53 protein-coding genes (2 of these 53 cut by a window edge) are annotated in these 57671 nt (G+C 34.1%); 35 read left to right on the forward strand and 18 right to left on the reverse strand.

Annotation, left to right across the window (positions count from 1 at the left end):
• Positions 1-744, reverse strand: the 5' portion of a protein-coding gene (locus tag AA089_RS10425; RefSeq protein WP_046756887.1) for a UDP-N-acetylmuramate--L-alanine ligase. It extends 612 nt beyond the left edge of the window; 744 of the gene's 1356 nt are visible here — the first part of the coding sequence; its start codon is at positions 742-744; its stop codon lies off the left edge, out of view.
• Between the two features lie 141 nt (positions 745-885).
• Here AA089_RS10425 and AA089_RS25480 point away from each other — a divergent pair, with 141 nt between their 5' ends.
• The 8 genes from AA089_RS25480 to AA089_RS10465 all read left to right on the forward strand — a co-directional run bounded on the left by AA089_RS25480 (position 886) and on the right by AA089_RS10465 (position 8101).
• On the forward strand, positions 886-1287 hold the full coding sequence (locus AA089_RS25480) for a hypothetical protein (protein WP_064972220.1): 402 nt from the start codon (positions 886-888) through the stop codon (positions 1285-1287).
• Complete coding sequence (locus AA089_RS10435; protein WP_046756888.1) at positions 1284-1823, forward strand: GNAT family N-acetyltransferase; 540 nt, start codon at positions 1284-1286, stop codon at positions 1821-1823. Before AA089_RS25480 ends, AA089_RS10435 begins: the two co-directional genes overlap by 4 nt.
• 106 nt (positions 1824-1929) lie before the next feature.
• Positions 1930-3747 (forward strand): glycoside hydrolase family 2 TIM barrel-domain containing protein, encoded by a 1818-nt coding sequence (locus tag AA089_RS10440; protein ID WP_156168966.1) that lies wholly within the window; start codon positions 1930-1932, stop codon positions 3745-3747.
• A 158-nt stretch (positions 3748-3905) separates the two neighbouring features.
• Positions 3906-4772 (forward strand): hypothetical protein, encoded by an 867-nt coding sequence (locus AA089_RS10445; RefSeq protein ID WP_046756889.1) that lies wholly within the window; start codon positions 3906-3908, stop codon positions 4770-4772.
• 56 nt (positions 4773-4828) lie between these two features.
• On the forward strand, positions 4829-5287 hold the full coding sequence (locus tag AA089_RS10450; protein WP_046756890.1) for a hypothetical protein: 459 nt from the start codon (positions 4829-4831) through the stop codon (positions 5285-5287).
• Between the two features lie 45 nt (positions 5288-5332).
• Complete coding sequence (locus AA089_RS10455) at positions 5333-5896, forward strand: tetratricopeptide repeat protein (protein WP_046756891.1); 564 nt, start codon at positions 5333-5335, stop codon at positions 5894-5896.
• 87 nt (positions 5897-5983) lie between these two features.
• Positions 5984-7321 (forward strand): hypothetical protein, encoded by a 1338-nt coding sequence (locus AA089_RS10460; RefSeq protein ID WP_046756892.1) that lies wholly within the window; start codon positions 5984-5986, stop codon positions 7319-7321.
• Between the two features lie 18 nt (positions 7322-7339).
• Positions 7340-8101, forward strand: coding sequence for a cyclase family protein (locus tag AA089_RS10465; protein WP_046756893.1), 762 nt, complete (start codon positions 7340-7342; stop codon positions 8099-8101).
• An 18-nt stretch (positions 8102-8119) separates the two neighbouring features.
• Here the strand turns inward: AA089_RS10465 and AA089_RS10470 are convergent, their stop codons facing one another.
• On the reverse strand, positions 8120-9073 hold the full coding sequence (locus AA089_RS10470) for a tetratricopeptide repeat protein (RefSeq protein ID WP_046756894.1): 954 nt from the start codon (positions 9071-9073) through the stop codon (positions 8120-8122).
• A 316-nt stretch (positions 9074-9389) separates the two neighbouring features.
• Between AA089_RS10470 and AA089_RS10475 the strand changes: the two genes are divergently transcribed.
• Both AA089_RS10475 and AA089_RS10480 read left to right on the forward strand, forming a co-directional pair.
• Positions 9390-15482 carry an alpha-2-macroglobulin family protein gene (locus tag AA089_RS10475; RefSeq protein ID WP_046756895.1) on the forward strand — a complete coding sequence of 2031 codons (6093 nt, stop codon included), beginning with the start codon at positions 9390-9392 and terminating at the stop codon, positions 15480-15482.
• A gap of 894 nt (positions 15483-16376) precedes the next feature.
• Positions 16377-16631 carry a hypothetical protein gene (locus AA089_RS10480; RefSeq protein WP_046756896.1) on the forward strand — a complete coding sequence of 85 codons (255 nt, stop codon included), beginning with the start codon at positions 16377-16379 and terminating at the stop codon, positions 16629-16631.
• A 78-nt stretch (positions 16632-16709) separates the two neighbouring features.
• On the opposite strand, the gene AA089_RS10485 is transcribed toward AA089_RS10480, so the two are convergent.
• The 8 genes from AA089_RS10485 to AA089_RS24240 all read right to left on the reverse strand — a co-directional run bounded on the left by AA089_RS10485 (position 16710) and on the right by AA089_RS24240 (position 25027).
• Positions 16710-17270: a hypothetical protein gene (locus tag AA089_RS10485; RefSeq protein WP_046756897.1), complete on the reverse strand. Its 561-nt coding sequence runs from the start codon at positions 17268-17270 to the stop codon at positions 16710-16712.
• A gap of 176 nt (positions 17271-17446) precedes the next feature.
• Entirely contained in the window at positions 17447-18586 is a 1140-nt protein-coding gene (locus tag AA089_RS10490; RefSeq protein WP_046756898.1) for a hypothetical protein, read from the reverse strand.
• 973 nt (positions 18587-19559) lie between these two features.
• The gene (locus tag AA089_RS10495; RefSeq protein ID WP_046756899.1) at positions 19560-20252 is read right to left on the reverse strand and encodes a Type 1 glutamine amidotransferase-like domain-containing protein; all 693 of its coding nucleotides are present in this window, start codon (positions 20250-20252) and stop codon (positions 19560-19562) included.
• A 56-nt stretch (positions 20253-20308) separates the two neighbouring features.
• Positions 20309-21205 (reverse strand): hypothetical protein, encoded by an 897-nt coding sequence (locus AA089_RS10500; protein ID WP_046756900.1) that lies wholly within the window; start codon positions 21203-21205, stop codon positions 20309-20311.
• A gap of 111 nt (positions 21206-21316) precedes the next feature.
• Positions 21317-22204 (reverse strand): hypothetical protein, encoded by an 888-nt coding sequence (locus AA089_RS10505; RefSeq protein ID WP_046756901.1) that lies wholly within the window; start codon positions 22202-22204, stop codon positions 21317-21319.
• Between the two features lie 48 nt (positions 22205-22252).
• Positions 22253-22654 carry a hypothetical protein gene (locus AA089_RS10510; RefSeq protein WP_046756902.1) on the reverse strand — a complete coding sequence of 134 codons (402 nt, stop codon included), beginning with the start codon at positions 22652-22654 and terminating at the stop codon, positions 22253-22255.
• Positions 22655-22879: 225 nt separating this feature from the next.
• Positions 22880-23878, reverse strand: coding sequence for a GTPase ObgE (gene obgE, locus AA089_RS10515; protein WP_046756903.1), 999 nt, complete (start codon positions 23876-23878; stop codon positions 22880-22882).
• Between the two features lie 42 nt (positions 23879-23920).
• Positions 23921-25027: an adenylate kinase gene (locus AA089_RS24240; RefSeq protein WP_082113249.1), complete on the reverse strand. Its 1107-nt coding sequence runs from the start codon at positions 25025-25027 to the stop codon at positions 23921-23923.
• Between the two features lie 175 nt (positions 25028-25202).
• Between AA089_RS24240 and AA089_RS10525 the strand changes: the two genes are divergently transcribed.
• Both AA089_RS10525 and purE read left to right on the forward strand, forming a co-directional pair.
• The gene (locus AA089_RS10525) at positions 25203-26357 is read left to right on the forward strand and encodes a 5-(carboxyamino)imidazole ribonucleotide synthase (protein WP_046756904.1); all 1155 of its coding nucleotides are present in this window, start codon (positions 25203-25205) and stop codon (positions 26355-26357) included.
• Between the two features lies 1 nt (position 26358).
• Positions 26359-26844, forward strand: coding sequence for a 5-(carboxyamino)imidazole ribonucleotide mutase (gene purE / locus AA089_RS10530; protein ID WP_046756905.1), 486 nt, complete (start codon positions 26359-26361; stop codon positions 26842-26844).
• Positions 26845-26945: 101 nt separating this feature from the next.
• Here purE and AA089_RS10535 read toward each other — a convergent pair whose 3' ends face one another.
• From AA089_RS10535 to AA089_RS10550, 4 genes are all read right to left on the reverse strand, one after another.
• Entirely contained in the window at positions 26946-27611 is a 666-nt protein-coding gene (locus AA089_RS10535) for an SDR family oxidoreductase (RefSeq protein WP_046756906.1), read from the reverse strand.
• Positions 27612-27657: 46 nt separating this feature from the next.
• Complete coding sequence (gene hpf / locus AA089_RS10540; RefSeq protein WP_046756907.1) at positions 27658-27960, reverse strand: ribosome hibernation-promoting factor, HPF/YfiA family; 303 nt, start codon at positions 27958-27960, stop codon at positions 27658-27660.
• Positions 27961-28644: 684 nt separating this feature from the next.
• Entirely contained in the window at positions 28645-29403 is a 759-nt protein-coding gene (locus AA089_RS10545; protein ID WP_082113250.1) for a T9SS type A sorting domain-containing protein, read from the reverse strand.
• A 75-nt stretch (positions 29404-29478) separates the two neighbouring features.
• On the reverse strand, positions 29479-31917 hold the full coding sequence (locus AA089_RS10550; RefSeq protein ID WP_046756909.1) for a T9SS type A sorting domain-containing protein: 2439 nt from the start codon (positions 31915-31917) through the stop codon (positions 29479-29481).
• A gap of 167 nt (positions 31918-32084) precedes the next feature.
• On the opposite strand from AA089_RS10550, the gene AA089_RS10555 reads away from it, so the two are divergent.
• The 14 genes from AA089_RS10555 (at position 32085) to AA089_RS10625 (ending at position 43390) form a co-directional block, all read left to right on the forward strand.
• Positions 32085-34118, forward strand: coding sequence for a M3 family metallopeptidase (locus AA089_RS10555; protein WP_046756910.1), 2034 nt, complete (start codon positions 32085-32087; stop codon positions 34116-34118).
• 30 nt (positions 34119-34148) lie between these two features.
• Positions 34149-35714, forward strand: a complete 1566-nt coding sequence (locus AA089_RS10560) for a hypothetical protein (RefSeq protein ID WP_046756911.1) — start codon at positions 34149-34151, stop codon at positions 35712-35714.
• Between the two features lie 70 nt (positions 35715-35784).
• Positions 35785-36288, forward strand: coding sequence for a GbsR/MarR family transcriptional regulator (locus AA089_RS10565; RefSeq protein ID WP_046756912.1), 504 nt, complete (start codon positions 35785-35787; stop codon positions 36286-36288).
• Between the two features lie 79 nt (positions 36289-36367).
• A complete protein-coding gene (locus tag AA089_RS10570) occupies positions 36368-36703 on the forward strand; it encodes a hypothetical protein (protein ID WP_046756913.1) in 336 nt (111 codons plus the stop codon).
• A complete protein-coding gene (locus tag AA089_RS10575; RefSeq protein ID WP_046756914.1) occupies positions 36700-37590 on the forward strand; it encodes an SAM-dependent methyltransferase in 891 nt (296 codons plus the stop codon). The genes AA089_RS10570 and AA089_RS10575 overlap by 4 nt, the downstream gene beginning before the upstream one ends.
• Before the next feature lie 4 nt (positions 37591-37594).
• Entirely contained in the window at positions 37595-37948 is a 354-nt protein-coding gene (locus AA089_RS10580) for a hypothetical protein (RefSeq protein WP_046756915.1), read from the forward strand.
• 11 nt (positions 37949-37959) lie between these two features.
• Entirely contained in the window at positions 37960-38367 is a 408-nt protein-coding gene (locus tag AA089_RS10585) for a hypothetical protein (RefSeq protein WP_046756916.1), read from the forward strand.
• A gap of 13 nt (positions 38368-38380) precedes the next feature.
• A complete protein-coding gene (locus tag AA089_RS10590) occupies positions 38381-39340 on the forward strand; it encodes an SRPBCC family protein (RefSeq protein WP_046756917.1) in 960 nt (319 codons plus the stop codon).
• 31 nt (positions 39341-39371) lie between these two features.
• Positions 39372-40292: a TIGR01777 family oxidoreductase gene (locus AA089_RS10595; RefSeq protein ID WP_046756918.1), complete on the forward strand. Its 921-nt coding sequence runs from the start codon at positions 39372-39374 to the stop codon at positions 40290-40292.
• An 11-nt stretch (positions 40293-40303) separates the two neighbouring features.
• Positions 40304-41014: a YqjF family protein gene (locus tag AA089_RS10600; RefSeq protein ID WP_046756919.1), complete on the forward strand. Its 711-nt coding sequence runs from the start codon at positions 40304-40306 to the stop codon at positions 41012-41014.
• A gap of 63 nt (positions 41015-41077) precedes the next feature.
• Positions 41078-41692 (forward strand): hypothetical protein, encoded by a 615-nt coding sequence (locus AA089_RS10605; protein WP_046756920.1) that lies wholly within the window; start codon positions 41078-41080, stop codon positions 41690-41692.
• Positions 41693-42145, forward strand: a complete 453-nt coding sequence (locus AA089_RS10610) for an SRPBCC family protein (protein WP_046756921.1) — start codon at positions 41693-41695, stop codon at positions 42143-42145.
• Positions 42146-42566: 421 nt separating this feature from the next.
• A complete protein-coding gene (locus AA089_RS10620; RefSeq protein WP_046756923.1) occupies positions 42567-43121 on the forward strand; it encodes a sigma-70 family RNA polymerase sigma factor in 555 nt (184 codons plus the stop codon).
• A gap of 11 nt (positions 43122-43132) precedes the next feature.
• Positions 43133-43390, forward strand: a complete 258-nt coding sequence (locus AA089_RS10625) for a hypothetical protein (RefSeq protein WP_046756924.1) — start codon at positions 43133-43135, stop codon at positions 43388-43390.
• A gap of 1 nt (position 43391) precedes the next feature.
• Here the strand turns inward: AA089_RS10625 and AA089_RS10630 are convergent, their stop codons facing one another.
• Positions 43392-44198, reverse strand: coding sequence for a UbiA prenyltransferase family protein (locus AA089_RS10630; RefSeq protein WP_156168967.1), 807 nt, complete (start codon positions 44196-44198; stop codon positions 43392-43394).
• Positions 44199-44357: 159 nt separating this feature from the next.
• Between AA089_RS10630 and gcvP the strand changes: the two genes are divergently transcribed.
• The 4 genes from gcvP (at position 44358) to mscL (ending at position 49929) form a co-directional block, all read left to right on the forward strand.
• The gene (gcvP, locus tag AA089_RS10635; RefSeq protein WP_046756926.1) at positions 44358-47204 is read left to right on the forward strand and encodes an aminomethyl-transferring glycine dehydrogenase; all 2847 of its coding nucleotides are present in this window, start codon (positions 44358-44360) and stop codon (positions 47202-47204) included.
• A gap of 221 nt (positions 47205-47425) precedes the next feature.
• Positions 47426-48484, forward strand: a complete 1059-nt coding sequence (locus AA089_RS10640; RefSeq protein ID WP_046756927.1) for a 3-oxoacyl-ACP synthase III family protein — start codon at positions 47426-47428, stop codon at positions 48482-48484.
• Positions 48485-48486: 2 nt separating this feature from the next.
• Entirely contained in the window at positions 48487-49281 is a 795-nt protein-coding gene (proC, locus tag AA089_RS10645; protein ID WP_173427055.1) for a pyrroline-5-carboxylate reductase, read from the forward strand.
• Positions 49282-49470: 189 nt separating this feature from the next.
• Positions 49471-49929: a large conductance mechanosensitive channel protein MscL gene (gene mscL / locus AA089_RS10650; RefSeq protein ID WP_046756928.1), complete on the forward strand. Its 459-nt coding sequence runs from the start codon at positions 49471-49473 to the stop codon at positions 49927-49929.
• A gap of 24 nt (positions 49930-49953) precedes the next feature.
• On the opposite strand, the gene AA089_RS10655 is transcribed toward mscL, so the two are convergent.
• A complete protein-coding gene (locus AA089_RS10655) occupies positions 49954-51450 on the reverse strand; it encodes a lipopolysaccharide biosynthesis protein (protein ID WP_046756929.1) in 1497 nt (498 codons plus the stop codon).
• A 175-nt stretch (positions 51451-51625) separates the two neighbouring features.
• On the opposite strand from AA089_RS10655, the gene AA089_RS10660 reads away from it, so the two are divergent.
• From AA089_RS10660 to AA089_RS10670, 3 genes are all read left to right on the forward strand, one after another.
• On the forward strand, positions 51626-52153 hold the full coding sequence (locus tag AA089_RS10660) for a class I SAM-dependent methyltransferase (protein ID WP_046756949.1): 528 nt from the start codon (positions 51626-51628) through the stop codon (positions 52151-52153).
• A 3-nt stretch (positions 52154-52156) separates the two neighbouring features.
• Positions 52157-53023 carry a glycosyltransferase gene (locus tag AA089_RS10665; protein ID WP_046756930.1) on the forward strand — a complete coding sequence of 289 codons (867 nt, stop codon included), beginning with the start codon at positions 52157-52159 and terminating at the stop codon, positions 53021-53023.
• 118 nt (positions 53024-53141) lie between these two features.
• A complete protein-coding gene (locus tag AA089_RS10670) occupies positions 53142-53891 on the forward strand; it encodes a LytR/AlgR family response regulator transcription factor (protein ID WP_046756931.1) in 750 nt (249 codons plus the stop codon).
• Here AA089_RS10670 and pafA read toward each other — a convergent pair.
• Complete coding sequence (gene pafA / locus AA089_RS10675) at positions 53888-55573, reverse strand: alkaline phosphatase PafA (protein WP_046756932.1); 1686 nt, start codon at positions 55571-55573, stop codon at positions 53888-53890. The two genes, AA089_RS10670 and pafA, sit on opposite strands and share 4 nt — an antisense overlap.
• A gap of 129 nt (positions 55574-55702) precedes the next feature.
• Here pafA and AA089_RS10680 point away from each other — a divergent pair, with 129 nt between their 5' ends.
• Complete coding sequence (locus AA089_RS10680) at positions 55703-56440, forward strand: MlaE family ABC transporter permease (RefSeq protein ID WP_046756933.1); 738 nt, start codon at positions 55703-55705, stop codon at positions 56438-56440.
• Positions 56441-57211 (forward strand): ABC transporter ATP-binding protein, encoded by a 771-nt coding sequence (locus AA089_RS10685; protein ID WP_046756934.1) that lies wholly within the window; start codon positions 56441-56443, stop codon positions 57209-57211.
• Between the two features lie 12 nt (positions 57212-57223).
• On the opposite strand, the gene AA089_RS10690 is transcribed toward AA089_RS10685, so the two are convergent.
• On the reverse strand, positions 57224-57671 hold the end of the coding sequence (locus tag AA089_RS10690; RefSeq protein ID WP_046756935.1) for a hypothetical protein. 611 nt of this gene lie beyond the right edge of the window; only the last 448 of its 1059 coding nucleotides appear in the window; its start codon lies beyond the right edge, outside the window; it ends in the stop codon at positions 57224-57226.

A 57671-nucleotide genomic window follows, 5' to 3' on the forward strand; every position in this document is an offset into this window, starting at 1 on the left:
ATAATTTGGTGTTTTGTAGCTCAGTTTACGAATTGGATTTTCAGAAGCTTCTACCACACGAACCACTTCTGCATCTTCTTCGTTGTAATTAATGCTTCCGCCTTTAGTGATAGAATCTACAAAAATTTGAAACTGCTCAACATAGTTTTCATAGGTTGGAAATACATTAATGTGATCCCAAGCAATTCCGCTTAACAAAGCAATATTTGGTTGATACAAATGAAATTTTGGTCTGCGATCAATTGGCGATGACAAATATTCGTCGCCTTCCAATACGATAAAATCGTTTTCTTCTGTTAAGTGTACCATTGTATCAAAACCTTCCAATTGTGCGCCAACCATATAATCAACAGCAATATCATGATAGTTTAATACATGAAGAATCATGGACGTAATCGTTGTTTTTCCATGACTTCCGCCAATGACCACGCGGGTTTTGTATTTGGATTGTTCGTATAAAAATTCTGGATACGAATAAATAGTTACACCCAATTCTTGTGCTTTTAGCAACTCTGGATTGTCAGGTTTGGCGTGCATTCCTAAAATAATAGCATCTAAGTCTGTGGTAATTTTTTCAGGAAACCAACCAAACGCTTCAGGTAGCAATCCTTTGGCATCTAAGCGACTTTTTGATGGTTCAAAAATAACATCGTCACTTCCAGTAATTTGATATCCTTTTGCATGTAATGCTAATGCTAAGTTGTGCATGGCGCTTCCACCAATCGCTATAAAATGTATTCGCATGAGTTGTAGAATTCTAAAGTGTAAAGATAAAAGGGATTTTTGGTTTTTTTAGAAATGTATGAAAGATTTCAAGAAGAAAAACTAACTTAGGCAGGTATAAGTCAACTAAAAATAATTACAGAAAAACTTTCATAACTCAAGATGGATAAAAAAATCAACAACTGTATCGAATGTAAAAGTGAATATTTCACTGATGCTTCAAAGATGAACGAATTTTGTCCCGATTGTGCACACAAGTTATACGACTATCCACGCTGTTTTCACAAATTTGAAAATGGCAGATGTATCAAATGCTATTGGAATGGAAAGACTTCTGAATACATTCATGAAAAAAAGGAGAGAATTACCAAAAAACTTAAAAGTGCAAAAATGAATGTCACATTAGCGATTGTTATTCTAGTAATTGCTTCAATATTTATGCTGTTTGGCTTGCTAAGTGGCGGCATTTCATATTTCGGACTTTTCGGATTGATCGTTGGAGGACGCTATTTCATTCAAGCCAAAAAATATAAAAAAGAATTAATCGAAGGAAAAATCAGATGATCAAAGTAAACGACACGATCACTTTAAAGAAACTGGAACATGCAGATGCTCCAGCTATTTTCAATATTATTGATAGTCAACGTAATTACTTAGGAAAATGGTTGCCGTTTGTAGCATTTACCAAAGAACTTTCCGATAGTGAACAATTTGTAATAAATGTCCTAAACACGCCAATTCAAAAGTTAGAATTTACATATGCCATTCGAAAAAATGAGCAACTTATTGGCATCATCGGAAATAAAAATACAGACAAACTCAACAAGAAAACAGAAATTGGCTATTGGCTTTCCCAAGAATATCAAGGCCAAGGAATTATTACAAAATCGGTTGTAAAACTATGTGATTTTATCTTTTTTACACTTCGGTTGAATCGAATTGAAATCAAATGTGCCGTTGGCAATACTCCAAGTAGCAACATTCCGAAACGACTCAACTTTACATTTGAAGGTATTGAACGTGAAGGCGAATGGATTACCGAAAATACTTTTTATGATATAGAAGTGTATAGTAGACTAAAATCAGAACACATTTCGTAGTTTTTAACCAACAAAATAGAAGTCAACGTATCAGCTGTGATTCAAAAGAAGTCAATAATAAAGTCGTATTTTTATAGAAAAGAATGCTTTTTAAACTTCTCAGTCTATGAAAAACACAAGCTGTTTTATTTTCTCCGCACTGCTACTCTACTTTTATTGCACGTTTGCACATGCACAAGTAAGAGTTGTAAAAAATGATTCCATTTGGACGCTTCAAGTTGACGGAAAACCGTTTGCTGTAAAAGGTGTTACGTTTGGATATGATGATGACATCCCAAATTATGATCGTTATTTTAAAGATTTAAAAGCAATTGGCGTCAATACCATTCGGACTTGGGCAACAGGAAGCAACATGCCACAACTTTTGGAAGCTGCTCAAAAATACGACATCAAAATCATGGTTGGCATTTGGATGCGACACGGACGTCCAGGCATGGAAGATGACGATCGTTTTGATTATCTCTCCGATACCGAAGGCATGGAAGTCATGTATAAAAATGCCATAAATGTAGTCAATACGTACAAAAATCATCCTGCGGTATTAACTTGGGGAATTGGTAATGAAGTTTACCTCAACATGGCAACGGACGCTGAAAAAGAAGTCTATTCCAAACTTTTGGAGCGTATTTGTAGTAACATTAAGAAAATTGATAAAAACCATCCGATTACTTCTATCGAAGCATGGACGTTTGGACTCGATTGGTGGCAGAAACATGTGCCATCACTTGATATTTATGGTTTAAACTGTTATGGCGCTGGCGCAAATTTTCTAGCTGATGAACTCAACAAACGAAATATTAACAAACCATACGTCATCACAGAATTCAATGTTACTGGCGAATGGGACATCGAACAACAACAAAACGGCGTAAAAGTTGAACCTTCTGATGAAGAAAAATATACTACCATTGCCAACGGTTATCCTGATTGGATCAAAAGTAAACCAAATTGCTTAGGCGTATATGTATTTCATTATGCTGATGGTAACGATTATGGAAGTCCTTGGTTATTTACACATCACAGAGGTTTTTATCGTCCAACTTATTGGGCAATTCGGAAAGCATATACAGGACAAGAACCAATAAACGAAGTCCCAAAAATACATACGTTTCAAATTTCAGATAATGTATTGCAAAGTGACACTTGGATTTCTGTGACGCTCAACGTATCCGATGCAGAAAAGGAAAATTTGGATATTCAATTTTATTACAATCAACGTTTAGGAAGCAGAAAACGTAAAAATCAAGTAACCCAATTAAAACATAGAGGTTCACTTGCTGATGGTTTTGAAATTCAAATTCCCAAAGAACATGGCGCTGTAAAAGTATATGTAAATGTCCAAGATACATTCAATAATGTCGGAATTGCTTCTACAGGAATTACTACGTATGACGAACAAGCAAAAAATAGAAAATACTTGGTGCCAACGATGAACGCGCCTTTTTATGTATACAAAGACGGAGAAGATTTACCGTATCTTCCAACAGGTTACATGGGAAACTACAAAGCCATGACGGTTGATACACAACACAGCCAAAACGTAAAAGCTGGCACACACGCTATCAAAATAAAATATAAAGAACGAAGTGGTTGGTATGGTGTTGCTTTTGTAGATCCAAAAAACGATTGGGGCAATACTTTAGGTGGTTATGCCATTGAAAATGCAAAAACATTTTCCTTTTGGGCGAAAGCAGATCGAAACGGTATCAAAGCTAAAATTGGTTTCGGACTCATTGATACTGACAAACCATTTCCTGATACTGCGATACAATCGGAAGAACTAAAACTCACTGATGAATGGAAAAAATACACCTTCAAACTAAAACGTGCAGACTTGAGTTGTATTCGTTCAGGATTGGTGCTTTTTTCGCAAAGCTATGGTTTTCCACAAACTATTTATATTGATGAGGTTGTTTTTGAATAATATAAAGACAATGCATCTAAAAGAAAGTTTTCGTTGGTCGTTGATTACTAATGAAGGAATTTAAACTTTTTTGATCCGTAATCAATCTTAAAAATTTGTATTTTGAATTAAAAAGTAATGCATCTAAAAAGTATGTATTTTAAAAGATAGAATTGGAAATGGATTTTGAAATTAAAAATGGTTTAGGAAAGATAAAAATTGGCGTTAATGGAGATAGTTTTACCTTTATTCGTCCATTGACATTTTGTTGGTACGACAACCAAGGATCTATTGGTAAATTTCTTTGTTCATTGCCCTATTCAAAAGAATACAGAAACGAAATCCATACGGTGATAACTTCAAACTTGAATACAGACTTTTCACAAAATATTGAGGGACTACATGAATTACTTCTTCCACTCTTCAAGTTATTCCCTAATGGAGAATATGTGCTATCATTTCATAATTCTGAAGATAAAGATCTGTTTAAATATAAGTCTTCATATGATAATTTCACAAAAACGCATCTAAGTGATTGGGAATTGCATTTTGGAAATTTGACAGTTGCTAAGGACGAAAAGAAACGTATCAAAGAACATCAAGATTTTTTAACAAAGAATGCCATTACAAAAGAATTCTATCCGTCAAATATTTTGGATTATTCAACTTATAATTTTTATTCAGGATCTGACACTTTCTTTTTGGCAACTCAACCGAAAGAAGAAATTGACATCGAAAGAGTAAAATATTTTGAAAACGAAATTTCTAACGGAGCTAGACCTTTTGTAATTACTTATAATTGTTTTTATCCTGACATCAGATTAAATGACGACGGCTCAAAAACAGACCATTCAATACATTCAGATTATTTTGTTTTGGATGGACATCATAAATTATTAGCATATAAAAATTTAAAAATATATCCGCCAATAGCGAGTTTAATATTTTTGCCAAAAAACAAATCAGAAATTTTATTTGATCTTGATGATTTGAAAAATTACGTATATAGCTGGCAATTAAATCATATTAAAAAGTATTGTGAATAATAAAATCACATACAACAGCTTACATACTATCACGAATTAAAAAACATCAAAAAACCATGAAAAAAATATTCCTCCTAGCTATAGCGATTATCAGTTTAGCATCTTGTAATCAAGATAAAATTCAAGACTTAAACCGTCAGATTGCTGCACTAGAAGCATCAAATAAAAAATTGACAGATTCATTAAAAAATATACAAAGTGAAAACCTTATGCGAATGACAGCCGTCGGATTTCCGAGTGAGTATACCTCAAAACTGAATGAACCACACCAAATAAACTATGCCTTTTGCTATAGCATTGATATAGACTTCCCTGAATATAATGTCTATCGCGTAACAAATGCCGATAAAGATGAAAAAGAACTCATTTTAGCAAAGCAATACAAATCGGGTTTTCGTTATGATTTTATTCCGAAAACATTGGATGATGATACCATTGAACTTTTAATTGAATTTGAAGACATCAACGGATATCCTTTAAAAATGCAAAGTATCACGCATACTGTCGTTGAATAATACTATAGTTTTGTTTAGCAAGAACGAATATAAATTTAATCTATTTTGAATCTACGAAAGTATATTTTTGAACAATACAACAAATTCACTTTAGCTGAGTGCAAAGAAGAAAAGGATCAATTGCGTTCTGAAATAAAAGAAATACTCGCTGAACATTCGAATTTAGACTCTAATTGCTATCAAATTCTCGGACTTATTGAGTACGAATCTGACGATTGGAAAAAAAATATTCAATGTTCGATAAAGAATTTTAAAAAAGCGATCGAATTAGATGAAACTAATGTTTTAGCTCAATTATACTTAGCACATTGTTATCACGACTTACATCAATTGGAATTAGCGCTGGAAAATTATACGAAAGTTGACAAACAAAAACTAAAGAAATTTCAAGTCTGGAGATACACAAAACTGATTGAACAAATTGGCTATTGTAAATATAAGCTTGGAAATAAAAATATAGGAGAAAAACACTTTGAAGAAGTATTGGAATTGCACAAAAAACTTCCTGAAACTGAGAAAGCTTTTCCTTCAGAATTACTCGAATGCTTACCTGAAAATCATTGGATTGCAATCGAAATGAAAAAGATAACACCTTATATAGAATCGTAATCTTTACAAACTTTCAAAGCTCAACAACACAGTAACTTCCACATCACACGAAATTTCCCTACCTTTCTCCAACGTATGCGTAACACCATGAAAAGACTTTTGTTGTTTTTATATCTTATTTCCACTATAGCTCTTCAAGCACAGGATTTGAATGCCATTTTTGAAAACTGCCTGATTTCAGATACGGAAAGTAATATTGCACGCGCAAATCCAATCTATGTAACGGAAATTGACGAAGCAAACAATCGCATCAAAACCAATTACACACACTTGGAAAAGCTACTTGTAAAAGCTACAGGGAATCAATCGTGGTTTATCACTCAAAGTGAAGAAGCAGCTACGATTGTAGAAATCAAAAATGTCGATCTCAAAAGTGGTTGGATTACGCTTGGCGAAACCTACGCTGGTGTTTTTAATATGGACGAAGGCGAAACACTGGAATTTTTTAATCCATTTATCAATTACGAAATCATTCATAACAAACCTTTATTCAAAGAATATCCAACGTACATACAAGACGCACAAACCAACTATATCCAATCGGGCGGAATCATTAAAAGAAGTAATAATGATTATGTGTTGCTAACGCCTGTCGTATTTGGCGCACATGCAACAAGAGCAATCTATTACGCTACAAGTTCCGATTTGGAAAATTGGACATTTCACGATAAAAAAATATTGGATACGTCTCAAATTTCATTCGCTAAAAAAGAAGGAAATGTATTCAGTACAGGAAATCCTTTACAATTAAAAAATGGAAATTACTTGGTTTTACTTGGCGTAGAACAACCAAACGGAAACTACACGTCAGCGTATATGATTCTTGACAAAGAACTTAAGATGGTACAAGCGCCAAAAGAAATTCAAATTCCAGCATGGCATGGAGAAAAGCAAAACAGTTTTCCGTTGGCAATTACAAAACATAAAGGCGTATTTAGAGTGTTGTTTCACAGAAGAAGCAACCGTTTTATTGCATCGGAAGTTCATGAAATTACAACTAAAGACATTCTCAAAGCATTTGACAAAAATCAAGGAATTATTTCATCAAACTGCATTCAAAAAGCAAAAAATGAAACTGGCTATGTAAGAGGAAAAGCGGATGATGCGAGTTACCTAACATTCAAATCAAAATTATATATCTTACTAGGAAGTGAAGAATTACCATCGGAATATCTAACATCGTTCAATCGTGAATATGGTTTGTTAACACTTGAAAATGATACATGGACACACGACAAACGCAGTCCGTTACTTGTAAATCCAATGACCATTCATCACAAATATCCTGAATACGAATGGACAGCCGATCATTTGGGCGGATTCATTTCTCCGATAATTCACAACAACTATTTATACCTGTTTTTAACCTTCGGAACAGACAATCCAGATTATTTATTAGGCGGATTAAAAATTAAAACTGACTAACCAAAAACCTACCATATCATGAAAATCATCGACTTATCAAAACCAATTCAATACAACAAAAACGATCCTTGGTTTATGAAAGTAAAAATAAAGCACAAATCACATCGGAAAGCCAAATGGTTGATTCGCGTATTGGGCTTGCCTTTCAGACTATTTCCTAAAGGATTTACAGGTTGGGCAGATGATACCATTCAGAAAATGGGCGTACATTCAACCACACATATTGATGCGCCTTGGCACTATTCGCCAACGGTAAACGGCGAAAAAGCAAAAACAATTGATGAAGTTCCACTCGATTGGTGTTATGGAGAAGGCATTGTGATTGACATGAAACACAAAGCAGATTTTGATGCTATTACGGTAAAAGATATGGAAGATTTCTTAGCAGAAAATAATTTGACAATAAAACCTAAAATGATCGTTTTAATCAAAACGGGAAGAGACAAATACAACGGCACCAAAGATTTTCATAAAGTAGGAACTGGCATGAGCGCGGAAGCAACTGAATGGCTTATTGACAAAGGCATCAAAGTCATGGGAATTGACGCTTGGGGCTGGGATTTGCCATTACCATACATGCTAAAAAAAGCAAAAGAAACTGGAAATTCAGAACTATTTTGGGAAGCACATTTGGTTGGACAACGCAAAGAATATTGCCATATGGAACAATTGGTAAACTTAGACGCACTTCCCTACTCAGGATTCAAAGTTGCCGTCTTTCCATTAAAAATTGTGGGAGCTTCTGCCGCACCTGCGAGAGTTGTAGCAATGTTAGAATAACATAGAATCTCAGAAATATTACATGCTCAAAATGGTTTCCTTTTCCTTCTTAAAAGGTTTCAACTCTTTTTCAGCCAACGCTTTCTCAATCCATTGTAAAGCTTCCTGTTTGTTGCCTTTATGTTTGAATATTTGCGCCAAACGATAATATGCCCACGATTTTGGAACGCCGTCTTTAGCCGTATAATTTTCTATGTATATGTACAAACACTTCTCGCCTTTTTCGAGTTCCAAATTGTATTCAGCAGCAACTTTCCCAATTTGATAATGCAACGCATTTCGTTGATGCTTTTCGTGTGCTTTTTCAATATTGGCAATCGCTTTTTCAGGTTGTTTTTGCTTTTCGTATAAATCCGTCAGCTTTTTATAGCACGTTAACGAACCACCAATTTCAATAGCTTTCTTATAAAACTTTTCTGCGAGTTCAGGCTCATCATCATATTCATAAATATAGCCTTTTGCCAAATAGCCGTCTACTTTTGAAAGATTTTCCAATTCGTTGGCATATTTCATCGAAGTTCGTTTGCTTCCGCCAATAATTCCTGGCAACTGCATGTACAATTCTACCATAGCCCAACGAACATCAATATGTTTTGGATCGAGTTCTGCTGCTTTTTTAAATGATCGTTTTACATCTCCTATCAAACCAAGCGCTCTCAACTTATTCACATTCAACGCTTTCATGCCCATGGCACCGCCATACTTATAATGATAATCAGCATTAGAATCGTCTAACTTTACCAACTTTTCATAACTTTCAATCGCGTCATCCCACTTTTCTTGATAACCGTACGCATCGCCCAAAAATTCTATAAACTCAGGATCATTCGGTGTCTTTTCAAGTTGTGACGTTATAATGGTAATGGCTTCAATGTATTGCTTCTTAGCAAATAAATCGGTGACTTTTTCTGAAGGTGTCTGACTCCATAAGAACATTGGAACAGATAGAATAATTAGAAAATAATACTTCATTCGTTTTTTTATTTCTTTTACTACTAGCAGTTTTAATGAACTCGTTTAAACTTTTCGGATTTAGGCGAAAAGTTTAAACGAGTTCAATACCAAAGATAGTGTTTCCTTTGTTTTTTCGCGAATTCATTTTGGAATACTCTTTGTTATTTACAAAATAATAATTCATTGGTAGAACGTATTATTTATAAAATTCTTACTTTACATACGTAAAAGAATATCGCTTGGTTTTTATAGTTAGATTACTGTAAAAACAAGTTCTACATAGGAACCTCGTTATTAAAATTAAAAAGATTCCTGTCAGCGCAGGTAATTCATTATGAAAAACATCCTTACACTATTTATGATTGTTTTATTTAGTCAATTTTCAAATGCCCAACAAAACTACCTCAGCTTGTGGAAAGAGGTAGAAACATTTGACAAAAAAGGCTTAACCAAGTCTGCTTTTGAAAAAGTTTCTGAAATTGCGGCACTTGCCAAACGCGACAAAAACAATCCGCAAATCATAAAAGCATTTCTTAAAAAAGCAAGCTATCAGTTAATTTTAGAAGAAGATGCACAATTAACGATCGTAAATGATTTAAAAGCCGAAATTGCGACACAATCATTTCCAACAAAAAATATATTACAAAGTATTTTAGGAACCATTTATTGGCAATATTTTCAAGGCAGTCGCTACCTATTTTATAATAGAACAAAGACCAATGAAAAAGTGGATGCGAATGATTTTAGAACGTGGGATTTAGAAACACTTTTTAGTGAAATTCATCTGCATTTTGATGCTTCACTGGAAAATGCAACACAATTACAACAACTTGATATATCGGCGTTTGACGCAATTCTTTACAAAGAAAAAGGTTCTGAAAAGTACAGACCTACAGTATATGATTTTTTAGCGCACAATGCCTTAAAATTTTATAAATCGGATGAAAATAACATCACAAAACCTGCTTTTGCATTTACGATAGACAATCCTGAATATTTATGCGATGCAACACTTTTTACAAAACTAAATCTGACCACAAAAGATTCACTTTCGTTAGAAGCAAAAGCACTGAAAATTTATCAAGATTTAATTCGATTTCACTTACAAGATAAAACCCCTGAAGCACTTATTGACGTTAACATTGAACGTTTATATTTTGTACAACAAAAAGCTACATTTAGTGACAAAAATGAAAAGTTAATTGAAGCTTTTCAAAATGAAAAAACGAACTATCCAACACATCCACATTCGGGAATGTATGATGCCGAAACCGCCGTTTTATATCAGCGCCAAGCTTCGAAATACAATGCCATTACAAATCCTGAATATCAATGGAGTTATAAAAAAGCAATTCAATTGTGTGACGGTGTTATTGCAAAATTTCCGAAAAGTATTGCCGCAAAAAAATGTGAAATCATAAAACACGGAATCAAAAAACCGGAGTTAAACATACAAACCGAGAATTACCTTCCAATTGCTACGGTTTCAAAAGTATTGGTTTCTTATAAAAATGTGGATCGTTTATATTTTTCAAGCATTCCAATAACGCAAGCTGAATATGAAAGTTTCCAAAAAATATATAGAAAAGAAGAGCGTTATGCTTTTTTGAAACAACTCAGAGCATACGAAACATGGAACGTAAAACTTCCTACCGAAAATGATTATCATTTACACACAACTGAAGTTTCATTGCCAGCGCTTAAAAATGGATATCATGTGATTACGGCTTCTAAAACGGCTGATTTTTCAAAGGATTTTTATGCTTTCGGAATTGTACAAGTTACCAATATGGCGTTGATTCACAAAAACTCGCCTACAAATTCTATCTTTCAAGTAACCAATAGAAATACGGGAACTCCAATTGCCAATCAAGAAGTAGAGTTCAACTATACAACGCGTAGTTCTAAAAGACTATTATCGAAAAAGCTCACTACAGACAACACAGGAAGCGTTATTTTTAACAATGAAGCTAGCTTACGCAATGTACGCATCCATATAAAAAACGACACAGAAACGGCTCATTTTGGCAGCTATTACATTTATAAAAGTTACGGCGTTAGCAACAATGATCCGAAAGTAAATTTATTTTTCTTTACAGATAGAAGCATTTACAGACCTGCACAAACATTACATTTCAAAGGTATTTTGGTAAAAACGGAAGATGGAAAATCAACTGTATTGGCTAATGAAAAAATCTTTGTAATTCTGTACGATACGAACCGTCAGAAAGTTTCAGAACAAACCTTTGTCACCAATGAATACGGTTCTATAAAAGGCGAATTTATCTTGCCAAACTCAGGACTTACAGGAACCTATATGTTAGAAGCTGATGTAGACGAATTTCCGACCGCAAATGGAAGAACGAACTTTTCTGTAGAAGAATACAAACGTCCAAAATTTGAAGCTGAATTTCTTCCTGTTAAAAATAGTTATTCCGTAAATGATGACGTAATTGCGAAAGGAAATGCTAAAGCGTTCGCTGGAAGCAACATTACCGATGCCAAAGTAACATATACTGTAAAACGTACGCCACGGTATCCTGCATGGGCATTTTGGAGACGTCCATACATTCAAACAAGTTCGCAACAAATTACGTCGGGAGAAACTACGACAGATGCTTCTGGAAACTTTGAAATTACGTTTAAAGCAATTCCTGACACTACTGTAGATAAAACACTGCTGCCAATATTTGACTATGAAGTTTCGGCAGACATTACAGATCTTAATGGCGAAACCAGAAGTACTACAACCACGATTCATGTTGGATACCACACATTGACCGCAAAAGTGGATATGAACAGGCTGATAAATGCAAATAACCGAGCACATACACTGACAGTTGTTACTAAAAATTTAAACGGCGAAGAAGTCAATGCTACAGGAACAATTACCATTCATAAACTACAAGCGCCTGATCGTGTGTTGCGCAAGCGTCCTTGGAACGTTCCAGATTATGCAATGCTTTCTGAAAGTGAATTTAAAAAGCAATTTCCGCATGATGCCTACACACGTGAAGAAGAAGATTTCAAACAATGGAAAAAAGGAAAAAAAGTATTTGACGAATCATTTGATACCGAAAAAAGTTCAAAACTTGAACTCGGAAACATCAAACGTTGGAAATCTGGAAAATATGTTATTGAACTCAACACAAAAGATGCCAATGGTATGGAAATTAAAGACATTGTGTATGCGGATGTTTTTAATGAAAAAGACGATGTTACTGCCGATCAAAAACTCTTAGAGGTTTCTATTGATAAAGTTTTATATCAACCAAACGAAACAGTTATACTAACCTTAGTTGCTGCTTTAAAAGATATGACGGTCACTGTTGATGTTGAAAAAGATCATAAAATTATCAACACATATGTTATTTCGATGAAAAACGGCAAGAAGGAAGTGAAAATTCCTGTGTCAAAAGCTGATGAAGGTGGTTTTAAAATACATTGTACAACGACTATTTTTAACAGTATTGTGTCAAAACCTGTGAATGTTTCTGTAATATATCCGCCATCCGAATTGCAAATTGAAACAACGACTTTTAGAGACAAACTAAAACCTGGACAAGAAGAAACGTGGAGTTTCCATATCAAAGGTGCAAAAGGAGAAAAAGTTACGTCTGAATTATTGACAAGTATGTATGATGCTTCTTTGGACGAATTTAGATCGCATAAATGGCAGTTTTCGCCATTAGATCAACCTATATATTACAGTTCTATATCTATAAAAGCTTCGCAAAGTTTCGGAACAACAGGTTTTACTCGCTACACTAATTATTCTGCCAAATACTACGATACACAATCGTACGACAGACTCAATTGGTTTGGCTTCCGAATGCAAAATGCAAGAAATCAATATCTGCGAAAAAATGTACTACGATCAAGTCAACGAATATCATCGACAATGCAAGGTATTTCAGGTGGAGTTGAAGTTGTAAATGATGCCGAAATGGTAGAAGAAGTTGCATTTATGACAGCTAATGAAAGTACTCCAATTAATACTAAAGAAAAAGATAATGCTTCTTTTAGAGATGGAGATGCTGAATCAAGTAAAATGTATGAGCTATTTGAAGAAGAAACAACGATTGTTCCGCGCAAAAATTTGCAAGAAACGGCGTTTTTCTTTCCACAATTACAAACAGACAAAGATGGAAATGTTTCGTTTAGCTTTACAACTCCTGAAGCCTTAACGAAGTGGAAATTGCAACTGTTAGCACATACAAAAGAGTTACATTCGGCAACGAAATCACTAACAACAGTGACGCAAAAAGAATTAATGGTATTGCCAAATGTACCGCGTTTTTTACGTGAAGGCGATAAAATTGTCATTAGTAGCAAAATTTCAAATCTTTCTGAAAATAACTTAACAGGAGAAGCGTCATTGCAATTGGTTGATCCTATTACTGGAAACGACATCAATCCTGCATTATTTCCACGATTAGGAACTCCAACACAAGCATTTTCAGTAGATGCCAACGGAAACACACAAGTATCTTGGACTTTATACATTCCAAAAACCATTCAGGCAGTTCAGTATACAATTACTGCAAAAGCGGGCAACTTTTCCGATGGAGAACAAGGTGCGTTGCCTGTATTATCAAACAGAATGCTAGTGACGGAAACCTTGCCAATGTGGATTCGTTCCAACGAAACAAAAACATTTACATTAGACAAACTTTCAAACACAAGTTCGGCAACATTACAACATCATAAACTAAGTTTGGAAGTAACTTCTAATCCTGCTTGGTATGCGGTACAAGCATTGCCGTATTTAATGGAATATCCATACGAATGTGCCGAACAAACATTCTCACGATATTACGCAAATGCATTGGCGAGTCACATTGCAAATAGCAATCCGAGAATTCAAGAAGTATTCAATCAGTGGAAAACTTCGGATGCATTGTTGAGTAATTTAGAGAAGAATCAGGAATTAAAATCTTTACTAATTCAAGAAACGCCTTGGGTTCGCGATGCACAATCAGAAACGGAACAGAAGAAACGAATTGCGTTATTATTCGATCTTAACCGAATGAAAAATGAACAATCAAGTACGCTTCAAAAGTTAGCACAAATGCAATACGATTCAGGCGGTTTTCCTTGGTTTAAAGGTGGACGCAGTAACCGATTCATCACACAACATATTATTGCAGGTTATGGACATTTAGACAAACTCGGCGTAGAAATTTACACAACTAATGAAGCTTCAATGCTTATTGAAAAAGCAATTGGTTATTTGGATGCAGAATTTGTACAAGAATACAAAGACCTTCGAAAATATGACAAAGATGTAGATTTATCAAAAGATCATTTGTCGTATTCTCAATTGCATTATTTGTACACGCGAAGCTTCTTTCCTCAGTTTGAAAGATCGAAAGAAGTATTGGAAATTACAGATTATTACAGAGGACAAATCAAGAAATATTGGTTGAATAGAAGTTTATATTCAAAAGGATTAATGGCGTTAGTTTCGCACAGATATAACAATCCAAATACGGCAACTGCAATTGTACGTTCGTTGGCGGAAAATAGCATTACAAGTGACGAATTGGGCATGTATTGGAAAGCAAATACGGCTTCTTGGTATTGGTATCAGGCGCCAATTGAAACGCAAGCGTTGATGATTGAAGTATTTTCAGAAATTTCTAATGACATCACTACGGTAGATAATCTAAAGATTTGGCTGTTGAAGAACAAACAAACCAATCGTTGGTCAACCACCAAAGCAACTTCGGATGCAGTCTATGCGTTATTATTGCAAGGAAGCGATTGGCTTTCGGTAACGGACATGGTAGATGTGACGGTTGGAAATCAAAAAATTTCGCCAACTAGCTTAGAAAATGTAAAAGTAGAAGCTGGCACAGGATATTTTAAAACCTCATGGAATGGAAACGAAATCACGCCTGAAATGGCAAAAGTAACCATGACCAAGAAAGGTAAAGGAATCGCTTGGGGCGGATTGTACTGGCAATATTTTGAAGATTTAGATAAAATTACCACAGCTGAAACTTCATTAAAATTAAGCAAAAAACTATTCAAACGCACATATGATGATACAGGCGAAGTGTTGACAGCAATTGACGAAAACAGCAAATTAGCCTTGGGCGATTTAATTCGAGTTCGCATAGAATTACGCAATGACAGAGTCATGGAATTTGTACATATGAAAGACATGCGTGCGGCTGGTTTGGAACCAATTAATGTATTATCGCAATACAAGTGGCAAGATGGTTTGGGTTATTACGAAAGTACCAAAGATGCTAGTACGAATTTCTTTTTCGATTACTTACCAAAAGGTGTTTTTGTGTTTGAATATGATTTGCGTGTAAACAATAAAGGAGAATTTTCAAACGGAATTACAACCATTCAAAGTATGTACGCGCCTGAGTTTAGCAGTCATAGTGAAGGTGTTCGTGTGAACGTGGACTAGATTGGTGTTTTGTTATTTGTTGATTTGTTAATTTGTTAATTCGTTAATTTGAAAATACAACCATTACGTCAAACCGAGTGAATTTGTACAACAAATTTGTATCGAGAGCTGCTTTGTATCTCGACTGCGCTCGATATGACAATTGTTGTTAGTCAACTTAGTACTGGAATCTGAGACTGGAAACTGTTAAGTCGTTGATTTGTTGATTTGTTGATTTGAAAATAGAACCATTGCGTTAGTTTAAATGAATTTGTGCAATCAATTTGCATCGTGAGCTGCTTTATATCTCGACTGCGCTCGATGTGACAATTGTTGTTAGTCAACTTAGTACTGGAAACTGTTTATTCGTTAATTTGTTAATTTGTTAATTTGAAAATACAACCATTGCGTTAGTTTAAATGAATTTGTACAACAAATTTGTATCGAGAGCTGTTTTGTATCTCGACTGCGCTCGATATGATAATTGTTGTTAGTCAACTTAGTACTGGAAACTGAGACTGGAAACTGTTAAGTTGTTGATTCGTTTATTCGTTTATTCGTTAATTCGTTAATTTGAAAATACAACCATTACGTCAGATCAAGTGAATTTGTGCAATCAATTTGTATCGAGAGCTGCTTTATATCTCGACTGCGCTCGATATGACAATTGTTGTTAGTCAACTTAGTACTGAAAACTGAGACTGGAAACTGTTGATTGATTCCGTATCAAAACTCCTCCAATTCCCTTTGCTTATTTAGATACTTTCCAAAGTCAAGTAAAAGTACTTGCATTTGCGTATAATACACTTGTATTTCACTTTGAGCGAAAATACGCTTCCCTATTGTTTATAAAAGTGACAATTTTACCCTATCAAACAAACCTTATTAATTAATCATTTTTTAAAAGCAATTAGTATGAGTACATCAACTTTAATTTTAGACGCACAATCAAACGGTAGTGCACAAGTAACACCAAGTAGATTTCCAGCACAAATCACACTTTCATTTGAACCGCAAGGAGAAGCAGAAGTTTTTTATGGTCTTGACGGACAAAGACCTTCGATTCCATTACATCCTGGAGTTTCAAAAGTTGTTGTGAATGTCAACTCTTTACAGTTAGACTACAGAACCGTAAGTGAAAAAACGAAACTTCAATGGGAAATGGATTAATCTGTAGACATTTCATCCATAGAATTATACAAGGCATTCTTTTTATATTAGGAATGTCTTTGTGTTTTTAACTTCCATCTATTCTTTTTTATGTTTAAATGTTACTTTTGAAGATGTATCACTATTAAATTGTACATGTGTGATTTCGGTAAGCTTCTCTCCTATTGCTTCCAAAGAAGTATTTACTGTAAATGTATATTTCATTTCAAATTTACATTCACATGAACAGTGATTACCAAACGGATGATATAGAATATTTAGAGTAGTTTCATCCACAATTTCTGCTTCACATAAAAATTCAGAACAGCAGTTTTCTACAACAGTAAATTCAATCAAAAATCGATCTTCTGCATTGGTTATTTTTGTAATTTTCTTATCATCATCAGGATTTTCAATTCCTCCTCCAGAATTTTCACAAGAGCTTACTGCTGCCGAAGTCAATACATAACCATCCACATTTTGTAAATAACGAAGTTTTACACTTTCAGTAAATAGTTGATTTCCTTTCGGAGATATTACTATTGATTGTATTTCTTGTTGTACTTCCTTTTTTACTGTTTCTTTTTGAGTATTATTTTTTTCACAACTTATTAGAAGAAGTATTAATAAAATCATTTGTGCAAGTATGAATCTTTTCATGATTTGTAAATATAAAGTAAAGATTCAGACATTATTTTAGGATTGATTCCTATTCTCTCGCACTTGGAACATCCCAAACTTTCTGAATTACTAACGGAGTTTCCCGATTGTGTAAATTTTGATGACAACCGAAAAATAGATATCTATTTTCTTAATGTTTCTAAAGAAGAAAAACATCATTCATAATATTCAATTTCAAAAATAGTTTCTTTATGAAGTATTTTTTCGCCACCAAGGTAATAGTATGACTTGATGCTTTTCGGATTTACTTTTTCGTCATATAAATACTCATATTCAACATCTAGTGAAACTAAATTTCCTTTTTGATAAAATACCAAAGTGCCTTCGACCAAATGCATGCGATCTTGTGCATCATACGTTACGGTGTAGTTTTCTTTGTCTTCTCCTTTTGTACGTTGATACGCTGTAATTTTATTTGTTTTTGAGTATTCAAACGTTCCTTTTTGGATACTATCGCTTGTTACCACTACCGGAAACGTTTCATATGGCTGATTCGCGATTGGTATGTCAATTTCGTAATAATCAAACAAATACCGTTTATATATAGTTTCAAAATGCATCAATAAGTTATCTTCCGAATATGTGTATGTCTTTTTGTAAACGTCAATCACTTCCCCAAATTTGTCATAGACTATTTTTTGAGTTGGTACATCATTTTTATATCTGACTAATTCCAAAAATTTATCTTCAAATCCAGACCTAAAATATTCAACTGATTCATCTTCATCATTATATTCTTCTGCAATGAAGCTTTCAAATTGATGTATTTCGAGCAATCGATCTTTCTCGTCGTACACATACGAAATGCTATCACTATTATTATAATACGCAATCAAACGATCATTTTCATACACATATTTATCATCGCCAATCAAATCTGGTTCGTATTCAAACCCTTCTGGCACTACTTCTCTTTTGACCGTTTTTATAGTTTGATTTCCGTTGGTTTCAATACTAGCTTTTGGTTCTTTCAAATGAAAGGTTACGTCTTTTGAATCTTCAATTCCGTATGAATATGTACGTGCTTCTGTACGTTCCAATTGTCCTTTCGTATTGACAAAGAGCATTGTTTTTTGTGTAAAAATGACATCAACTCCGCTTTCATATTCCTTGTAAGTGCGAATCACTTTTTTCACATTTCCATTATATTTTGATGGATCCGAAATTTTTTCGTTGTCTAAATATTGGTAAAATGTGCTTTCAGGCGAAACTATTACAGGTTTTTTAAATTCTTGTGCGTGTACATTCGCGAAAGCGAAATAAAAACTGAGGAAATAAAAAATGTTTCTTTTCATAAAAATGGTATTCCTGACTAAGATATAATTTTTTGTTGATTTGTGAATTTTGAATTTGATGATTCGTTTATTTGTTTATTTGTTTATTCGAAAATACATACATACATTAAACCGAGTGAATTTGTAAAATATTTGTATCGAAAGTTGCTTTGTATCTCGACTGCGCTCGATATGACAATTGTTGTTAGTAAACTCATTATTGAAAACTGAAACTGAAAACTGTTGATTTGTTTATTCGTTAATTCGTTTATTCGTTTATTCGTTTATTCGAAAATAAAACCATACGTCAAACCGAGTGAATTTGTGCACCAATTTTGTATCAAGAGCTGCTTTTATATCTCGACTGCGCTCGATATGACAATTGTTATTTGTAAACTTTTTTCTGAAAACTGAGACTGAAAAGTGTTGACTCGTTAATTCGTTAATTCGTTAATTCGTCAATTTGAAAATACAACCATACGTCAAACCGAGTGAATTTGTGCACCAATTTTGTATCAAGAACTGCTTTTATATCTCGACTGCGCTCGATATGACAATTGTTACATGTAAACTTTTTTCTGAAAACTGAGACTGAAAAGTGTTGACTCGTTAATTCGTTAATTCGTTAATTCGTCAATTTGAAAATAAAACCATACGTCAAACCGAGTGAATTTGTGCACCAATTTTGTATCAAGAGCTGCTTTTATATCTCGACTGCGCTCGATATGACAATTGTTACATGTAAACTTTTTTCTGAAAACTGAGACTGAAAAGTGTTGACTCGTTAATTCGTTAATTCGTTAATTCGTCAATTTGAAAATACAACCATACGTCAAACCGAGTGAATTTGTGCACCAATTTTGTATCAAGAACTGCTTTTATATCTCGACTGCGCTCGATATGACAATTGTTGTTCGTAAACGTTTTACTGAAAACTGAGACTGGAAACTGTTTATTCGTTGATTCGTTAATTTGAAAATTTGAAAGCAAGGTATTATACCAACTCCGATTCCAAACGCTCTTCAATCACTTGATCGCCTTTTTTGTAAACATAATACGAATGATTTTCTTCGTCTATCGACATGGCTTTGACAGGTGTTCCGTTTTCAAACACAATACCTGATAAGTCATCGCACGCATATCCATCTGTCAAAATTCCGTTAGCAATGTTACTATGAAATAATGGACGACGTGAAGCTTCCGAATGGTAATGTGGACAATGACTGAACGGCAAGAAATTGAAACCTTCCACAAATGTGAGTTCTTTAGGTCGCGAATCTGTAAAACCTCCATTGAACCAACACAGCGAACCTGCGCTTCCGCCAGCCAATACAATTCCTTTTTTATACGCTTTCATCAATGCTTTGTCAATTTCGTGCGCTTTGAGTAAAGTCATCATGTTTAATGTATTTCCACCACCGACAATAATGGCATCCATTTCTAGCAAATAATCTTCAAAAGCCCAATCTTGTGAACTTGAACTAATCCAAACTTTTAAAATGTGTGGTTCTACTTCTAAATCATGACATAACTCATACCAATAATTGATGTACCAAAGTGCATCGCCTGTTGCGGTTGGTAAAAAGCAAATTCGTGGTTTTGATTTTCCTGTGAGTTTGGCTGTGTATTTTACAAATTCTCGATTGACTTGTCCGCCGTAAACAAATAATGTTGGTGTTGCATTCATGGTTTTATGTTGGATTGTTGGATTAAAGTTAAAAATATCTTTTTATAAATGTATGGCTAGTTTTTGTTTCTTCGATAGGATTCTATCTCTCGCCAACGTTCTGGATTGAATGTTTTCCTGTAGACTTCATAAAAATCATTACTTGCATAATTTTCATTGATATAGTATCCAAAGAGTTCTACAAAGGTAAATCGATATGGTGCGTTTTCGGCTAACATGTCTTTTCCTTTCGCATCAAAAATCATCATAGAAGTATATCTATATTGGTGTTCTCCTTCAAAACCTCTTGCGATTATTGTAAACTTCTCATCTACATTTTTTAGTAGTTTCACATTATTCCAAATTAAGCTTGGACCGTTAGCATCTGTACTTTGAAGAATTGCTTTATGCCATTTTCCAAAACGATCATACATGATTTTTTGAATATAGTAGGAACTCTGAACACACTTGTATTTTACTTCATTAAACCTTAGCGTATCCTTGTTGACAATTGAAATAAAATCATCGTATATGTATTCCGAAAAACTATTTTCAGGTGTATTATGACATTTTGATTTGTTTTGTAAACTTTCGTATTGTTTTAAAATTTCTGCTTTTGTCCAAGTTTTCCCTGGCAAAAACAATTGATGACTGTAAAGAAAATAAATCAATTCCTTTTCGTCATTGACAACTATATTGCTGAAATTCAATTTTTTTTTGATTTTAAAAAAATAGAATTTCGTTTTGTAATCGTATTTTTTTTCACGACGATTCTTTTTCCCTTGAATGGTAACTTTTAGTAATTCCTCGTTCGTTTTTACATCGTAAAGAAATAAGAGCTTATTGCTCTGTTTTTGTATTTTTAGATAAGGCTTGTCATCAACATATGCAATATCATTTTTTATTTGAATAGGTTGAGCAGTTGTGAGATACAGACAAAAGATAATTAAGAATATGGTAAGATACTTTTTCAATAGTAATTGCTTTTAATTTTTGACAATAAGATACGTATTATTCTTTAGAGATAGCCGTTTAAATTTCTTAATGACTTGCCAATTTTAAGTAAATCACATGAATTATTTATTTTATTGTCGCTTATATTCTTGTACCACATTCCAATCATATTTGTCTAATTTCTTCCAATATATATCGTAGAACGCACGATCACGCGTGTTTTCTCTTATAAAAAGTCCGAAGAGTCCAACCAAACGATATCGAAGTACGGAGTTTGGTGCTAACATATCGTTTCCATTTTCATCAAAAATCATCACAGAAGCATAGATCGTTTGCCTACTTTCTACACCTCTAGTGATCACCGTAAATTTTTTGTCAATATCTGGTAAGAGCTTTACATTTTGCCAAACTAAATTTGGATGACGTGAGTATTTATGAGTAACTATTCCTTTGTCCCACATTCCGAAACGATCAAACATGACCTTCTTTGTGTAAGCTGCACTGTGTACACATCTATATTTTACTTCATTGATAAAAAGCGTATCCTTGTTTACTACTGACGGAAAATTGTCAATGAGTATTTGAGAATAATCATTTCTTAAAATCTTTTCACAAGATGCTTTTGTAGATAAACGCTTATAATCATCAATAACCTTTTTCGTAGTAATTGCAGTATCAGATACTAAAACTTGATGTTCATATAAAAATTCAATAACGCCGTATTCAGACTCAAAAACTTTCTCATTAAACGTCAGTTCTTTTTTAATAGTAAAGAAGTAAAATCGTGTCATGTAATACATAAACTGATTAATTTCATTGTATTTTTTTTGCGTTGTGACTTTGATCAGTTTTTCATTGGTTTTTACATCATATACCAAAAATTTATACTTGCTCTTTCTTTCTATTTTTAAATACGGTTTACCATCAATAAAAGCAATATCATCTTTGAATTCAATGTTTTGTGCAGTATTGAAATATACACTAAATACAATAATAAATAGGGTAAGATATTTTTTCAAGCGTCTTGATTTAAGTTTATATTGGAAAGATACGATAGTTCACATAAATTAATTCTGATGTCTCACATTTTCCTTATGAAACAAATTCTTCCTAAACTCAGTTGGTTTTTTCTCGTTTAGTAATTCTAGCTTTCCTTTCGCTTTTATGAGTTCTTGAAAATGTTCTTCACGTTGTTCGTATTGCGCTTTATTTGTGTACGTTGTAATCAACATGAGATGAAAAGGCGCTTCTTCAGAATACGTTGTTTCCATGATTTCAAAAGACGCAATGTAGTTTTCCTTTAGTGCCATTTGACGCAATATTTTCCAGTTGTGCTGATAGTAATACATTGCTTCTGCGTTGTTTCCATTTACAATTTGAACGAAATCTATAGTGGAAATTCGCTCATCTTTTTGTGCAAATGAAAGTTGAGTAAATGCGATTAAAAGAAGGAATAGTATCTTTTTCATGTTGATTGATTGTATAGAGTTAATCTATATTTATTAAGTATGATAAAGGTGTAAAGTGCGTCATTCTGAACTTGATTCAGTAACACATGACATAATAAACTTAGTCGATATAATGAGACCCTGAATCAAGTTCAGGGTAACGAATTATTAATATGACAAAAACGGATAAATAAATCTATTTCTGAAAAAAAGATACAAAAAAAGCGACTCTAAAGCCGCTTCTTATTATTTGTTTAACATTTCCCATAGTTTATCTTTGAGTTCCATAATGCCGAGTTGAGCAACGGAAGAGATAAACATGTATGGAACGTTTAAATCTTTATCAAGTTCTACGCGCATTTCTGCCATGAGTTCTTCATCTAACATGTCTGATTTTGAAATCGCGATGAACCGTTCTTTATCCAACATTTCTGGATTGTACTTTTTTAATTCATTGAGTAAAATATCGTATTCTTTGGAAATATCAGCACTGTCCGCAGGAATTAAAAATAGTAAGGTTGAGTTTCGCTCAATATGTCTCAAAAAGTAATGTCCCAAACCTTTTCCTTCGGAAGCACCTTCAATGATTCCAGGAATGTCTGCCATGACAAACGATTTGTAATCTCTGTATTCTACGATTCCTAAATTGGGTTTTAGCGTTGTAAATTCGTAATCGCCAATTTTAGGTTTTGCAGATGTAATTACAGATAATAAAGTTGATTTTCCTGCATTTGGAAATCCTACCAAACCAACATCTGCTAATACTTTTAACTCTAATAGAATGTCTTTTTCTTCGCCAGGAATTCCAGGTTGTGCATATCTTGGTGTCTGATTTACAGACGATTTGAAATGCCAGTTTCCACGTCCGCCTTTTCCACCTTGCGCAATGATGCGTTCTTCACCGTGTTCGGTAATTTCAAAAATTACGTTATTTGTTTCTGTATCACGTACTACTGTTCCTAATGGAACATCCAAATACACATCAGCTCCATCAGCTCCTGTACTTCGGTTTGAACTTCCATGACTTCCATGTTCTGCTTTGTGATGTCGTTTTAGTTTAAAGTGGTACAGTGTCCAAAGGTTTTGATTTCCCCTAAGAATAATATGTCCGCCACGTCCGCCGTCGCCACCATCGGGTCCACCTTTGGCGTTGTATTTTTCACGTAATAAATGCATAGAACCTTTTCCTCCGTTTCCAGAAGTAATGTGCATTTTTACATAGTCTACAAAATTTCCATCTGTCATTGTATCTTCTTTTTATATTGTGAGACGCGGTTTCCTTTTTTATTATAATTGGTCTATTACATCGCTTAATCGAACTGTAATTTCTTCAATAGTTCCGATTCCATTTACGCTGTAAAATTTATTTTGTGCTTTGTAGTAATCAATTAATGGCGCCGTTTTTTGATTGTATTCTTCAAAACGGTTTCTAATTTTACTTTCATCCTGATCGTCCACACGTCCACTTTCTTTTCCACGTTCTAGTAAACGTTGAATTAAGATTTCGTCATCAGCTTCTAAGGCAATCGTTGCAGAAATTGTCATGTCTTTCGACGTTAAGAAATTGTCTAAAGCTTCCGATTGCGCTGTAGTTCTTGGGAAACCATCAAAAATAAAACCTTGTGCTTCTGGATTTTTCTCTACTTCTGCTTGTAACATATTAATGGTAACTTCATCAGGCACTAAATCGCCTTGATCCATATATGACTTCGCCAAAAGCCCTAATTCTGTTCCATTTTTGATGTTGTATCTAAATACGTCTCCTGTAGAAATGTGTACCAAATTGTACTTTTCTTTTAAGAAGTTTGCTTGTGTTCCTTTTCCAGCGCCAGGCTTTCCGAATAAAATTAAATTAATCATGTTGTGTGTATGTAATTGATAAACTTCGGGTAAGTTTCTTCCCAATTCATCATAGTCTAGTCCGTAACCGACGATGAACTTGTTCGAAATTTCTATTCCGATATAATCGATGTTGTATTGTTTTGTGTACGCTTCAGGCTTAAAGAATAAGGTTCCTATTTTGAACTGTTTTACTTTTTTTGCCTTAAATATGTTGTGTAATTCTTCTAAAGTATTCCCCGTATCAATGATGTCTTCTAGAACCACAACGGTTCTTCCTTCAATATTTTGAGATAAACCAATGAGTTCTTTAATCTCGCCTGTAGAAGTTGTTCCGTGATACGATGAAAGTTTCATAAAGCTCATTTCACATGGAAATGGATATGCTTTCATAAAATCTGAGAAAAACATAAACACACCATTCAAAATTCCAATGAAAATTGGTTCCTCATCTTTAAGGTCATTTGCCACTTCTGACGCCATTCTAGCGACAGCTTCCTGAATTTCAGCTTCAGTTATGAATTTTTTGAAATATTTATCGTGTAGTTTAATCACGTTTTCTAGGCGCTTTTTTTTAAGATAAAACTATTTTTATCCGTTGAAATATCATGATTTATGATACTTTTTATCATTTTGAAAGGTGCAAAGATACAAATTGATTTATGAATAACGTTTAACGAGTTTACTTTTACCATTTTAGATTTGTACTTTTGTTTAAAATCTGAAATACATGAATTATTTTTCCTCCAATTTTAAGCTAGGAATCCTCGGTGGCGGGCAATTAGGCAAAATGCTACTGTATACAACTCGAAAGTTTGATATTTATACCAAAGTGCTTGATCCAAGTGCGGAAGCGCCTTGTAAAATAGCGTGCAATGATTTTCATCAAGGTGATTTGATGGATTTTGACACGGTGTATAATTTTGGTAAAAACGTAGATGTACTTACGTTTGAAATAGAACACGTTAATACCGATGCTTTGCAAAAGCTTGAAGACGAAGGCGTACACGTGTATCCGTCTGCCAAAACCTTGCAAACGATTCAGAATAAAGGAATTCAAAAGATTTTTTATACACAACATAAAATTCCAACGGCGCCTTTTTCTATTTATATGTCGTTAGAAGAATTGATGCACGGAATTCAAAATGAAGTAGTTACGATTCCATTTGTGTGGAAAAGCACACAGTTTGGATATGATGGAAGCGGCGTAAAAGTAGTCCGATCGATGGAAGACTTGGAAAAGTTACCAAATGTAGAATGCATCTGTGAAACCTTGGTTGATTTTAAGAATGAACTCGCGGTGATTGTTTCCCGAAGTGTTTCTGGCGAAGTAAAAACGTATCCTGTGGTAGAAATGGAATTTCATCCAGAAGCAAATCAGGTTGAATATGTTATTTGTCCAGCTAGAATTTCTGAGGACATTCAAGCGAAAGCGAAAAAAGTAGCCTTACACGTTTCTGAAGCGTTACAACATACAGGAATTTTGGCGGTAGAGTTGTTTCAAACACAAGATGATGAAATTTTAGTGAATGAAGTTGCACCAAGACCACATAATAGCGGACATTACAGTATTGAAGCAAGTTATACAGATCAGTTTGAACAACATATTCGTGCCATTTTAGATTTGCCATTAGGAAATACAGACAGTAAAGTAGCTGGAATTATGGTAAATTTGGTCGGCGCAGAAGGACATACAGGCGATGTTGTATATGAAAATATTGAAAAAATCATGCAACTGGAAGGTGTAACGCCACATATTTATGGAAAGAAACAAACACGTCCTTTTCGTAAAATGGGACATGTAACTATTGTAAATTCAGCTGTTGCAGAAGCTCGAAAAGTTGCCCAAGAAGTAAAACAAACAATCAACGTAATTAGTAAGTAATATGGCAAAAGTGGGAATTATTATGGGAAGTACAAGTGATCTTCCTGTAATGCAAGAAGCAATTGATATTTTGAAAGGTTTTGATATTGAAATTGAAGTAGATATTGTTTCGGCACACCGAACTCCTGAAAAGTTATTTGATTATGGCAAAAATGCTCATACACGCGGTATTAGCGTTGTGATTGCTGGAGCAGGTGGCGCAGCGCATTTGCCTGGCATGGTGGCTTCATTGTCGCCCTTACCTGTGATTGGCGTTCCTGTAAAATCGAGAAATTCTATTGATGGTTGGGATTCTGTATTGTCTATTTTACAAATGCCTGGCGGCGTTCCTGTGGCAACAGTTGCCTTGGATGGCGCTAAGAATGCTGGAATTTTAGCCGCGCAAATCATCGGAACTTCTGACAAATGTGTGTTGGATAAAATTTTGGTATACAAAGAAGGTTTGAAACAAAAAGTAATCGAAGGTGCAAAGAAAGTGTCTGAATAAAATAGTAGGTATTTAGCATTTGCATTCAAAATATACTAACAAAAAAACCGCCACAATTTGACTTGTTGGCGGTTTTTATATGTTCATATGTGTCGGTAAAATTAAGCTATAATATCTTTATCTTTTACGGCAACTTTATTCAGTTCATCAGCGATTAAAGAAGATCCTTTTAAAAGTTCAAAAGTTCTATTACGAGCTACATCATCATGTAAAGAGCGTACCAACGTTTGTGCAACGTCATCACGACTTATTTCTCCTGAACGATCTAATTGATCTCCAATTTTTATTTTTCCTATCCCAGCGTCATTTGTCAACGTTCCTGGACGAACAATTGCATAATCTAAGGTGCTAATTCGTAAATAATCGTCTGCATTTGCTTTGGCTTGCATGTATGCTTGCATGTCTCCAGCATTTTCCGGCTGATCTGCGCCCATAGAGCTCAACATTACAAACTTGTTTACACGTTCTTTCTTTCCTGCATCAATCAATCGTTTTGCGCCTTCCTGATCTACAGCGACTACTTTTTTACCGTTTGATCCTGCGGCAAATACTATTTTATCAATATTTTTCGTAACGTGAGAAAGATCGCTTTCCAAGTCGCCTATTACTGTATCAATGTTTTTATTTTCAAATTGTGCTCTTTGTTCTTCTTTACGCACCATTGCAACAGGATTGAAATATTGCGATTGTTTTAACAAGTTAACAACTTTATTTCCTGTAGCTCCAGTTGCTCCTGCAACTAAAATATTTTCTTTACTCTTTTCCATAGTTCAATTTCTTTTTTATTAGTTTTTTCTTTTTCTGATTGTTTTTTTAATGATTCATCATTTTTTCTTTTCGTTTGCGAAGTTGTCTTTCCAAGTCGTTTATTGATTCTGAAATGGAATCTCTAAAGTTATCGTGACTTGCTTCTGCAAATAATCGTGGTCCTGGTAAACTTAATCGAATATTACAAATCATTCCTGTTTGGTCAGAAGTTGTATTTTCAGTTTTGAAAAACACATCTGCTCTGATGACCATTTGGTATTTTTCGGCTAGTTTGTTTATTTTTTCTCGTGCAAATGCTTCTAATGATTCACTTGCGGTTACATCGTGGTATTCAAAAATTATGTCCATATATTTTTTTTAAAGATTCGTTTATATTGCGGTTTTAACGGCAATTATTCAAAGATAAAATTCACGATGAACATGCCTTAGCTCATATGATTTTAACATGAACTCTTTTGAAATTAGTGTTGCTATTATGTTTCTTGAAGAAATGGATTCGGAAATATTATATACAGAAAAAGTCGCTCCGAAAAGCGACTTTTATATCATACAAACCATTTAAAATAAAACTAACCTACCATATTATTAATCATTTTTTACCCCAAAAACATTTTTGGACAAATGAGTTTGTAATGATGATTCAAATGTATTGTATTGCACATAATTCTTCGTTTTGAAACTAGCTTAAATCTGTTTTCTCGATTAAATGCAATAACTATTCGATAAAGTGTATTCTTATGTATGTCAACTTATTTTACGCACCTTACAAATAGTAAAAACCCTCTAAACTTTTGTTTAAAGGGTTTTACATCAACCAATCCATTTTAATTACATACAGTTAATAGGGGCTATCAACATTGTATCATGCTTCAAGTAGGTTACATATATTGTATAATTATGAAAAAAACTATCTCTACTAAATCAACAGGACAAAATTCTTGATTTCCTGACAATTAGAAGAATAGCGAATTCTGTTTCTGTAGTGAATCGATGAAATGCACAAATAATCGATAAAGTGTAATTTGAAGCGTTTTATTTAACGATTTTCTTAATTATTGTTGCACCTGAAGAATTTGTACAACGCAAAACGTATACACCGTTCGCTAAGTTTGTAGTCTGTATTGTATTTTGAAAGTTGCTCATAAATACACGTTTTCCCGATATATTATACAAGGCAACCGTTTTGATAAGACCTTGTTTGGTATGAATATGAAGCATATCATGCGTAAAGTATGCCTGCAAATCATTTTTATCTTGTATACGATCTTCTACATTTAAAGCAGATCGTCTGTCAAATTTTAGAAAAAAACGATCATTTGTTTCTCCAACAACATCAGCAAATGTATACGGAGTTTGGCGTAAATCTGTAAATGTTCCTTGGTATGTGTCTTCCAAAATGATATCAAACGTTGGATCTAAAAATTCGGCATCAATTGATATTGTGTAGGTTCCGTCAGAAGTAATTTCATATCCTAAAGGCACTTGTATGTCGGTATTTGTCAATTCGGGCAATGCCTGAATGGAAAGTCGTGTAGTATTCAGAAACGAGTAAAATTCAATCACCGAACCGTCATTGATAAAGTAACTGTCAAATCCATCATCAAAGTTAACTGTTCCTTCTGGAATGAATCCTAGAAGAATTGTCATAAAATTGCCATTACCAGCCAAACGTAAAGAAATTCGTCCGTCAGTTGTGCTATCTTCTGAGTTGTGTATATCTTCTTCATTTTGCCCAAAAGACATAAGAGAAAAACTCAGGCACATGAGTAGCACCAATAATTTTGTTTTCATTTGTATGGAGGATTAGATCGTCAATCTATTGCAATGATAAACAAAATATCAATTACTACACTATTATATTCACTGTTAAGGCTTTAAAATTTTCTTTACCACGGTGATTCCTTCCGTTGTAGTCAGTTTTGTGATGTAAATACCTTTTGCCAATTGTGGAATTGCTGTCGTTTCGACATAATCGCGCTGTATAATCTGTTTTCCAGCGATATCGTACAATTCAATAGTCTCAAAATCTGTACGATTCGTCACAATTTGTAATTCATCGCCTTTGAAGAATACTGTTGTTTGTTCATTAGCTTCAGCTATTTCATCGACACTTAAGGTAGTTCTTGATTGTATATGAATAAAGAAACGATCATTTTCTTCCGTAGGTGTAGTTGTAAACGAATAGCTAGTTTGGCGTAAATCTGTAAAAATGCCTTTGTATCTGTCTTCTAAAATGATATCAAAATTCGGATCTAAATATTCAGCGTCAATTTGAATAGTATAGGTTGCGCTTGCTAATACTTGATAACCTAAGGAAATTTCAAAATCTTCCGTTGTCAATTCTGGTAATGCCTGAATGGACATTTTATCCGTTCCGATGTATGAATAAAACTCCAAGCTTGAACCTTCGTTGATAAAAGGACCATCATAACGTTCTTCGTAACCAGTCGTTCCTTGCGGAATGAATCCTAACAATTGTGTTGCGTAAACACCATTTCCAAATATGCGTAAAGACATTCTTCCATCAGTTTGACTGTTGCCTGTGTTTGTTGTTTCTGGTGTAAATGCTCCTGAACTATTCGGTCTAAAAAATTGTGTATTGTTTGCTACAACTCTATGCGAATTTTTAAAAGTAACAGATCCACTAGTGCCACTTTTGGCTTGTACTGCAAATCCTTGAGCTGTTCCTATGTTTCCATCGGCAGCACCTAACGGATTTGAACCTGTACTATTGTATTCTATATAATCAGAAGCTAAATTGTCTCCAATTGGCGCTTCTGTTTGTCTCCAATAATATACAGTTCCTTGAATTTCATCTGAATTATCAGCTTGAAACGTTTCCCAGTCAATTGCTGATGGATATGGATTTCCAATGATATTATACCCAGATTCTCCAGAGTTTGGATCTACTGTGTAATACACATTTTCGACAATATCACCATTGTTTACCGTTCCTGTAAATGTTGCAGTTTCTACATCAAAGTGATTTGCTCTAAACGCGTAACCTCTTCCAACTTCCATGTCTGTATGACTGTTGCTCCAACTTGCATTTGTTGCAGAGGCATTCCAATAGTAATTGTATCCTCCAACATTTGGAAAAATCGTTGCAATTGTGCTACTCGCTTCATCAATTGGCGTTGACCAATACGAATAAAAATACCTGTTTGTATAGTTTGGCGAATCACGTTTTACAGTATAACTTCCTGTTCCCTTTACTGGAATATTTTCACGAGCTAGCAAAGCACCGTCATCTTCTATCGTAATTGTTCCGTTATTAGTTATATCGTATGCAACATCTAAAGTTCCACCTGCATTTACAGTAAGGGAAGCGGATGCGTTTACAGTAAGTTCTCCAACTTCAATATGTGATGTTAATACAGGATAATTTGTTGAGCTTTGAATCACAACTGATTCTAGCTTTGTGGCATCAGGCGCAGTTCCGCCAACCCAATTACTTCCCGTTGTCCAACTTGTTGTAGCAGCGGTTGCAGACCAAGTTATGACGGTTTTATTGCTTGCAGAATCTGTTACTGTAGCATTACTATCGTCCAAATAAGAAATGGTATCACCATCTAAAGCGGCTACCAAATTATCTGTTCCAACAGTTGTAATTAGTATGTCTTTGTTAGTGTCTATTTCGGTTGCTGTACGAACATCATCCCAAACTCTAAATCCCCAAATATTTCCTGCGAAGTAATAGTTACTGTTCGATTGCGAATTAGTATTGAAACAATATTCAGAAGTTCCGCCAGATGTCCATGTACCACAGTTTGGATAGCGTATGTTGGAATCAGATCGTCCCAAATTGATATCTCCTGAGTGACCTCTAACTTCGAAACCTGCTCTTGAATCTAATAAAGTTCCATCTAAATACCACTTTAAGTTCGTATTATCAGAAGCTGCTATAGGATCATTTACAGGAACGCCTACATTATCAAACACCAATGCAACATGATACCAAGTGTCATCACTAATAGGTTCTCTAAAATATGTTCCATTCCAACGTGGCGAATAATCACCAGATGATCTGTTGTAAGCTCCAACAACCACATAGTCATTTTCAACGTACAGTACAATTCCACGAGTACCACCACCTTCTTTGTAAATTATTTGTCTGTTGGTAGCATCATCAACTTTAAAATATCCTTCAATAGTTCTATTATTTACAACCGTTGTATTGATGTTGTCTGAATCATTTAATTCTATAAAATCATCTACGCCATCTAGGTAATAACCTTCATTTGGCGGTTGTGCTATTAAGTGGTTTGTAATCAATAAAATTAATAATAGGAAAAACTTCTTCATAATTAGGGCAATTTTTACAATATATACGCAAATTCTCTATCTTTGGTTTTGAAAATGATATACATCTGATATATACTATAGTAAACATATAATTTGTACTATAAGATACCATTTTCTTACAAAGATAAAAATTCTAATTCGATAAAGCGAACTTAAAGATCGATCAAATGAACATTTTAACGAGAATATTTCCTACAAAACATACTACAGCACCATTTTCTAAAATTGACACAAGTCAATATATGCCTGCAATTGATACCGAAATTGCACGCTCTAAAGAAGAAATACATGCCATAACCAACAACGAAAGTATTCCTACTTTTGAAAATACGATTGAAAAGTTAGAATATGTAGGACAACAATTAGACAGAATTACGAGTATTTTTTTCAATTTAAATTCTGCCGAAACAAACGAAACAATTCAAAAATTAGCCCAAGAAGTTTCTCCTAAATTAACCGAGTTTTCTAATGATATTACCTTAAACGAAGCGCTTTTTAAACGTGTAAAATATGTGCATGATCATAAAGAAGATTTAGATTTGACAATAGAGCAAAAAACTTTATTAGATAAAAAGTTTAAGAGTTTTTCTCGAAATGGCGCTAATTTAGCAGAAGATAAGAAAGAACAACTTCGTGAAATTGATAAAAAACTCTCCAAATTAAGCTTGAGTTTTGGCGAAAATGTATTGGCTGAAACTAATAAGTTTCAATTGCATCTTACAGAAGAAAAAGACGTATCAGGAATTCCGAATGGCGCACTAGAAGCTGCAAAAGCAATCGCGAAAAGTGAAAATAAAGAAGGTTGGATTTTCACACTCGATTATCCAAGTTATATTCCTTTTATGAAGTATGCCGACAATAGAGAATTACGTCAACAAATGGCAACAGCTTTTGGTTCAAAATGCTTTAAAAATGACGAATTGGACAATCAGGCAACGGTGTTAGAAATTGCAAAACTACGCCATCAACGTGCCAATTTATTAGGCTACGAAACACATGCACATTTTGTATTAGAAGAACGGATGGCGGAAACACCTGAAAAAGTAATTTCATTCTTAAATGAATTGCTAGAAAAGGCAAAACCTGCTGCTGAACGTGAGTTTAAACAATTGGCAAACTTTGCTAAAAAGCTAGATGGAATTGAGCAATTGCAAAGCTGGGACAATTCGTATTATTCTGAAAAGTTAAAGCAAGAATTATTCAACTTAGATGATGAAAAACTAAAACCTTATTTCAAACTTGAAAACGTTATTGATGGTGCATTTACAGTGGCTAATAAACTATTCGATTTACGTTTTGAGCAAGTTTTTGACATTGATACGTATCATGAAGATGTAAAAACGTATGAAGTATTTGATGGTAATGATAACTTCGTTTCTGTATTTTATGCAGATTTTCATCCGCGAAAAGGAAAGCGAAATGGCGCTTGGATGACTTCCTATAAATCTCAACAACGAAAAGACGGAAAAGTAGAACGTCCGCATGTATCAATTGTATGCAATTTTACAAAACCAACCGAATCAAAACCATCTTTATTGACGTTTAATGAAGTCACAACCTTATTTCACGAATTTGGTCATGCATTACACGGAATGTTAGCAAATACAACCTATCCAAGCTTAAGCGGAACTTCTGTTTTTTGGGATTTTGTTGAATTGCCAAGTCAAATATTAGAAAATTGGTGTTACGAAGCGGAAGCGTTAGCCATTTTTGCCAGACATTACGAAACGGATGAAGTGATTCCGATGGAATATATTGAAAAAATAAAAGCATCTGCAACCTTTTTGGAAGGCATGTCAACATTGCGTCAATTGAGTTTCGGATTGCTCGATATGAGTTGGCACGGAATTGATCCGACAGCAATTACAGATGTAAAAGCACATGAAAGCGCCGCTTTTGAAAACACGAGATTGTTCCCAGAAAATCCAAAAACAGCAATGAGCACTGCCTTTTCACACATATTTCAAGGTGGTTATTCTTCTGGATATTACAGTTACAAATGGGCAGAAGTATTAGATGCTGATGCGTTTGAATATTTTAAAGAAAACGGAATTTTCAGCAAAGAAATCGCTTCAAAATTTGCAACACATGTATTGTCTAAAGGTGGCACAGAACATCCTATGACTTTATACAAACGCTTCCGTGGAGAAGCACCAAAACCTGATGCTTTGCTAAAACGTGCTGGTTTATTAGTGGATTAAATCTTATAAAAACACTTAAAACATAGTTGTATGCGCTACCTTTTTATTTTGCTTTTGCTATGTTTTGGGTGTAAAAATACTTCCGACTCAAAAAATACGAATCCTGTTGTTGAAGATGAGAAAGTAGCTGCAAATTTCAGTTTTGTAGACGTTGTTGAAACATACACAATAAAAGAGCCGTTTCGTCTTTGGCAATACCGTAACAACGGAAAATTGCTCGCTAAAGAAGAATTTGAAGCGTTACAATTGCAACAAATTTTTGGCGATTACAACTCCTCATTGGCGTATCGATTGTTGGCAAGCTTGAATCCTTCTAACAGCTATAATACGCTTGTCTTTGGAATGTCTGATAATGCTACTTTTGGTGCTACACATTTGGCAACCTTTGATTCAAATTACAACTTAATCAGTCACATTCCTGTAGATCATCACGGTCAAAAAGGCGGTTCCGTTATGATATCTTATTTGGATGGAAATTCTTTGTTTGTAGAAAATACAAAACATGATACTGCTTACGAATTTATCATTCGCGAAAGCGGAGCAATTGAAAAGAGCAACAAGCCTGTAACCTTTAAAAAGTATCGGTATTTAGGAAAATTTAAAGGTTATCTTCATGAAATGCCAAAACGAACTGTAAAAGCAAAAAATGGTTTGCTAGTGCGTGATGCAGAAGGAAAACAGATTGGAAAAGTGGAATATGGCAATCTTGTGTATATTATTGATTACACAAAAGATTCACTTACAATTCAGGATGAAGGAAAATCAATAAAAGCACCAAAGGCCAGAATTATACTCGATCCAAAAAAAATAACACAAGGAAAAGATTTTTACATCGAACCGTCAAATATTGGCTATGTGTTTTCAGGTTTTTTGTTCAATAATAATTCAAATTACAAAGAAGATGAGTTTCCGTATGCTTACGAATTTATACGATTGGGAACTGCCGAATTGGAAGAAAACGCAACAATTGATCTTAGAGAACTATTTGAAATTACACGTGTACAGTTCAACACATACAAATCCAAAATCGTAAAAAAACCAACCGTTATAACAACGGACACAACATCGTATAAAAAAGGAAAAGTACTCACATTACCATTTGATAATGGCAAAAAACTCATCCTAAAAGATTCAACGTATAAATCTGAATACAATCCTACGCGCAGTTTCAATGTATCATTCCATGAAGATTTTCCCGATACATATATGGTAAGTGAAAACATGTTTTTTATGGATGATATCTATAGAATTTTAAGCAAAAAAACGGGAGACACTTTGCACACATTTCGTGGTTATCCATACATTTCGCCTACTAAAAAATATAGTGTTGCCATTTTTCATGAGTTTGAATGCATGCAACAAACGTATATGGTTATTAACAAGCAAATGAACGATGGAACATTTCAACATTATGCGTCTTTGCAACCAAATTCATGGTCGTATCCTTTCAAATTGGATAAAAATAATAATCTTGAAAATCATTTTTCTATTCATTGGATTTCGGATACAGAATTCATTGTATATGCTAAAAATGCTGAGGAATGTTACCTAGAAAACGCTTTAGATTATTTCTATTTAAAGTACAAAATCAAGTAAAATTTTCTAAAAATTTAAAATAAACTTTCAATAATTTTTGAAAGTTTAAAACTTTTCATACATTTGTACTATGAATTACAAAGAAGCAAAAGATAAATTTATACAAACATGGGGATCGTTAGGAACCTTGTGGGGAATTAACAAAGCAATGGCACAAATACATGCGTTACTTTTTATCTCTCCTGAGCCATTATCTATGGAAGATGTGATGGAAGAATTGCACATTTCAAGAGGAAATACGAGCATGAACTTACGCCAATTAATTGATTGGGGAATTGTATACAAAACATCAAAGGTTGGCGAACGTAAAGAGTACTTCGCGTCAGAGAAAGACATCAACGAGCTGGCAAAACAAATAGCACGCGAACGCAGCAGAAGAGAAATTCAGCCAACACTAAAAGTGCTAAAAGAAGTGAGCAGTATTGAAGATGATGGCTCTGAAAAAACAAAAGAGTTCATAAGGCAAACAAAAGCACTTCATGACTTGGCATCAACGGCAGATTCAATCATGAATAGAGTTGTAAATCAAGAATCAAACTGGTTGACAAAAACCTTTATGAAACTCTTAAAATAACCATAAAAGGAATTCATTTTCCTTTTTTATTTCAATCTATGTTTCAGTAATTACTGAAAGTTTTAAAAACACAATAGTTATGAAATTCATTTATTACACCAACAAAATCGTTTTAGTATTAACAATTATAGGATATTCAATGCTCTATCCTGGACTTTTTATGCAAGTAATATTAGGAGGAATTCAAGTACTATTTTTCCTTGTATTACTCTTCAATTATGATAAGTTTTCTAAAAAAATAAAAGATCATTTACTTATTTATGGAATAATAGCAAGTTGTTATCTTCTAGTGCTATTCTCCAACCCAGAAACTTCAAATGATGTCATTACCATGATCTGCATGACAGTAATTCCTATGATTATTGCTAGCTATTTTACGTATATCGTTTACGAACTTAAAAAGAAAGTATTATGAAAAATCCATGTCTTCTCTCCTATTTAAAAAAGGAATTCAACACATCGCCTTCAAACAAAGAACAAGTCATTGATTTTTATAATGAAGCAACTGAAGATTATCGTTTTTGGAGTCACGATCTAAACATGCACTTTGGCTATTTTGTTCCGTTCAAAACCAATCTTCTAAAACGTGATAGCATGTTGAATGAAATGAATAAAGAAGTATTTCAACGTTTGAACATCACGGACAAAAAGAAACATATTGTAGATGTAGGTTGCGGAATGGGCGCTTCTATTCGCTATGGAATTTCAAATCATCCAAATCTTGCGGTAACAGGTTTAACGATTTCTCCATTTCAGGTTGAAAAAGGAAACGAATTACTAAATACCCATCGAGGAACGATCTTAAATAGAGATTATCGTAATACATTTTTAAAACCAAATTCTTTTGATGGAGCCATGGCAATTGAAAGTTTGTGCCATACAGGTTGTAGCAAAGATGCGTTGGAGGAAACGTATAGAATCCTCAAGCCAAATTCAACGTTTGTAATTGCTGATGCCTTTACGAAGAAAGATTTCAAGGAAATGAATCCGCTAGCAAAATATACCTACAAAGGTTTATGCGAATCTTGGAGTTTGGAAAACTTAGGTAATGTACATCGTGTGAAGGAAGATTTAGAACGTATAGGTTTTAAAGATGTAAAAGTGCAAAACATTTGGTACCGAGTGGCGCCTTCTGTATTACACGTTCCTTTTACGATCAGTGCTTTCATCTTGAAGAAACTCTTTAAAAAAGAACCGCTAAAACCTGAAAGTATTAAAAATTTAAAAGGCTCATTCTTTGCTTTGTTATCAAGTTTAAGCCTCACAAACTTTGGCTATTATATCATCACTGCTAAAAAGTAATCGTATGAATTTCAACATCATTAGTTACTTACTATACATTCCAATTATATTTTTTATCACGGTAAAAGTAGGTTGGATACTTTACAAGAATGGAGAAGTATTTCTGTATACTATATTAAGTAATGAAACTGAAATTGTAGAAAGTCTCAATAAAATATTATTAATCGGTTATTACCTCATTAACTTGGGTGCAGCCACCATAACTATTGCGTTTTGGGAAACCGTAACCACAAGTTTTGAAATGATTAATGCGCTTTCAAACGTATTAGGAACCACAATTTTAATACTTGCGCTCATGCATTACAATAATATTTTTTGGATCAAATTTTTAAATCGAAAAAAACAAACAATAAACTAACACACATTATTATGGAATCATCAAAGGTTGTCATCGCATATTTTATCTATCTTCCAATCGTTATTGGACTTACAGTATTTGTCTCTAAAAAATTATTTGAAAGTGGAAAAAGCTTCATGATTGATATTTTTAAAGGACAAGAAAACATTGCAATTGCTACAAATAAATTATTTGAAGTTGGCTTTTATTTAATCAATATTGGCTGTGCATTAATCATCATGAAAGTCTACGGATACAATTCAAATTATCCAATTAGCAACCAAAGTCTCATTGAAGTAATGGGAATAAAAATAGGCGGATTTTCTGTGTATTTGGGTATAATGTTATTTTTAAACCTTTTCTTTTTCCTTAGAGGACGAAAAGTAGCTAGAAGCTCTCAAAAACCTGTAACTACAGAAGAATTTACAAAGTTCAATTAATAAAAAGATTACCATGAACACAATTCTAAAGAAAAATAAATACCTGACTTTTGTTCTTGCATACATTGTCACAGCGTTACTTTCAACACTATTTGTATACATTGGAGTAAACATTTTTAACGATTATGGCTGGACAGTTTTTGCGCTAATTCCATTCTTTTCAGGTGTTACAACGACACTAATTCTCAGTATCAACGGACATGTCACTTTTGCAAGTGCCTTTAAAAATGCATTACTCGTACTTTTAGTTTGCTCGTTGTCCCTATTATTTTTTGCGATTGAAGGTATCATTTGCATCGTCATGGCAATGCCAATCGCAATTCCGTTTGTCATCCTTGGCGCATTTGTAGGTTACAAAATTCAGCGTAGAAAAGCTTCAGGAATCAAAATGATAGTATTATACATTGTGATAGTTCCATCGTTGTTGGCTTTTGAAAATCATACAAATACTGAACCAACTGTATTTCCAATTCAGTCAAGTATTGTCATCAATGCGCCAATTGAAGAAGTTTGGAAACAAGTAATTGAATTTCCTCAGATGGAACCACCAACAGAGTTTCTATTCAAAACAGGAATTGCCTATCCAATCAATGCAAATATCGAAGGAAAAGGCGTTGGTGCAATTCGGTATTGCAACTTTTCTACGGGAAGCTTTGTAGAACCAATTACTGCTTGGAATGAACCAAATTTACTAGCTTTTTCAGTAAAAGAACAACCAATTCCAATGCAAGAAATAAGCATGTACGATATCAATCCTGCACATTTGCATGAATATTTTGTATCTAAAAAAGGACAATTTAAACTCACAAAATTAGCAGGCGGAAAAACATTGGTCGAAGGCACAACGTGGTATTACAATAAAATTCAACCAGAAATGTACTGGAAAATATGGAGCAAATACATCATTCACAAAATTCATCATCGTGTGTTGAACCATATCAAAGTAACATGTGAAACAACTCAAAAATCTTAAATAAAGATTCCCACTTTCTTGGGAAATACATATGAAAAAAATAGTCATCGCAGGCGGAAGCGGATTTCTTGGACGCGCATTAATTGATTTTTATCTTCCAAAAGGTTATGAAATCGTGGTGCTTTCGCGAAAAGCCAAAGAAACAGGAAACGACATGCTGCGTTATGTAGCATGGAATGCAAAAACATTGGACATTTGGTTAACGGAACTCGAAGGAATTGAAGCATTAATAAATCTCACAGGAAAATCTGTAGATTGTAGATACAACCCAAAAAACAAAGCTGAAATTTTAAACTCCAGAGTACAATCTACGGAAGTGTTAGGAGAAGCAATTAAAGCTTGTGCTGTGCCACCAAAATTTTGGATCAACTCGTCAACGGCAACCATATATGAGCATTCGCTAGAAAAAGAAATGACGGAAAGCACAGGAATTATAGGAAACGATTTCTCGATGAATGTTGCCAAATCGTGGGAAGAAGCGTTTCACAATACGAAAACACCAAGAACGCAAAAAATTGCCTTGCGAACATCTATTGTATTAGGAAAAAATGGTGGTGCTTTTCTTCCGCTAAAAAATCTAACAAAAGCTGGACTTGGCGGTACGCAAGGAAACGGAAACCAAAAAGTAAGCTGGATTCATGAACACGATTTCTGTCGCGCAATTCACTTTTTAATCACAAAAAACAAAGCAGGAATCTTTAATGTTACCGCACCAAATCCGTTGCCAAACAAAACATTTATGCAAACCTTGCGACGCATTTTAAAAATTCCGTTTGGATTGCCACAGCCAAAATGGTTGCTAAAACTTGGTGCGAGAATCATAAAAACGGAAGCTGAACTGATTTTAAAAAGCCGATTCGTGATTCCTGAAAAATTGCTCACTGCTGGTTTTCAATTTAACTATCCAACAGCAGAAATGGCGATTCAAGAAATTATACAACGAAAAAATTAAACAAAAATACTATGAGTTTTTTAACAGCCGAATGGCGAAAATTAGTCTTTATAAATTATACGGTACAACCTGAATTGTTACAAGAATACGTTCCAAAAGGGACAACTTTAGATAGTTTCAACGGTAAATGTTTTGTCAGTGTCATTGGTTTCTTGTTTAAAAACACAAAAGTCTTGGGTTGTAAAATGCCAGGATTGCACACTTTTGAGGAAGTCAACTTACGATTTTACGTAAAAAGAGAAGAAAATGGTGTTGTAAAAAGAGGTGTTGTATTTGTGCAAGAAATTGTACCAAAACGGTTATTAAGCTTTGTTGCCAACACAGTTTACAACGAACATTACGTCACACGACCAATGTCTCATAGTTGGAATATAACTCCAGCAACGATAGACATTTCATATTCATGGATTCATCAACATAAAGAACAATCGATTGCTATTAAAGCTACGAACAATCCGAAATCTTTTCCTGAAAATTCAGAAATCGAATTCATCTCAGAGCATTATTTTGGTTATACCAAATACAACAAAAACAAAACCTTTGAGTATGAAGTGACACATCCAAAATGGTTGTATTACAAGGTAAATGAATATGCAATAAATGTTGATTTTGAATTAAATTACGGGAAGAAATTTGCACATCTTACCACACAAACGCCAGATTCTGTTTTCGTCATGGAAGGTTCAGCAATTACTGTGGAACCGAAAAAAACACTATCCTAAAAAACATAAACACCTGATTCTACATAAATTATTATTTTTAACTAAACATAGAAAGCTTACATCATGAAATCTATACAACTAATACTACTCACTTTTTTTGCTGGAGTTTTGTACACCAATGCGCAAACCATGGTATTTGACCAAGAATATTACTTTATCGCAAAAGGTGAAGTCAAACAACTCAAACAAATACAAGATTCTGTATACATTTCTGACTGTAATGATTTTCAAAAATGTAATGAAATACCGAGATTCAGTTATAAAGTTTTAAACGATTCAGTGATTGATAAAAATACCAAAACATACATTTTAAAAGGAAAAAGATACAATCATAAAAATCGTAAAGCTGAAGAAAAGAAAGTAATTATTACTAAAATAAAAAACAATAGAATAAAACTTCAAGAGGTGTATGGAAAAGCTGGTAAAAGAAAACTAGAAACGTCCATATTATATGCTACATCAGAATTAGTACCATTAAAACCAATTTCTGAAATTACACAAGAAGAAACTGAAGATATTTTTGAACAAATGGTTGCATACATGAACTATTTAAAGACTACAGAAATCAAGCGGGAAAAATATATGAGTTGGGAAAAAATTAATGATTTGGTTATTGCAAAAGGATATTCTCCAATTGGTGCAGACGAAGAATTGGGTAAAAAATCGGAGAAATTTTAAATGACAAAAATCCATTTAAAAACAACTATAAACGCTCCCATTCAATTGGTTTTTGATCTTTCCAGAGATATTTCTGAGCATGAAGCTTCCACCAACAATACACGTGAAAAAGCCATTGCAGGACACACTTCTGGAAAAATTGAATTGGGAGAAACAGTTACGTGGCGTGCCAAACATTTTGGATTGTATTTGCAACATACAAGTATCATTTCCGCCATGGAATCGCCAACGTATTTTGTAGATGAAATGGTAAAAGGTGTGTTTAAAAGTTTCCATCATGAACACATATTCAAAGAAAACAAAAACGGCACCGAAATGATTGACAACTTAAGCTACGAAGTTCCGTATGGTATTTTTGGAAAGCTGTTTGACTATCTCATCTTAAAATCATATCTGACAAAATTTCTACGAGAACGAAATCAACATATAAAACAACGCGCTGAAGTTTTATAATGTACTAATATTTCAATGTGGTGATTTGATGATTTGAAAATGGTAAATGTAAAAGTTATCGAGAAACTTCAACTGAACAAAAAACAAAGAACAGAGAACAGAGAGAAAAGAACAGAGAACAAAGAACAGAGAGAAAAGAGAAAAGAACATCATTTGTCAATTCGTGACAAAAAAATAAATGCTAAATGTAAAAGTTATCTAGAAACTTCAACTAAACAAATCCACGAATAACAAAAAACAAACAACAAATTAGAAAAATATCGAGAAACATCAACTAAACAACTCCACAAACAACGAACAACGAACAACCAGCAACCAACAATCAACCAGCAACAAACTGCTTAATTCCTGATAGCCAAAAGAATGATTTTTTATTCTAACAATTATCATTTACATTTGATGAAAATAATTTAGACCATCAATGCCAAATCATCAACTTGATCCTAATAAATGGATTACGCTTTATGCGGATTACCTTTTCAACTATACCATTGTTAGGGTAAAAGATAGAGAAACTGCGCAAGACTTAGTCCAAGAAACATTTTTTGCTGGATTAAAATCAATGGCTAATTTCAAAGGAGAAGCTTCTGAACGAACGTGGCTAATTTCTATTTTGAAACGAAAAATCATTGATCATTACCGTAAAATAAATTCTAAAAAAGGACAAGCTGAAGTACGTATCAATTACAATTCTGATGCAGAATCAGAAGGCGATTGGCTAGAAGAGCGCGTTGCTGACGGTTACGACAAAAATGCCGAAGATCAAATTCAGAATGAAGAACTCGGACTTGCCATTGAAGATTGTTTGGACAAACTTCCTGAAAAACAAGCTAAAATCTTTAAAATGAAAACCATCCTCGGTTACGAAACGGAAACGATTTGTAATGAACTAAATATAACTGCGTCTAACCTTTGGGTTATTATTCACAGAGCACGTACAGCGCTTTCTGGATGCCTCGAACAGAATTGGTATTAATAATAAATTACATGAGTACAAAATATAAATTTTTTATATCCTGCGAAGAAGCAAAACATATTTGTGACAAATCACAATATGGAGAAGCTAGCTTCTGGGAAAAAGTAAAACTAAACGTTAGACTATCTTGGTGTCGCATTACAAGAGGATATTCAAGCAACAATAATAAATTGACAAAATTGGTGCAAAAATCGAAGATAGACGTGATCGAAGAAGATAAAAAAGCAGAAATGCAACGCAAACTTCAAGAAGAAATGAGCAAATATTAGTCTACGAAAAAAGTAGTACTAAAAACCATACAATCGGAATACTTTCTACCCAAAAAGATGTAAAGTATTTCGATTTTTTTATGCTTGCTTGCCACACTACAATTGCCAGCAATACACTCAAACCAATGGTACTATAAAATATTGCTAAAAATGTTTCTGTTTGCCAGAATTCAATCACTACAAAAAGTACAATCCAAATGTAGCCAAGCAACTTAGTTTTGGCAACTCCAATACGTTGTGGCAAGGTTTCCAATGCTGGCGCATCAAACTGCAAGTCACAAATCTCAAACGGAATCATTAAAATTAGAATCAACAACATACGTTGTATCATAAAAAATATTGTCGTCTGATTCAATTCAAAAATAGTTGCATTTACCAAAGGCAACACAACTGTTACGCCTGTCCAACACAGGGCAACAATTAAAATTTTAAATTGCGGTAAAGTTCTAAAATTTTTCTGATTGGGTAAATACGGAAGAATATACAACGATGACAACACACTCAATCCAATGGCCCAAAGTAATGTTTCCCATTGTAAATAATATGCGTAAAACAACGCCAATCCGAAACACACAAAACTCAACAATTGAATCCATTTCATATACCGTGAAGCAACAAAAAAATAACGCTTTGCCGAACTGCCATACTTGATAAAATTATATGTAACAATTGTACCATAAAATGTGAAATACAACACAGCTTCATCATATGGTAAGTGAAACAATAACAGTGTACTATACGTCAATGCATACACGCTTAACGCAATGTGAATACTGCTATCTAAATAAAAATTGAAAAGTTTTTTCAAGACATTCATCGCACAAAAATAAAGAAACTGTTCATAACCGATAATTTTCGTTAAAAACTTTCCACATTCGTCACAAAATAAAAGTAAAAGAAGTAATTTTTTAATCGTACTTTTGCATATCAAAAAAAAACACAACTACAAAAGAAAAATATTAAGTCGATGAATACGGATTCTTTTTCACTTAGACATAATGGAACACGTGCCAAAGATGTTCCTTACATGTTAAAAACAATCGGGGTTACTTCTCTAGAACAACTTATTGACGAGACTATTCCTGACGAAATTCGATTGAATTCAGCGCTAGACCTTCCAGCAGGATTAAGCGAAAATGAATTCCTATCACACATGCAAAACCTTGCAGGACACAATAAAATATTTAAATCATATATCGGACTAGGATATCACGAACCTGTAACACCAGCCGTGATTCAACGTAATATATTTGAAAATCCAGGTTGGTATACCGCATATACGCCATATCAGGCAGAAATTGCACAAGGAAGACTAGAAGCTTTATTAAATTTTCAAACAGTTGTTACAGACTTAACAGGAATGGAAATTGCAAACGCTTCCCTTTTAGATGAAAGTACAGCTGCCGCAGAAGCAATGGCAATGTTATTTGCTGTGCGATCAAGAACACAGAAAAAAGCTGGCGTTTCAAAATTCTTTGTCTCAAACGAAGTATTGCCACAAACGATTTCATTGCTAAAAACAAGAGCCATTCCAATCGGAATTGAATTGGTTTTTGGAGATCATACTACATTTGACTTCTCAGATGAATTTTTTGGAGCATTACTACAATATCCAGGAAAACACGGGCAAATTTTCGATTACAGAGCATTTACAGAAAAAGCAAATGCAAACGAAATCAAAGTTGCTGTTGCCGCAGATATTTTAAGCTTAGTATTACTAGAATCTCCTGGAAGTTTTGGAGTTGATGTCGTTGTCGGAACAACACAGCGTTTCGGAATTCCATTAGGTTATGGTGGTCCTCACGCCGCATTTTTTGCTACAAAAGAAGCTTACAAACGATACTTGCCAGGTCGAATTATTGGAGTAACGAAAGATATGGACGACAATCGTGCATTGCGTATGGCGCTTCAAACACGTGAGCAACACATCAAACGAGACAAAGCAACTTCAAATATCTGTACTGCACAAGTATTATTGGCAGTTATGGCAGGAATGTACGCCGTATATCATGGTCCAAACGGATTAAAATACATCGCTAATAAAGTACATTCAAATGCTGTAAATCTTACAAATACTTTAGAAAAATTAGGTTTCGAACAAACAAACTCAGCGTATTTTGATACCATTGTTATCAAAGCTGATGCTGGAAAAGTAAAAGAAGTTGCCGAACAAAACGAAGTGAACTTCTTGTACATTGACGAAGATACAGTTGGAATTTCTATCAATGAAGCGACAACTGCAAACGATCTAAATGACATTGCGTTCATCTTTGCAACAGTAGCCGAAAAAGAAACCATCGAAATAGAAAACACATACACATCAAAAATATTACCATCAGTTTCCAGAGAAACTTCTTTCATGGAAGAGCCTGTATTTAACAGTTACCACTCGGAAACAGAAATGATGCGTTACATCAAAAAATTAGAGCGTAAAGATTTATCCTTAAACCATTCTATGATTGCGTTAGGTTCATGTACAATGAAGTTAAACGCTGCCGCAGAAATGTTATCGTTAAGTTCAGCTCAGTGGAATAACATTCATCCATTTGTGCCAGTTGAACAAGCAGAAGGATATCAAATCTTATTAAAAGAATTAGAGCATCAACTGAATGTTGTGACTGGTTTTGCAGGAACTTCATTGCAACCAAACTCTGGAGCGCAAGGAGAATTCGCAGGATTAATGGTTATTCGTGCATATCATGAATCAAGAGGTGACACACACAGAAACATTTGTTTAATTCCAGCTTCTGCACACGGAACAAATCCAGCAAGTGCTGTCATGGCAGGAATGAAAGTAGTCGTTACCAAAACTTCGGAAGACGGAAACATTGATGTAGACGATTTACGCGAAAAAGCATTGGTACACAAAGATAACTTAGCGGCATTAATGGTAACATATCCATCAACGCACGGTGTTTTTGAAGCTACCATCAAAGAAATTACACAAATCATTCACGATAATGGTGGACAAGTATATATGGATGGTGCAAACATGAACGCGCAAGTTGGATTGACAAATCCTGCAACCATTGGCGCAGATGTTTGTCACCTAAACTTACACAAAACATTTGCCATTCCACATGGTGGCGGCGGACCTGGTGTTGGCCCAATTTGTGTTGCAGCACACTTAGTACCATTTTTACCAAGCAATCCGATCATAAAAACTGGTGGAGAAAAAGCAATTACAGCCATTTCTTCAGCACCTTGGGGAAGCTCTTTAGTTTGTTTAATTTCTTACGGATACATTGCAATGTTAGGTTCAAGAGGTTTAACAGAAGCTACAGAATATGCTATCTTAAATGCAAACTATATCAAAGCGCGCTTGGAAGACGAATACAATATTCTATACACCAACAAACGTGGAAGATGTGCGCATGAAATGATTATTGATTGCAGACCATTTAAACAACTTGGAATTGAAGTGACAGACATTGCAAAACGTTTAATGGATTACGGATTTCACGCACCAACGGTATCATTTCCAGTAGGTGGAACCATCATGATTGAACCAACAGAAAGTGAAAGCTTAGCAGAATTAGATACATTCTGTGATGCAATGTTGGCGATCAGAAGTGAAATTTCAGAAGCAAAAGCAGACAACACAAACAATGTGTTAAAAAATGCACCACATACCTTAGAAATGTTAACGGCAGAAGAATGGAAACTTCCATACTCACGTCAAAAAGCAGCATTTCCATTACCATACGTTGCAGATAACAAATTCTGGCCATCCGTTAGAAGAGTTGATGACGCGTACGGAGATCGAAATTTAATCTGTACTTGTGCGCCAATTGAAGCGTACGCAGAAGCATAAAAAATATTCTGAAAAGGAGCGTTCTAAAAAACGCTCCTTTTTTATTTCTTCCTATTTTTCATTACACAATTGTCAGTTTTTAGGCTTTTATTTTAGAAATTATCTAAAACCTTAACATTTGAGTGCATTATTCTCAAAAATTCCAATTTCGGCTTCCGATCTGAAATATTAACGCATATTAATTGTTAATTTAGTTCTTTAAAACCCAAAATTGTATTGAAATGAACGTTAAAATTACGGGGACAGGATGCTATATTCCCTCTGAAGTTGAAACAAATGAAGATTTCCTCCAGCATAAATTCCTCAATGACGATGGGAGCCCTTTTAAACAAAACACAGATATAATTATCAAAAAATTCAAGTCCATCACTGGAATTGATAAACGCAGATATGCAGAAAAACAACACACGTCTTCTGACTTGGGTTATCTTGCCGCTGAAAAAGCAATAGCTGATGCTAAAATTGATCCTGAACAACTTGATTATATTATTTTTGCTCAAAATTTTGGCGACGTTGCATACAACTCTGTTCAGAGTGACGCCGTACCAAGTTTGGCAAGTAGAGTGAAACATCTCTTACGTATCAAAAATCCAAAATGTGTAGCATATGATGTTGTATTTGGCTGTCCTGGTTGGGTTGAAGGCATGATACAAGGATATGCATTCATCAAAGCAGGAATTGCAAAAAAATGCCTCATTATCGGTTCGGAAACTTTGTCAAGAGTTATTGACAAACACGATAGAGATTCTATGATTTACTCTGATGGCGCTGGCGCAACAGTTATTGAAACTACAGAAGAAGATAGCGGAATTATTGCACACGAAACGGCAACACATTCCTATAATGAAGCACATTATTTATTCTTTGGAAAATCATACAATACTGAATTAAAAGAAGATACTCGATACATTAAAATGTATGGACGTAAAATTTACGAATTTGCACTAACGCACGTGCCAACTGCCATGAAAGCTTGTTTGGACAAAAGTGGCGTTGCCATAAGTGACTTAAAAAAGATTTTTATTCATCAAGCAAACGAAAAGATGGATGAAGCTATTATCCAACGTTTTTACGAATTGTACGACCAAGAAATTCCAGCAGGAATTATGCCGATGACAATTCATGATTTAGGAAATAGTTCGGTGGCTACGATTCCAACATTGTTTGATATGGTAAGCAAAGGAAAAGTGGAAAATCAAGAAATTAAAAAAGGCGATATTGTGATGTTTGCCAGTGTTGGTGCCGGAATGAACATCAACGCCATTGTGTATAAATATTAGACATGAATCTGGATACGATAGCCATTATTGGTGGTGGAAATTTAGGAAAATCGATTGCGCAAGGACTGTTAAAAAACAACTATGCGCCTGAAAAAATCTACGTCACACGCACAAAAGTTGCGTTATTAGATGATTTGAAAGCCCAAAACGTACACACAACTTCCAATAATATAGAAGCAGTACAACAGGCGAATATTCTAATTTTCGCCTTAAAACCTTATCGTATCAAAAGTGTTCTCCAAGAACTTTCTTCTTACATTACACCAAATCATTTGATCATTTCTGTCATAAGCGATTTCTCGTTGAAACAACTTTCCGATTGTGTCGCTTCGAATGTTCAAGTAATTCGTGCCATGCCAAATACGGCAGCAGCAATCAGTGAATCTATGACGTGTTTGGCAAGTAAAAATGCAAGCGCAGAAAACATGGCAAAAACCAAATTTATTTTTGATGCGTTGGGCGAAACTATTGAAATTGATGAAAGTCTTATGGATGCCGCAACAGTTTTAGGCGCATGTGGAATTGCTTATGCATTGCGATTTATAAGAGCGATGATTCAAGGTGGAATTGAAATTGGATTTGATGCCAAAACCGCTACCAAGATTGCTTCACAAACGGTCAAAGGTGCGAGCGAATTATTACTCCAAAATGGCAATCATCCTGAAGAAGAAATTGACAAAGTAACGACGCCAAAAGGATGCACAATTGCGGGACTTAACGAAATGGAACATCAAGGATTTAGTTCTTCTTTAATTAAAGGAATTACAACTTCAATTGAAACAATTCAGAAAGATTGATCTTTTAGATTACTTACGCAATTACATCTCACAGATACACTTTACTATTTTTCAAATAGAATCTGCACGTCTTCAAAGCTTCGCGCAACAGTTCTACGGAGTTTATCGAATTAAAAAGAAATCCACGAAAAACAAAAACGAACTCGTAAAAAATAGAAATGATTCCTATTTTTGCAAAAAAACAAGTACATGAAACTAAAGCTTTTCAATGAGTTTAAAGAATTTGCCGTAAAAGGTAATATGGTCGATATCGCTATCGGTGTTATCATCGGTTCGGCTTTTAATAAGGTAATTGATGTGTTGGTCAAAGAAGTCTTTTTACCACCTTTAACATTACTTACGGATGGAATTAATTGGTCTGATAAAAAAATTATTCTAAGAGATGCAATTGATGATGGCACTACCAAATTACAAGAAGTTTCAGTAGCATATGGAAAACTTTTTGAAGTATTGGTCGATTTTGTAATTATAGGTTTTACGGTTTTTTTGGTCGTAAAGTTTATGAATTCTATGCGCAATAAAGCACAGGATCCCAAAAATAAAACTGTTGTCACACCAAAAGATATTGAACTACTGAATCGTATGACAGAATTGTTGGAAAAACAAGTGGAAATTGCAGAACGAAATGCTTCAAACGAAGTAAAATAAGTTTAGATTTTCTAACACTCGATATTACTTCACTCCTAGTTTCTGAGCAATCCAATTGTTGAGCATTGGAATCATTCGGAGTTTATAAATTACAAATCCGTTGACCAACATACAGGTTCCAACTTTCAAAATAATATCTAAAATCGTCGCATTGGTTGTTGGAAGATGGTGTAAAATAGCAACACTTCCCAAAAAGACAGGTAAAAGTATAAAATGCTTTTTGGTAAACGGTTGTATTTTATATTTTGAATAGATAAAAACAAGTTTCACACTATTGTACAACGTCATGGAAATCAAAGTAGCATACGCAGCGCCTTCAATTCCTAAGTTGAGATATTTGATAAAATAGATATTCAAAGAAATATTTAGCACGACTAAAATCGCAATCGCAACCATATTGAAACGATAATATTTTGAATACAACAAAATGTGCGAATTGAATCCTGTACTCATGTCAATAACTACGTTGAAACTCAAAATTAAAATTACAGGAATCGTATCTACTAAGTTGTCACGCGTTGGTAAAATAGAAAACAAATCGTCAACTCCTAAAAAGATACAACTGAGCAAAAATCCGCCAAGCGCAAACAATAACATCGAAATTTCTTGATACTTTTTTCCTAACGAAGCAATATCATCTTTGGCAATATATTCACGAATTATTGGACTATAAATCGTGTACAAACCAATGGCAGGAATCGCCAATGTTGCCGCCAAAACAACGCCAATACTATACGTTCCGTTTGCAGTCATTGCATCGTTTTCAATCAGGTTTGGAACCATAATTCCATCAATTTTAAACGCAAGTAATGAACCTAAAATACTGAGAAAAGCAAACACACTATACTTTATATATTCGCTCCGAAACGAACGATCAAACACTTTTTTATATGCAAAATCAAATTGAATATTCGCTACTTTTTTGACATATACCAAGGCAATAATCAAGAGTACAACGAAGCAAGCTGTGTAGATCAATTTGCCCGTTTCTACTGAAATCATTCCTGCCAAAAGCACTAAAAATATAGTTGGGAAAAATACTTTTATTGAAAAACGTTCCAATACTGTTGGAATGGCTATTTTTTTATAATTTGATACTTGCCGTTTGCTTACATCCATTATCGCGAACGCAAAACCTACTACAATAGAGTATTCGATGTAATCAAAAGCATGAAAATTTGGCAACAAACTCGATAGTGAATTCGCTAATAATAAAAAGACAACTGAAAATAAAATACTATTAATGACAACAATTAACAACGTACTTGAAAAAAATATATTTCGCTTTTCGGCTTCATCTTTAAAACGCGGAAAATAATTGACTAATGATTGCGAAGTTCCAAATACAAAAAACGCCATCAAAATTTGTGCACCATCAAAAATGTAGCGTATAATTCCTAAAAATTCTTTATTATTTGGATAGATGAAAAGTGTAGATACAATTCCAATAGCAGCACCAATATAATTGATAATGCTAAATTTGAGCGCTTGTGATGATACTTCTTTTTGTTGCTTTTCCAATCGTAGAAAATATTATATCACAAATGTACACAAATGTATGGAACGTCTCTTGTTTTTAAAAAATGATCTCAAGGCAAAAAAATTCACCCTTACTTTAGATTTTACGTTCTAAAAATCCAATAATCCGATTATCTAACAACTCTTTTACATATATTTGTAGTACCAAGACATGAACATGTACAATAAATTTTATCCACATAAACGCTATCGCAATACGCTTGAATTTTTGAAAGAAACCATTCCTGATGGTGCAAAAATTTTAGATTTAGGCGTGCCAAATCCTTTTTCAGAAATTATGCAAAAGGAAGGATACGTTGTAGAAAATACCAAAGGAGAAGATTTAGACGAAGATTTTTCATCCGTACAAGAAAGTGACGCAGATGTGGTAACTGCTTTTGAAATATTTGAACATTTAGTAGCACCATTCAATATTTTAAAAGAAATCAAAGCAAAGAAAATTGTAGTTACCGTTCCGCTACGTTTGTGGTTTGCTACGGCGTATAGAAGCAAAACAGATCCGTGGGACAGACATTACCATGAGTTTGAAGACTGGCAATTTGATTGGTTGCTTGAAAAAGCTGGTTGGGATATTATAAAGACCAAAAAGTGGACAAATCCTTCGCGTCCACCCATTGCGCCACGTCCTATTTTGCGCCACTTAATTCCTCGCTATTACGCTGTGTACGCGGAACGCAAAGCATAGTTTATGAAAATTTACATTGTCATTCCTGCACATAATGAAGCCGCGCATATTGAAGCGACATTGACTTCCATTGTGGCACAAACCAAACTTCCCGAAAAAGTAGTGGTTGTCAATGATAATTCGTCCGACGATACCGAATTGATTATTGACGCTTTCGCGAAAAAACACGTTTTCATTTCAAAAGTGAATACCAATGCTACAAACGAACATTTACCCGGAAGCAAAGTCGTAAATGCATTTTACAAAGGATTTGAAACCTTAGACGGTACTTTTGATGTTATTGTAAAACTTGATGCAGACCTTATTTTACCAAACAACTATTTTGAAACCATTGCCAATCATTTTAAAAATGATGAAACTATTGGAATTGCTGGCGGACTTGCATTTATTGAAAAAGATGGCAAATGGATCTATGAAACTATTGCCGACAAAAACCATGTTCGTGGACCTTTTAAAGCCTATCGAAAAGCTTGTTTTGATCAAATTGGTGGTTTGCAAAAAGAACTTGGTTGGGACACAGCAGATGTATTATTAGCTCGTTTTTATGGTTGGAAAGTACATGTTGATCAATCATTGCACGTAAAACATTTGAAGCCAACTGGAAACGCTTACCAACAAAAAGTACATCAAAAACATGGCGCCGTTTTTTACAAATTGGGCTACGGATATTGGATTTCGCTGATTTCTGCGTTCAAAATAGCACTGAAAAAGAAAAGTTTCAGCGTATTTTCAAGTTATATGAATGGTTTTTTGAAAGCCAAGAAAGAGAAAACTCCCAAAATGGTAACTCCTGAGCAAGCACGATTTATCCGAAAGTACCGTCGCACTCAAATGCTTCACAAACTAAAAAAGTTCTTCTTATTTAGATAGTAGGAAAATTAGGGATTAATTATCGCTTTTTTTACAAAAAATTATCATCTTTCATAAAATAACCGTATTTTGTTGTCATTGTTATCCTTCAAAAACCCCTAAGCAAAAAATAATATTCATGATTACCGCAGTTATTGTTGAAGATGAAAAATCTTCCATGGAATACCTTTTGTCTTTACTTGCAAAAAGCTATTCTAATATTCAAGTCATGGCAACAGCTTCCAATGTTGACGATGCAGTGACGATTATTAAAAAAAATGCTCCTGATATTGTTTTTTTAGATATTGAATTGCAAGACGGAACCAGTTTTGAAGTCCTTGACAATTTGGGACAGCACATGCCTTTTGAAATCATATTTACCACAGGTTTTTTAGATTATAAAGAACGTGCAATGGATTATTTTGCCTTTTATTACCTCAACAAACCTGTTCAGGAAGTAGAACTTAAAAAGGTATTAGACATGTATTTCATGAAGCGTACTTCGTTTGATGTAAAGAAATATGTGGCGTTTAAAAATCAAATTCAAGCCAAGAATCAAATTATAAGTGTCATCATTAAAGATGAATATATTCCTATAGAGTTGAAAGATATTATTTTTTGTGAAGCTTCTGGAAGTTATACATTTATTCACACAATTAATGGCGATAAATTACTAACTACCAAGAATTTAAAACGCATTGAAGACCTTATTGAAAATGAAGCTTTTTATAGAGTTCACAGATCAAAATTGGTCAATATGGAATATATTTCCAGCATTTCTAAAGGTGGAATTATTCGCATGTGTAACAATGTTGAAATTACAACTTCAGTACGAAGCAAAAAGAAAGTGATTGATACATTTCAGTTGTACTTACAAACCAAACCTTAGTCTTTTAATACTTCTTCAATAGGATTTCCTGTAGCTCCATTTGGAAACGCAATGTCTAAAAGTACCGAAATTGTTGGTGCAATATCTGTAATTACAGTACGTCTTACGGTGGTACCTTGTTGAATTCCATTTCCATAGAATAGTAACGGAACGTGCGTATCATAGTTGAATCCTGAACCGTGCGTAGAACCTGTTCTTCCGTATGAAATTGTGGATGGCTTTAACACAAAACAAACATCTCCAGAACGTTTTTGGTTGAATCCTTTTTGTATAGACGCTGCAATTCCTGTAGAAAATTCTCCCGATTGCAACGTTGTTCTGGTATATACTTTTGCAATTTGATCGTATGCTAACAATTCACGTTGCAATACATTTTCTATAGCTGTTGCTGAAACTGGCAAGCGTTGTACTTCTTCATGATTTAAGAAAATTTGTCCATTTGAAATATTTTCAATTAAGTTTTCACTTCCATAACGTGTCTTTAAAAATGCTTCTAAATGTTTTTTAAGTGACGAATTGCTAAAATAGCCAGCTGGAATTTTTATACTTTTCAAATACGATGGCACATGTACTGCCGCATGATCAGCCGTTAAAAATATAGTATAATTCCCTTTTCCAACTTCTGCGTCAAGCGTAGCTAATAAACGTTCGATATCTTTGTCTAATCGTATGTAGGTATCTTGAATTTCTTTAGAATTTACCCCAAATTTATGCCCAACATAATCCGTACTTGAATAACTCAACGCTAATATATCAGGTGTAGCATCTTTTCCAAGTTGTTCGCCTTTGATGGCTGCAATGGCAAAATCTGTTGTCAGACTATTTCCGTATGCTGTTGATTTTAAAATATCGAAGCCACCATTTTTTTCTTTCAACGCAGCTAAATCATATGGAAAATTCGCGTTGGTTTTTCCTTTAAATGTACCTTCAAATTTATTTGTATCAGCGCCACTTTCCGTGTACGTATTGATATCGTACAAGGTATTCCAAGTTGTTATATATTTTTCTGCGGCATCACTGGCATTAAAATCTTGTACCCAAGCTGGCAAAGTATTTTGATAATATGTACTTGTAATCCAGTTTCCTTTGTCTTTTCCATAAAACCAATATGCACCATTTGCGGCATGTCCTGCTGGCAAAATAGCGCCTCTATCTTTTATAGCAATTCCGATCACTTTTCCGCGCTGCTGTGTTGCCAAACGCAATTGATCTGAAATGGTGGTCGTTTCCATTCGATGTGGCGACATTTTCCCTTCATATTTATCTGCTACACCAACTGAAACATAGGCATCATCAAAAGCGCAATATGCAAATTCCTTTTCCGCTTTGTTATACCAATCATTGGCAATAATTCCGTGATTTTGCGGCGTAGTTCCTGTGTATACAGAAGCATGTCCTGGACCTGTATATGTTGGAATGTAATTGTAGTGATTGTTTTTACAATTAAATCCTTCACGAAGCATTCGTTTAAATCCTCCTTCACTATATTTATTTTCAAACTGAGTTAAATAATCATACCGCATTTGATCTACAATAATTCCGACAACTAGCTTTGGTGTTGCTGTTGTTGTGCTTTGTACTGTTGCAGTCTTGCTATTCGGAGTAGCTTTTACTTTCTGTTTCACAGAGATACATTGAATACAGAAAATGGAGAGGATACTTAAAACGATAATTCTTTTCATGATGAGACGTGCTATTGGTCTTACTTTTATGGCTGCTCAAAAATAGTTGTTTTCTTCCAATTAGTTTTACCTTAATATTAAATAGCTGATTTATTTTATTAGCTTGTTCGAATAATGTATTTTTAACCCATGATTTACCTAGAAAATATAGGACGCTATTTTTTGATGTTGAAAAGCGTATTTAGCAGGATGACAAAATGGTCAATGCTAAGAAATCTTATCTTTAAAGAGATTGATGATTTAATCATTGGTTCCATGGGAATTGTATGTTTTATTTCCTTCTTTGTTGGTGGTGTTGTTGCAATTCAGACTGCCTTAAACATCAATAATCCGCTGATTCCAAAATACTTGGTTGGTTTTGCTACGCGACAATCGGTTATCTTGGAATTTGCACCTACATTTATTTCTATCATTATGGCAGGAAAAGTAGGTTCATTTATTACTTCTAGTATAGGAACGATGCGTGTTACAGAGCAAATTGACGCATTGGAAGTTATGGGTGTTAATTCGCTCAACTATTTGGTATTTCCAAAAATTATAGCGTTATCATTATATCCATTTGTTATTACAATTTCTATGTTTTTAGGAATTTTGGGGGGTTGGGCAGCTTCAATTTATGGTGGTTTTTCAAGTAGTGCAGATTTTATTCAAGGATTACAGATAGAGTTTATTCCGTTTCATGTAACCTATGCATTTTTAAAAACATTTATTTTTGCCTTTATTTTGGCAACAATTCCATCATTTTATGGGTTTTATATGAAAGGTGGCGCTTTGGAAGTTGGAAAAGCAAGTACGACGTCATTCGTTTGGACGAGTGTTGTTATTATTTTATTAAATTATATCATCACACAATTATTACTGACATAAATGATTGAAGTAAATAACATAAAAAAATCGTTTGATGGCGTTGAAGTTTTAAAAGGAATTACAACAACATTTGAGAAAGGAAAAACCAATTTGATTATTGGGCAAAGTGGTTCGGGTAAAACTGTTTTTTTAAAAACATTACTTGGTTTATTTAAGCCTGATGATGGCACAATTTTGTTTGATGGAAAAGATTATAGAACTTTTACAGAAGAGCAAAAGAGAGACTTACGAACGGAAATTGGGATGGTTTTTCAAGGAAGTGCTTTGTTTGATTCTATGACCGTAGAAGAAAATGTAATGTTTCCGATGCGAATGTTTTCTAAAAAATCTAAAAGTGAAATGCAAGATCGTGCAGATTTTGTATTAAAACGTGTTAAATTGTTTGATGCACATCATAAATATCCCGCAGAAACTTCTGGAGGAATGCAAAAACGTGTTGCAATTGCGCGTGCTATTGTAATGAAACCAAAGTATTTGTTTTGCGATGAGCCTAATTCTGGATTGGATCCGAAAACGGCTATTGTTATTGATAATTTGATTCAAGAAATTACAGAAGAATACGATATTACTACAGTAATTAATACGCATGATATGAATTCTGTCATGGAAATTGGTAAAAAAATTATCTTCTTAAAAAACGGTCACAAAGCTTGGGAAGGCACAAACAAGCAAATCTTTAAAACGGATAACAAATCTGTAACTGACTTTGTATATTCTTCCGACTTGTTTAAAAAAGTACGCGAAGTGTATTTAAAAGAATTGGAAGATTAGACTTTATTACAGTTATTCTTTTGTAAAAATAAATTGCTTTTTCTTAGAAAGTTCTGATGCCATATTGTTCAGATCATTAAGATCAATTTCAGTTAAAACCGTTGGAGAAATATCTGTTTCAGAAAGATTCATTTCAAGTAACAATGAATGTGATTCTAGCTCTACTACTTTCGCTAATTTTGTCATATCTTTTAAGAATATATAATTTCCATCTTCATAATATTTCCAAGCACTTTTTTGTTTAAAAAACGGATTTAATATATGTATTGAATCTTTTTTAATGATGATTTTCTCAATTCTATTTTTAGACAATGGATTGAATGCACCATCTTTATCAAGATCTTGAACATTTTCTATATTGACCAGCTTCCAAGTTCCTAAAAGTGCTGCGGGCTTTTTTTGCTTTTTTGTTACTTTTTCTAAAACATACTTTTTTTCCGCTAATAAATAGTCGGTAAGG

It is taken from the genome of Kordia jejudonensis (genome assembly GCF_001005315.1).
Classification (GTDB): domain Bacteria; phylum Bacteroidota; class Bacteroidia; order Flavobacteriales; family Flavobacteriaceae; genus Kordia; species Kordia jejudonensis.

Bases quoted from the DNA above. Each gene is read 5' to 3' on its own strand.
- AA089_RS25480 (WP_064972220.1), top strand. From the start codon at position 886: ATGGATAAAAAAATCAACAACTGTATCGAATGTAAAAGTGAATATTTC.
- AA089_RS10435 (WP_046756888.1), top strand. From the start codon at position 1,284: ATGATCAAAGTAAACGACACGATCACTTTAAAGAAACTGGAACATGCA.
- AA089_RS10440 (WP_156168966.1), top strand. From the start codon at position 1,930: ATGAAAAACACAAGCTGTTTTATTTTCTCCGCACTGCTACTCTACTTT.
- AA089_RS10445 (WP_046756889.1), top strand. From the start codon at position 3,906: ATGGATTTTGAAATTAAAAATGGTTTAGGAAAGATAAAAATTGGCGTT.
- AA089_RS10450 (WP_046756890.1), top strand. From the start codon at position 4,829: ATGAAAAAAATATTCCTCCTAGCTATAGCGATTATCAGTTTAGCATCT.
- AA089_RS10460 (WP_046756892.1), top strand. From the start codon at position 5,984: ATGAAAAGACTTTTGTTGTTTTTATATCTTATTTCCACTATAGCTCTT.
- AA089_RS10465 (WP_046756893.1), top strand. From the start codon at position 7,340: ATGAAAATCATCGACTTATCAAAACCAATTCAATACAACAAAAACGAT.
- AA089_RS10470 (WP_046756894.1), bottom strand. From the start codon at position 9,073: ATGAAGTATTATTTTCTAATTATTCTATCTGTTCCAATGTTCTTATGG.
- AA089_RS10475 (WP_046756895.1), top strand. From the start codon at position 9,390: ATGAAAAACATCCTTACACTATTTATGATTGTTTTATTTAGTCAATTT.
- AA089_RS10480 (WP_046756896.1), top strand. From the start codon at position 16,377: ATGAGTACATCAACTTTAATTTTAGACGCACAATCAAACGGTAGTGCA.
- AA089_RS10485 (WP_046756897.1), bottom strand. From the start codon at position 17,270: ATGAAAAGATTCATACTTGCACAAATGATTTTATTAATACTTCTTCTA.
- AA089_RS10490 (WP_046756898.1), bottom strand. From the start codon at position 18,586: ATGAAAAGAAACATTTTTTATTTCCTCAGTTTTTATTTCGCTTTCGCG.
- AA089_RS10495 (WP_046756899.1), bottom strand. From the start codon at position 20,252: ATGAATGCAACACCAACATTATTTGTTTACGGCGGACAAGTCAATCGA.
- AA089_RS10510 (WP_046756902.1), bottom strand. From the start codon at position 22,654: ATGAAAAAGATACTATTCCTTCTTTTAATCGCATTTACTCAACTTTCA.
- obgE (WP_046756903.1), bottom strand. From the start codon at position 23,878: ATGACAGATGGAAATTTTGTAGACTATGTAAAAATGCACATTACTTCT.
- AA089_RS10525 (WP_046756904.1), top strand. From the start codon at position 25,203: ATGAATTATTTTTCCTCCAATTTTAAGCTAGGAATCCTCGGTGGCGGG.
- purE (WP_046756905.1), top strand. From the start codon at position 26,359: ATGGCAAAAGTGGGAATTATTATGGGAAGTACAAGTGATCTTCCTGTA.
- AA089_RS10535 (WP_046756906.1), bottom strand. From the start codon at position 27,611: ATGGAAAAGAGTAAAGAAAATATTTTAGTTGCAGGAGCAACTGGAGCT.
- hpf (WP_046756907.1), bottom strand. From the start codon at position 27,960: ATGGACATAATTTTTGAATACCACGATGTAACCGCAAGTGAATCATTA.
- AA089_RS10545 (WP_082113250.1), bottom strand. From the start codon at position 29,403: ATGAAAACAAAATTATTGGTGCTACTCATGTGCCTGAGTTTTTCTCTT.
- AA089_RS10550 (WP_046756909.1), bottom strand. From the start codon at position 31,917: ATGAAGAAGTTTTTCCTATTATTAATTTTATTGATTACAAACCACTTA.
- AA089_RS10555 (WP_046756910.1), top strand. From the start codon at position 32,085: ATGAACATTTTAACGAGAATATTTCCTACAAAACATACTACAGCACCA.
- AA089_RS10560 (WP_046756911.1), top strand. From the start codon at position 34,149: ATGCGCTACCTTTTTATTTTGCTTTTGCTATGTTTTGGGTGTAAAAAT.
- AA089_RS10565 (WP_046756912.1), top strand. From the start codon at position 35,785: ATGAATTACAAAGAAGCAAAAGATAAATTTATACAAACATGGGGATCG.
- AA089_RS10570 (WP_046756913.1), top strand. From the start codon at position 36,368: ATGAAATTCATTTATTACACCAACAAAATCGTTTTAGTATTAACAATT.
- AA089_RS10575 (WP_046756914.1), top strand. From the start codon at position 36,700: ATGAAAAATCCATGTCTTCTCTCCTATTTAAAAAAGGAATTCAACACA.
- AA089_RS10580 (WP_046756915.1), top strand. From the start codon at position 37,595: ATGAATTTCAACATCATTAGTTACTTACTATACATTCCAATTATATTT.
- AA089_RS10585 (WP_046756916.1), top strand. From the start codon at position 37,960: ATGGAATCATCAAAGGTTGTCATCGCATATTTTATCTATCTTCCAATC.
- AA089_RS10590 (WP_046756917.1), top strand. From the start codon at position 38,381: ATGAACACAATTCTAAAGAAAAATAAATACCTGACTTTTGTTCTTGCA.
- AA089_RS10595 (WP_046756918.1), top strand. From the start codon at position 39,372: ATGAAAAAAATAGTCATCGCAGGCGGAAGCGGATTTCTTGGACGCGCA.
- AA089_RS10600 (WP_046756919.1), top strand. From the start codon at position 40,304: ATGAGTTTTTTAACAGCCGAATGGCGAAAATTAGTCTTTATAAATTAT.
- AA089_RS10605 (WP_046756920.1), top strand. From the start codon at position 41,078: ATGAAATCTATACAACTAATACTACTCACTTTTTTTGCTGGAGTTTTG.
- AA089_RS10610 (WP_046756921.1), top strand. From the start codon at position 41,693: ATGACAAAAATCCATTTAAAAACAACTATAAACGCTCCCATTCAATTG.
- AA089_RS10620 (WP_046756923.1), top strand. From the start codon at position 42,567: ATGCCAAATCATCAACTTGATCCTAATAAATGGATTACGCTTTATGCG.
- AA089_RS10625 (WP_046756924.1), top strand. From the start codon at position 43,133: ATGAGTACAAAATATAAATTTTTTATATCCTGCGAAGAAGCAAAACAT.
- gcvP (WP_046756926.1), top strand. From the start codon at position 44,358: ATGAATACGGATTCTTTTTCACTTAGACATAATGGAACACGTGCCAAA.
- AA089_RS10640 (WP_046756927.1), top strand. From the start codon at position 47,426: ATGAACGTTAAAATTACGGGGACAGGATGCTATATTCCCTCTGAAGTT.
- proC (WP_173427055.1), top strand. From the start codon at position 48,487: ATGAATCTGGATACGATAGCCATTATTGGTGGTGGAAATTTAGGAAAA.
- mscL (WP_046756928.1), top strand. From the start codon at position 49,471: ATGAAACTAAAGCTTTTCAATGAGTTTAAAGAATTTGCCGTAAAAGGT.
- AA089_RS10660 (WP_046756949.1), top strand. From the start codon at position 51,626: ATGTACAATAAATTTTATCCACATAAACGCTATCGCAATACGCTTGAA.
- AA089_RS10665 (WP_046756930.1), top strand. From the start codon at position 52,157: ATGAAAATTTACATTGTCATTCCTGCACATAATGAAGCCGCGCATATT.
- AA089_RS10670 (WP_046756931.1), top strand. From the start codon at position 53,142: ATGATTACCGCAGTTATTGTTGAAGATGAAAAATCTTCCATGGAATAC.
- pafA (WP_046756932.1), bottom strand. From the start codon at position 55,573: ATGAAAAGAATTATCGTTTTAAGTATCCTCTCCATTTTCTGTATTCAA.
- AA089_RS10680 (WP_046756933.1), top strand. From the start codon at position 55,703: ATGATTTACCTAGAAAATATAGGACGCTATTTTTTGATGTTGAAAAGC.
- AA089_RS10685 (WP_046756934.1), top strand. From the start codon at position 56,441: ATGATTGAAGTAAATAACATAAAAAAATCGTTTGATGGCGTTGAAGTT.